This window comes from Actinacidiphila glaucinigra (assembly GCF_035918135.1).
GTDB classification, from domain to species: Bacteria; Actinomycetota; Actinomycetes; order Streptomycetales; family Streptomycetaceae; genus Actinacidiphila; species Actinacidiphila glaucinigra.
Genome location: NZ_CP109144.1, coordinates 8447830 through 8503182, shown reverse-complemented (window position 1 = coordinate 8503182; position 55353 = coordinate 8447830). Strand labels below are relative to the sequence as shown.

Genomic DNA, 55353 nt, shown 5'->3' with positions numbered 1-55353 from the left:
CGAGCGACTGACGCCCCCGGTTCCGGCGCCTTCCCCCGAGCCTGGTAGTGGCACTACCAGGCTCGCTCCTTGACGTCACGACCTGGCGGTCGCAGCGTGGGGGGCGTGGACAAATAGTGGCAAAGGCAACATTTCGAACATCACCACTTGACTGTGGGACCTCACAACCCGCAACGGGGGTGGGGCGCCGACCGGACTGTCCGGCGCAGTGGCCCTTGAACCGTGTCCACGCCCAGGAACCGACCTGGCTAGGAGAGTTCTCATGCGTATTTCCAAGTGGCCCCTCGCCGCAGTGGCAGGCCTTGCGCTCGCCCTTGGGGGTGCGGCCTCAACGGCCGTCGCGGCACCGACGAGCTCACCGGCCTCAGCAGCGGTCAGTTATGCCGAACACGGCGGTGGCGGCGGAGGTGGCGGCGGCCACGGCGGCGGCGGCGGCGGTCACGGTGGTGGCGGCTACGGTGGCGGCGGCTACGGCGGTTACGACCGCGGCTACGGCGACCACGGCGGCGGCTGGGGCGGCGGTTACGACCGCGGCTACGGCGGCTACGGTGGCGGCTGGGGCGGCGGCGGTGGCGGTGGCCACGGCGGTGGCGGTGGCCACGGCGGCGGTGGCCACGGCGGCGGTGGCGGCGGCTACGGCGGTGGCGGCCACGGCGGCGGCGGCTGGTAAGACCCCCCACCGGGAGCCGGTCCACGACCGGTACCCGGCGCCGGCCGAACATCTGGCCACCGGCCACAGCAGGCCCGCGACCAGCGCTTCGGTGGCGCACCTCACGGAAGCGGAAGCCGCGCCCACGGGAGACCGGCGGGCGCGGCTTCCGCGCTGTACACCCGCGCGGCGCCCGGCGGATCGAACCGGCGACGAATCATCCCTTACGGAATGTTTCGCATGAGACATTCCGTAAGTGCCCCATCGACACCCTGCTCATATCGCCGGATCCGGCCGAGCGAGGGGCGGCGGTCCGGCCGACCTCGGGGAAACGCCATGTTCGAGCTGTCCTCAGCGCTCTCCGGGGAAACCGGCCAGTGCTTCCACATCGGCGGTCGCTGGGTCTCCCCCAGCGGCATCCGCCGGACGCCCGTCGCCTCCCCCTCCACGGAGATGGAGTTGCTGCCTGTGCCCCTTGGGGACACCCGGGACGTCGACCGCGCGGTCGCCGCCGCGCGCACGGCCTTCGACCACGGCCCCTGGCCACGGATGTCGGCACCCGAGCGGGCCGCCCACCTGCGGTGGCCGGCCGACGAGGTCCGCCGGCGGCTGCGGCTAGCGGCCCGGCTCTGGACGGCCCAGGTCGGCGCGCCGGTCGCGTTCGCGGAGGGGCTCGTCCAGGCCGGTGGGAGTCGCTTCGACCACTTCGCCGAGCTCGCCGGCTCGTACGCGTTCCACGACCGCCGCCCCACCTTTCGGGGTCACGCCCGGGTGATCCGTGAACCCGTCGGCGTCGCCGCCCTGTTCGTCCCGTGGAACGCCACCTTCAGCATCCTCGCGCACAAGATCCCCGCGGCTCTCGCGGCGGACTGCGCCGTGGTCGTGAAGTCACCGCCGGAGGGTCCGCTGGACACCCTGGTGGTCGCCTAGTGCGCCGCGGCGGCCGAACTGCCTCCGGGGGTGGTCAACGTGATCACGGCGGTCGCGAGGAGTCACGGGCACTGGCGGCCTCCCCCGAGCGTGGACAAGATCAGCTTCACAGGGAGCGTGCCGACGGGCCGCTCGCCGCCGTCGGGCATCCCGTCGCCCCCGGACCGACAGGAGCGTCCCGGACAGGAAAGAGAACTCGATGATCGTGTACGACAGACTCTCCATCGGTGGTGTCTGGACCGCCCCGGCGCATCCGGGACCGCTGGACATCCGCTCCCCGCACGACCGCTCCCTGCTCGGGCGTGCCGCCCAGGCGGCACCGGGCGACGCCGACGTCGCCGTCGCGACGGCGCGCGCGGCCTTCAACAGCGGGCCGTGGCCGCACATGGACCCCGAGGAGCGGCGGGAGGTGATCCGCCGGGTCAACGGGCTGCGCGAGGAACGCGCGGCGGAGGCCGCGGCGCGGGTGTCCGCCGCGACCGGGACGCCCCGACGGTTCGCGGACGCGGAGCAGGCCTCCCTGACGCGGCGGGTCGACGCCTGTCTGAAGGCCGCCGAGGAGCAGGGCTGGGAGGAGGCCGTCCGTTCCCGCGACCCCTCCCCGGGTTTCGACACCATCGTGCGGCGCGAGGCCGTAGGCGTCGTCGCCGCGGTCATCCCCCTGCAGTGCCCGTTCTCGGCCGCCACGGCGCGGCTGACGCCGGCCCTCCTGGCGGGCAACACCGTCGTCCTGAAGGCCACACCGGAGAACTCGCTGTCCATGGGGCTGCTGGCCGAGCTGTACGCCGAGGCCGGGCTGCCCGAGGGCGCGCTGAGCGTCCTGCCCGCCGACCGGGACACCGGCGAGTACCTGGTCTCGCATCCGGACGTGGACGCGATCGCCTTCACCGGCTCGACCCGGGCCGGGCGCCGCGTCGCCGCGCTCGCCGGCGAGCAGCTCAAGAGGGTCCGTCTGGAACTCGGCGGCAAGGCGGCCGCGATCGTGCTGGACGACGCCGACCTCGCGCGGACGGTGCGGGGGCTGTTCGCCTCACTCGGCGACAACGGCAGGATATGCGCCGCGCGGACCCGCGTCCTCGCCCCCCGCCGCCGGTACGAGGAGGTCGTCGCGGCGGTCACGGAGGCCGTCGGGTCCCTGAAGGTGGGTGACCCGGCCGATCCGGACACCTCGATCGGGCCGATGGCCGGCCGCGAGCGGCGGGAGCGCCTGATGTCGTACATCGACCTCGGCATAGAGGAGGGCGCCCGCCTGGTGACCGGCGGTTCCCGGGCCCCCGCCGGTCTGGAGGAGGGCTACTACGTGACCCCGACGGTCCTCGCGGACGTCGACCACCGCATGCGCATCGCCCAGGACGAGATCTCCGGCCCGGTGATCACGGTCATCGCCCACGACGGGGACGACGACGCCGTCCGGATGGCCAACGACTCCGAGTACCGCATGTCCGGCGGCGTGTGGTCGGCCGACCCCGAACGCGCCGTCGCCGTCGCACGCCGGCTGCGCACGGGCGCCGTGGCCGTCAACGGGACCGCGACGGGCCTGGAGGGGACGGCCGGGCTCGACGGGTACGTCGTGCACCGGATGATCACCCGGCCCCGCTGAGCGCGCGCCCGGGCCACCGGGATCAGGTCACGACACGGCCGAGGAAGCCGCGCACGTACCCGGCGACGACGGAAAGGGCCTGGAACTGCGCCGATGCAATCCCATCGGTCCCCACGGCACCGCACCGGGGCGGGGCGGAGTGAGTAGCCGTACTCATGCCCGTGTTCCGCCTGGGCGGGACGATAAAGCCAATAGACCGTCGGACGAAGGGGGTTGGAGGCGGGCATGGGGAGATTCCTGGGCGCGGCGCTGGCGTTGGCGGTGACCGCGGGTGCGCTGGCGCTGGTCTACGCGGTGGGCGCGCCGCTGCCGGTGGTCCTGGGTGCGGGAGCCGGGGTGCTGTGCCTGCTGTGGCTCCTCGTCCTGCTCACGGTGCCGTGGAACGTCTACTTCCGGGCGCAGTCGGTGCTGGCCGAGATCGCGGTGAGCCGGGAGAAGGGGCTGACGGTCCCTCAGGCGCGGGACGTCGAGGCCGCGCGGATCGCCCGGACGATGCTGCGGGTCGCCTTGGCGGGCCATCTGCTCACGGCGGCCGGGGTGGTGGCGGCAACGGTGGCGTCCGGCCGCGGCGCGGGGTACTGGATCGCCGGCTTCTTCCTGCTGAGCACGGTGTTCCGTCCGGCGGGCGCGTGGTTCGGACAGCTGCGGAAGCGGCTGGGCACCCTGCTGAAGGACGTCACCCATCCGCGGGACGACGTACTGGCGCTGAAGCAGCGCGTCGAGCGCACGGACAACGGCATCAAGGTCCTTGAGGGCAAGGCCGAGGAGCAGTACCGGGCCCTGGCCGAGCTGCGGCGCGGCATGGACGCGCTGGGGGTCTCGGTGTACGAGCGGGCCGAGGACGCCGACCGCCGGATCACCGCGCTGGCCCGGGAGTTCGAGGCCACGATCGACCGGCTCACGGACAACGAGGAGATCATCACGGGCCTCAAGGCCTTCCTCCGCCTGCTGCGCGCGGGTGACATCGCTCCCGGCCGGACCGCGGCCGACGCCTGACGCAGCGGCCTCCCGTGCGGCGCAGGCCTACGCGGACGGCTCGGCCGGGCCCGCCGCCAGGGAGCTGAAGCCGGTCAGCTTGGCCGGGTTGAGCACCCACATCAGCTGGTCGATGCCCCGCTCGGAGGCGGTGATGCTCAGCAGGGCCATCGGCGTGCCGGCGTGGATGACGAGTGCCGCGGGCTGCCCGTTCGCCTCGACCCAGACCACGTCCGTGTCGAGCCAGAAGCGCGGCGCGAAGGCGGTGATGAACCGCGCCACCTTGGCACTGCCGAACACGGGGACCTTGGCGGCGTTGCGCACGGCGCCGCCACCGTCGCCGTAGTTCACCACGTCCGTGGCGAGCAGCTTCTCCAGGCCGGCCATGTCGCCCGCCCGGGCGGCCGCCACGAACGCCTCGAGCAGGCGGCGGTGCTCCGCCGTGCCCACCTGCTCGCGCCGCCCGGCGGCAATGTGCTTGCGGGCGCGGCTGACCAGTTGGCGGGAGTTGGCCTCGCTCAGGTCGAGTACGCCGGCGATCTCGCGGTACGGGTAGTCGAACGCCTCGCGCAGCACGTACGCGGCCCGCTCGGTGGGTGTCAGCCGCTCCAGCAGGAGCAGCACGGCGATCTCCACCGCCTCGCCGCGTTCGGCGCCCAGCGCGGGGTCGGAGCGGGTGTCGACCGGTTCCGGGAGCCAGGGCCCGACGTAGCCTTCGCGCCGGACGCGGGCGGACTGGGTGACGTTGATGGCCAGCCGGGTCGTCGCGGTGGTCAGGAAAGCGGTCGGGTTCTCCACGGCGTCGCGGTCCGTGGCCTGCCATTTCAGCCAGACGTCCTGGACGACGTCCTCGGCCTCCGCGGCGCTGCCGAGCATCCGGTACGCGATGCCGAACAATCGGGGGCGCAGGGCCGTGAACACCGCCGCGGCCTTGTCGAGCGCGCCGTCGTGCTGCTCCGCGTCCCCTGGCTGCATCGTCGCGTTTTCCTCCACCGTCGCATCCGCCCTGCCGGCCGTTCCAGCCTACACAGAGGGCGATTTCCCCCGGGCCGGGGGGCACTCCGCGCCCGGGCCCGGTCCGCGCAGTTCAGGGGTGCCGTGGCCGTGCGGCGTGCGTTCGCGGGGACGTGTGTGAAGCGACGAGTCCGGCCGCCGGGCGGGTGTTCCCGCCGGAGCGGGGGAATTGCGGCCGCATTCCGGTCCGATTCCCGCCCCATTCCGCTGCCGGCCCTCGAACACACGACCCCCAATATCCGACCGGGCAGCCACTCCGTTTGTGACAGCGAAATCGGCCCGCGATCCCCGCCGGTTCCGCGCGGCATGCGCACAGATCTTCTCGGAATTTCGCACACGCGTTCCAAAAGCGTCCTGGAGCAGGGTAACGTTACGTATCGCAGCAGGATCCGCACAGGGAGGGACGGGGCATGGAGCCCACCACTACGACAGTGCGCCGTGGGCGCCCGCAGGGCTCGGACAATCCCGGCCCCGACGGGCTGACGAACCGTCAGACCCGCATCGTCGAGGCGATCCTGAGCTCGGTGGAGAACCGCGGCTTCCCGCCGTCGATGCGTGAGATCGGTGAGGCCGTGGGCCTGGCCAGCACGTCCTCGGTCGCCCACCAACTGGCGGTGCTGCAGCGCAAGGGTGTCATCGAGCAGGATCCGCACCGCCCGCGCGCCTACCGCGTGCGGTGCTCCTGGCCCTCGCAGCACGACTCCGGGCCGGGCGCGCAGCCCGTCAGCGCCTCCCCCTCCGCGCGCGTGCCGGTGATCGGCCGCATCGCGGCCGGCACGCCGATCCTCGCCGAGGAGCAGGTCGACGAGGTCTTCGTGCTCCCCCGGCAGATCGTCGGCGCCGGCGAGCTGTTCGCCCTCAAGGTGGTCGGCGACTCCATGACGGGTGTCGCGATCTGCGACGGGGACTGGGTCACCGTGCGCAGTCAGGACGCGGCAGACCACGGCGACATCGTGGCCGCGATGATCGACGGCGAGGCCACCGTCAAGCGGCTCAAGCACGAGGGCGACCGGGTCTGGCTCATGCCGCACAACCCGGCCTACGACCCGATCCCCGGCGAGGAGGCGGTCATCCTGGGCAAGGTGGTCGCCGTGCTGCGGCGCCTCTGAGCACGGGCACGAAGGCCCCGCTCAGTCCGCCGCCCCGGGCAGCACCGACCGGAGCCCGCCCAGCAGATGGGCCCGGAAGGCGACGTCCTGGTAGGTCTGCGCGGAGTGCCCCAGCGCCGTGTAGAAGACGGGCCCTCCGCCGTACTCGTGGCACCAGACCAGCGGATGGTCCGCGCCCATCGAGCCACCTGTGTACGAGGACTCGTCGGCGGAGGCCAGGACCCGCACCCCGGGGCGGGGGCTGCGGTCGAAGTCGTACCACTCGTCGGTGACCTTCCAGGCCCCGCCCAGGTGCGCGGTGGCCGGATGGGCGGTGTCCTCGACCAGGACCGTGCCCTTCTGCAGGGGCGGATGCCCCGTGAAGCGCGCGCCCAGCAGCTCCCCGTAGTACGGCCAGTCGTACTCCGTGCAGGCCGCGGCGTGCACGCCCATGAACCCGGCGCCGTCCGCGTGGTGCGCCACGAGGGCGGCCCGTCCCGCGTCGCCGAGCACCTCCCCGCTGGTGGAGAGGAACACCACGGCGTCGTACGGGCGCAGGCCCGCCCCCTCGAAGTCCTCGGGCCGTTCGGTGGCGTCCACCCGGAAACCGTGCTCCTCCCCCAGTTCGGTGAGGGCCCTGACCCCGTCGGGGATCGAGTCGTGCCGGTAGGCGGTGGTGCGGGTGTAGACGAGCACACGGGGGTTGCGGCGGGACAATCGGCTCTCCCAGGACGGTGACGGACGGCGGGCGGCGGACGGCGCCCACCAGTCTCCCCGGGCGCCGCCGCGGGGTCGACAGCGACCGGGTCCCGTCAGTGCCCGATGCTGTCGATCAGCTCGCGGGCACCCTGCCGCAGCAGTGCCACCGCGACCGACGTCCCGAGGGTGGCGGGGTCCAGGGGGCCGGCCCACTCGTGGGCGTCGAGGACGGTCTTGCCGTCCGGTGAGAAGACCCGGGCCCGCAGCGAGAGCCTGCCGTCGCGTTCGGCGTGGGCGTAGCCGGCGATCGGGCTGTTGCAGTGGCCCTGAAGGACGTGCAGGAACATCCGCTCGGCCGTGGTCTCCCGGTGCGCGGCCGGGTCGCCGAGATCGCTCACGACGTCGATCGTCTCGGCGTCGCCCTCCCGGCACTGCAGGGCCAGCACGCCGGCACCGATCGGCGGGATCATCGTCTCCACCGGCAGCACCTCGCTGATGACGTCGGTCCTGCCGATGCGCTCCAGCCCCGACACGGCCAGGAGCAGCGCGTCCGCGTCGCCCGCCGCGAGCTTCTCCAGCCGGCGGTTGGCGTTGCCGCGCATGGGGACGCAGGTCAGGTGCGGGTGCGAGGCCATGATCTGCGCGATGCGGCGCACGGAGGAGGTGCCGATGCGCGTGCCGGGCGGGAGCCGGTCGAGGGTGAGACCGCCGGGGTGCACCAGGGCGTCACGGATGTCGTCCCGCTTCAGGAACGCGGCGAAGACCGTCCCCGCGGGCAGCGGCCGGTCGGCGGGGACGTCCTTCACGCAGTGGACGGCCAGGTCGGCCCGGCCCTCCAGGAGCGCGGCGTCGACCTCCTTGGTGAACGCGCCCTTGCCGCCCAGCCGGGCGAGGTCGCCCATCCAGCGGTCACCGGACGTGGTGACGGGCACGACTTCCGTCCGGATGCCGGGGTGGAGCGCGGCCAGTTCCGCGCGGACGCGCTCGACCTGGGCCAGCGCCATCGGGGAGGAACGGGAGACGATGCGGATCAGCTCGGGGACTGCCATGAGCCCACGGTACGGCGTCCCGCACGCGCCCCGCGCAACAGCCCCAACCCCACGCGCGGGAGCGACGGCGGGGCTAGTCTGTCCCGCGGCGCCCGCCGGGAGGGCGTCGGCGCGGGGACGTGGCGCCACAGGGACACGCGACGGGGTAAGCGCACCATGACGCAGGAACGGCCCTCGCCCGCCGCGGTGTCCCCCGATCCGGCGACGCCCACCGCTGCCGTCACGGTGCCGGTGCGCCGCTTCCCGGCTCCCGCGCCGCGGCACCGCCGCACGCTGTACGTCCTGGCCGTGCTGGCGCTCCTCGCGCAGATGGCGTTCGCGATGGTCACGACGGCCGTCCGGCAGACGCCCACCATCGACGAGCCGGTGTACGTGGGCGCCGCGACGGTCTATCTGCGCGAGCACAGCCTGCGGTTCAACCCCGAGCACCCGCCGCTCGGCAAGCTGGTCGTCGCAGGTGGTCTGGCCTTCGCCCACCCGCGCCTCGACCCGGCCTTCGAGGGCGATCAGACGGAGCTCGGGCGCAGTGTGCTCTACGAGTCCGGCAACGATCCCTGGCGCCTGATGCTTGCGGCCCGGCTGCCGATGATCGCGCTGACGCTGCTGTTCGGACTGGTGGTGCTCGCCTTCGCGCGCGATCTCACCGGGCCCGCCGGGGGGCTGCTCGCGCTCGGCCTGTACGCGTTCTCACCGGACGTGATCGCGCACGGGTCGCTCGCCACGCTCGACGTCCCGGCGGCCGGTTTCCTGCTGACGTCGGTGTGGGCGCTGTGGCGGGCCCGTGAGCGTCCCCGGCTCCATCTGCCGCTCGCCGGTGCGGCGTTGGGAGCGGCGCTCGCCACGCGGATGAGCGCGCTCCCCGCGGTGCCGGTCCTGCTGCTCCTGGCCGCGCTGTCGGTCCGGCACGCGGACGGGCGGGGCGCGGAGCGGCCCGCCACCGCCCGGTCGCTGCGGCGCGCCGCCGTCGCGGCGTGCGGGTTCGGGCTCGTCGCCGTCGCGGTGGTGTGGGCGGCCTACCTGGCCGTCGACCCGCGGCTGCGCTGGACGGCCCCGGACACCCTGCCGGACCTGCACGGCCTGCGGGCCCTGGCCGTGGACGCGCTACCGCTCCCCCGGGCGTACCGGGACGGGATGGCGGTCCAGTTCGGCTTCGAGGACTCGACCTTCGAGGGCTTCCTCTTCGGCCGCCACTACAGCGGGGCGCTCTGGTACTACCTGCCCGCCGCGGTGCTGGTGAAGACCCCGCTCGGCATGCTCGCCCTGTGGCTCGCCGGCACCGCCGTGCTGCTCGCCGTCCCCCGGCTCCGCCCCGCCGCCCCGTATCTGCTGGTCCCCGCGGCGGTGCTGACGGCGGCCGCCATGACCGGCTCGCGGGACTTCGGCGTCCGCTACGTGGTCTTCCTGCCGATGTCCGGGGCGGTCGCGGCGGCCTGCGTCACCGCCCTGCGACGGCGGTGGGCGGACGTGGCGGCGGCAGCGCTCGTCGCCTTCGTCGCCGTCAGTTCGCTGCGGACCTTCCCGTACTACCTGCAGTACTCCAACGAGGCCTTCGGCGGCACGTCGAAGACCCATCTGCGCCTGCACGACTCCAACGTCGACTGGGGCCAGGACCTGGGCCGCCTCGCCGACCGGCTCCGCGAGAAGCACCCCGGGGAGCGGGTGTGGCTGGTCTACAAGGGCAGCGGAGTCCCCGCCCACTACGGCATCCACGCCGCCGACCCGCGCGAGGTCCCCGAGGACCAGGTCCACGGGCTGCTCGTGGTGTCGGACTCGGCGGTCGCCAAGGCCGAGGGCCGGCTGGCGGAACTCATCGCCGGCAGCGAGCCGATCGACGAGGTGGGGCACTCGATCACGATCTACCGCCGCGACTGACGCCCGCGCCGCCCCCTTCCCCGTTCGGCAGGGCGGCGCCGGGCGTCGCGGCGTCAGGGCTTGCGCGCCACCACGGCGTAGACGTTGATGTCCGCGTCAGTGACGTCGGTGATGCTCCGGTAGCGGATCTTGTCGATGTCCTCGAGACCCTCGACGAACTCCGGGGAGGCGTCTGCGTGGGAGGCGAGGGTGTCGTCGGCGTCGTCCGGGCGCCAGTGGTGCACGGGGACGAGGCCGGGCTCCACGATCTCCAGGCCGTTGTCCGTGACGAAGCGCAGCACCTCGGCATGCTCGCGGAGCACGAAGGAGAAACCGCGGTCCTGGTAGGTCTTGGCGACCTTGGCGATCTGCTCCGCGTTGAGGTCGGAGGTGAGGTGGCTCAGCACGACGTGGCTGCCCGAGGGCAGCGCGTCGACGAGGTGCTTGACGATGCCGTACGCCTCGTCGTCCTCGACGAAGTGCAGGACGGCGACGAGCACGAGCGCGACGGGCTCGGCGAGGTCCAGCGTGCCGGCCGCCTCGCGCAGGATCGCGGCGGGGTCGCGCAGGTCCGCGTCGATGTAGTCGGTCCGGCCCTCCGGACCGCTGGTCAGCAGGGCGCGCGCGTGGGCCAGGACGACCGGGTCGTTGTCGACATACACGACGCGCGCCTCGGGGACGATGCGCTGGGCGATCTGGTGCACGTTCTCCTGCGTGGGCAGACCGGTACCGATGTCGAGGAACTGGCGGATGCCGGTCTCGCCCGCGATGTGGTTCACCGCGCGGCGCAGGAAGTCCCGGTTGTGCCGCACGTCCAGGTAGCCGCGGGGATTGGCGGCCAGCGCCGCCGCGGCCGCCTCGCGGTCGACGGGGTAGTTGTCCTTGCCGCCGAGGAAGACGTCGTAGACGCGCGCCGGATGCGCCTTGGTGGTGTCGATCCGCCTGCGGAGCTGCTCGGCGGAGTCGTAGTCGTTGGGAGCGTCGCTGCCGCTGGTCATGGCCATCCCCTGGGGACTCGAATACGCGATCTGATCTGGACACAACTTAGCTGGTGAAACGGCGAGTTGGTGCCACCCGCACCGACTCGCCGGGGCGGTCCGTGCGGGGGTGCGCGCAGAAAGGCCGGAACGGGCCTTCCTCTTGGCGGTCCCCGGTCGTTGGGCTTGGTGACGGCACATCCCCGGAACTGCTGGTGGCACCCGGACGCCCTCCCCGAACGCCTCGTGCCGTACACCCGGGCCGCGATCGAGGGCATCCGGGCGGGCCGCCCCTGGACCGAGTCGGGTTGGGCATGAACCCCGTACCGGGAGGGCCGGATTCCGGGGTGCGCCGCTTTGCGAAGGCGTCCTCACCCGGCCTGCGCGAGCGCGAGCGGTGGTGAGGGCAGCCCGAAGTGGTCGGCGATGATGCGCACCGTGTGGGTGCCGTCCGCGTTGAACGCGGGGTCGGCGTCGTACCGCGGGGTGTCGCGGCCGACGATGCCCGCGTCCAGGAGTTCGCGGACGAGCAGGTCGGCCATGCCGCCCGCGCGCCGGGACTCGCGGCGCATGCCGAAGTTGAAGTAGGTCTGCTCGAACCCCCCGCGGCTGTAGGCGAACTGGAAGGGGTGCTCGTCACAGTGCGGGACCATGTAGTTCTGGCCGTGGGGGCAGGCGCACGCGGGCGTGGAGGCCAGGAGGACGGATTCCACGGGCACTCGGCCGGGGTCGCTCGCGCGGTGCGTGTGGCGGAATCCGGTGAGGTCTCGCGCCAGTGTCGAGGCGATCGACCGGTGCGGGGCACGGTAGGCCTCGTGGGTCAGCCAGACCCAGCCCGCCCCTGAGCCGCTCGCCGGGGCAGGTCGGCCGGCCTCGGCGTAGACGGCGGCGACCGTGGGCAGCGTCATGCCCCTCACGAAGGTGACGAACGTGTTCGGGGTGAGCCAGGTCATGAGGCGCAGACCTCCGGGGACAGGGGCGGCGAGGGGAGGTCGAAGAATCCGGCGATCGCCCGCACGAGGCGCGCATGGTCCTCGTCGCGGTGGTCGAAGCAGTCGTGACCGGGTTCGGCCTCCCGCGCGCACTCCGAGTCCGGCCCGATGAGGTTCGCGGTCAGCAGTTCGGGCGAGAGATGGTCGGGGTTCTCGCCGCTGCGGAGCTGCGGGCTCCCGAAGGAGAGGTAGAGGACCGTGCGGCCGTCACGGCAGTAGGTGAAGGACGGCGGATGGGCCTTCGCACTGCAGGGTTCGGTCTCGAAAACGACGACCTCCGCGCCGTCACGGCACAGGCGGTCGTAGTCCACTCCGTCGTAGTCATCGGCGTCATGGTCGTGCATGTCGTGCACCGCCCACGCCCATCCGCCCGCCTCGCCGTACGCGAGCGGTTCCCGCCGCGCGCCCCGCAGGCGCCGCGTCAGCACGTCGAGGGTCATACCGCGGGCGAAGACGAGATTCACCTCGTGCCCGGCGAACGATCCCCGCATCCAGGTGGTCATGCCCCGACTCTAGGAGCGGGCACCGACAACCGCCCCGCCCGGGGCGTCAGTCGGCCTTCGCCGTGCCGTGCTGTTCGTCGAAGGTGAGCTCGGGCGGCGGCCTGCGGAAGCCGCGGGTCAGGTAGGCGAGATAGGCGACGCCGAGGGCGAGCCAGATGACGCCGAGGGTGAGGGCCTTGCCGTCGAGGTGCAGCAGGAGCCAGAGGTCGATCAGGGCGCCGACGGCCGGGACGACGGCGTAGGCGAGGAGGCCGGCGGGCTCGCCCGCGCGGCGCTTGCGCAGGAAGGTCGCGATCACGCTGAGGTTGACGAAGGTAAAGGCGGTGAAGGCACCGAAGTTGATGAAGGAGGTGGAGGTGGCGACGTCGAGGCGGAGCGCGACGAGGCCGACCACGCCGGTCAGGAGGATGTTGAAGGCAGGCGTCAGGTGGCGAGGGTGGATGTAGCCGAACAGCTTGCGGGGCAGCACGTTGTCGCGGCCCATGGCGTACAGCAGGCGGGAGGTGCTGGCCTGGGCGGCGACGCCGGAGGCGAACTGGGCGACGACGAGTCCGGCGAGGAAGACGGACGAGAAGAGGTCGCCGCCGATGGTCCTGGCGATCTCGAAGGCGGCGGAGCTGGGGTCGGCGAAGCTGCTGCCGGGGTGGGCCAGTTGGGTGGTGTAGGCGAGCGCGATGAAGATGCCGCCGCCGATGACGGCGGTGAGCATGATCGCGCGGGGCATGGTCCTGCGCGGCTCGACGGTCTCCTCGGTGAGCGTGGTGACCGCGTCGAAGCCGAGGAAGGAGTACGCCGCGATGGCCGCGCCGCCGGAGATCCCGGCCAGCGTGGTGGCGTCGTTGTGGAACGGCCCGGTGCTGAACAGGCCCCCGGCGCCCTCGGCATGGAAGACGTGCCGCAGCGAGAGCAGCGCGAAGATGGCGATGACGAGGATCTGGAACGCCATCAGCAGGGAGTTGGCCCGGTCCGCGGCCTGGATGCCGAGCAGGTTGAGCGCGGTGGTGATGGCGATGAAGGAGAGGATCCACACCCACATCGGCACCCCGGGCCACTCGGCCTGCAGATAGGCACCGCCGATGAGCCAGATGACCATGGGCAGGAAGAAGTAGTCCAGGAGTGTGGCCCAGCCGACGAGGAAGCCGGCCCGCCCGTCGATGGAGCGCCGTACGTAGGTGTAGGCGGAGCCGGCGACGGGGTGCTCGGCGGCCATCTTGCCGTAGCTGTAGGCGGTGAAAAGCATGGCGACCAGCGCCAGGGCGTACGCGGTGGGGACCGCGCCGCCGGTCTTCTCGGCGACGACGCCGAAGGTGCCGAGCACGATCAGCGGGGTCATGTAGGCCAGGCCGAAGGAGACGACGGCTCTGAGTCCGAGGGTGCGGGACAGCGCGGGGGCCGTGGTGGCGGAGCGCGCGGCGTTGTCGGTCATCGTGGGGCTCCGGGGATGGGTCAGCCGCGGCGGGCGGGGCGCCAGCTGCGAGGGTCTATGCGCCCGTCGTACAGGGGGAGTTCGAGGGGGCGGTCGGTGTCGGTGAACTGGGACCACATGCGGTTGAGGCCGGCCGTGCCATAGGTGCGGACCCGGGTCACGTCGTCCAGGTCCAGGACGTCGGTGAGGACGGTGGCGGAGCTGTCGGGCGCCTCGGTGCGGACGCGTCCCTCCGGGTCGACGACGAGGCTGCGTCCCGTGCCGAGGGGTCCGGCGGTGTTGACGCTGACCACGTAGACCTGGTTGGTGATGGCGTTGGCACGGGCCAGGACGAGTTCCTGGGCGCGGTCGCCCGTCGTGGTCATGACCGGGTTGACGATGACCTCGGCGCCCATCCACGCCAGGTGCCGGGCCACCTCGGGGAACCAGGCGTCGTAGCAGATGGAGAATCCGACGCGGCCCGCCCCGGGGATGTCGAAGACGACGAACCGGTCGCCCGGGGTGTAGGGCTCGCGGGGCCGCCAGGGGAAGACCTTGCGGTAGTGCGCGACGAGCCGCCCCTCGGGCGAGAAGGCGAGCGCGGTGTTGAACAGCCCGCCCTCCGGGCCGCGTTCGCAGATGCTGCCGGGCAGCAGCCAGACGCCCAGGTCCCCGGCGAGCTCGCCGAGCTCGCGTACGAGGTGTCCGTCCAGCGGCTGCGCGGACTCGCGCAGTCGCCGCTCGGCGTCCTCCGGGCTCCCGTCCACACCGAACAGGTGCAGCTCGGGGAAGGCCATCAGCCGGGTCTGCGGGAAGCGCGCCAGCAGGGTCCCGGCCTCTTCCGCGAAGCCGGACAGGGGCGCTCCGGCGGGGCGGGGCCCGGCCTGGGCGAGGGCCACGGGAAGGGGTCGGGACATGGTTCACCTGCTTCGTTCGAGTGCTGAGGAAATTAGAGCATTCTGATCAGATAAACAAGAGTGCTCAAGGTGAGATGTTTTCCGGTACTACAGTCGGTCCCATGCCCGACACGGAGAACCGGACCGGCCAGGCCACGACGGCCGCCGGCCCGCCGCTGAGCACCCCGGCCCTGGGCGGCATCCGCCGTCTGTCCGCGCTCGACACGGTGCGCGCCCGGATAGCCATGGCCATCGACCTCGGCCTGCTCGCCCCCGGCGAGCGGCTGCCCGCCGCGGCGGAGATCGCCGCGGCGCTGGACGTCGGCGAGATCACGGTGCGCCGGGCGCTGGTGGCCCTGTGCGACGACGGGCTGCTGGAGCGCCGCCGCGGCCGCAACGGCGGCACGCTGGTCGCGCAGCACCCGGCGAAGGGCTCGGTCAGCGCGGTCGGCAGCTACCGCTCCGACACCGACTCGGTGCGCCGGCTGATCGACCACCGACTGGTACTGGAGTGCGGCATCGCCCACCTCGCCGCCGGCCACGCCGACGACGCGGCGCTGCGCGAGCTGGAGCGTCTGGTCGAGGTCATGGACCGGGTGACCGGCTGGGCCGAGTTCCACCGCCATGACGAGGAGTTCCACCTCGCGGTCGCCTCCGCCACCGGGACGCCGTCGGTCGTCGTCCCGTACGCGGCGGTCGTCCGCGAGCTCTACCGGTACTACCTGCCCTACCCGCTCGACGCGCTGCGCGCATCCAACGCCGAGCACCGGGCTCTCGTCCGCGCCCTGCGCCAGGGGGACCGCGCGGCGGCGGCCGCGGTCGCCCAGGAGCACGTCCAGACGCTGCACCGGACGATGTTCATCGGCCTCCCCGGCGCCGTACCCGTACCCGGGCCCGCCGCCACCGCCGGGGACTGATCCGCCCGCCTCACCAGTACAGTCGAGCCACACGTGCGGCGTGCGCCGCCACAGGGGTGGAGGAGACGTCCGTGGAGGGGCCGGCGCTCGTCACGCTCATGGTCGCTGCGGTGCTGGTCACCGCCGTCGCCCGGCGTCTGGGGGTGTCTCCCCCGCTGCTGCTGGTCGCCCTCGGCCTGTGCGCGTCCATCGTGCCGGGCATCCCCGCGTACGCCATCGAGCCCGAGCTGGTACTGGTCCTGATCCTGCCCCCGCTGCTGTACTCCTCGGCGAGGGAGAGTTCCTATCTGCGCTTCCGGGAGAATCTGCGCCCCATCGGGCTGCTGGCCGTGGGGCTGGTGCTGTTCACGACCGTGGTGATCGGCTACACCGCGTTCTGGCTGGTTCCGGGGCTGCCGCTGGGCTCGGCGCTGGTACTCGGCGCGGTGGTGTCGCCGCCCGACGCGGTGGCGGCGACCTCCATCGGACGCCGGCTGGGGCTGCCACGCCGGTTGCTGACCGTGCTCGGCGGCGAGAGCCTGGTCAACGACGCCACCGCGCTCACGGCCTACCGCGTGGCCATCGCGTCCGTCGCCGGCGCCGGCTACACCCTGCTGCAGGGCGTCGGGGTCTTCCTGATGGCGGCCGTCGGGGGCTCGCTGATCGGTCTGGCGATCGGGTGGCTGGCCCGCCTCGGGCACCGGTATCTGCCCGGGGACCTGGCCAGCGCGCTCGGGCTGCTCGTGCCGTTCCTGGCCTACCTCGTCGGCGAGGAGGCGCACACCTCCGGGGTGCTGGCCGTGGTCGTGGCCGGCCTCTACCTGGGTCACCGGTCCCCCGACACCGAGGCGACCTCCCGGCTGCAGGTGTACGCGGTGTGGAGCGCCCTCGACACGGTGCTGGAAGCCCTCGTCTTCGCCCTGATCGGCCTGCAGGTGCGGGGCATCGTCGACGCCGTGGACACGGGCGTGGGGCGGCTGGTGGCGGCTGGTGCCGCGCTGACGGCGGTGACCGTCCTGGCGCGCGTCGTGTGGGTCTACCCCGCGACGTACCTGCCACGGCTGATGTTCCCGCGGATCCGGGCGCGCGACCCGTATCCCCCGTGGCAGTACCCGGTCGTCCTCTCCTGGGCGGGCATGCGCGGCGTGGTCTCGCTCGCCGCGGCCTTCGCGCTGCCGGAGACCACCGACAGCGGCGCCCCGTTCCCCGGGCGCGACGAGATCCTGTTCCTGACCTTCTTCGTCACGGTCGGCACTTTGCTGCTGCACGGGATGACGCTGCCCCCGCTCATCCGGCGGCTCGGCATCTGCAACAAGGAGGCGTACGAGGACGCGCTGGCCGAGGCGAGCGCCCAGCACAGTGCCGCCCGGGCGGCACTGGCGCGCCTGGAGGAGCTGGCCGGGGGCACGGCCTCCCACCAGGTCGTGCTCGAGACCTTGCGGCAGACCGCGGAGGCCCGCCGCAACGCCGCCTGGGAGCGGCTGGGCGGCCCGACCGGCGGCGGCGCCGAGCCGCCGAGTGTGGCCTACCGGCGGCTGCGCCGCGCGATGCTGGACGCCGAACGGCAGGAGTTCGTGCGCTTCCGCGACGAACGGCTCATCGACGACGAGGTGCTGCGCCGCGTCATGCGCGAGCTGGATCTGGAGGAGGCGGCGCTCCAGCGCGAGTAGCGGTGGGTCCGGGCCTCAGCCCATGGACTCGTGGACGAAGCACCAGCGCCAGTTCTCGCCCGGCTGGTGCGAGCGGATCACAGGGTGGCCGGTGGCCTCGTAGTGCCCGCTGGCGTGCCGCCCCGGGGAGCTGTCGCAGCATCCGATGTGGCCGCAGGTGAGGCAGAGCCGCAGATGGACCCAGTCGTGGTGTCCGGCGGCCAGGCAGTCGGCGCAGCCGTCGTCCGGCGGCGTCGCGGCGACGTCGGCCGGGGCCTGCTCGAGATCGGGACATGCTGCTGTTGTCACGCCGGCCCCCTGTGCCGTCTGCGGATCACTGCCGATGACGCCCCAGGCTACGTCAACCCCGCGCCGCGCGCGATCAACGTCCCGGGGCGTCCCGGCGCGGGGCCCGCGGCTCAGTCCCGGAGTTCGCCCTCCAGGAGGCCCATGGTGAACATGTCGTACCACCGGCCGTCGCGCCGGAAGACCTGCCGCAGCCGGCCCTCCTCCACGAAGCCGACCTTCCGGTAGACGTGGTGCGCCGCCTCGTTCTCGGTCACGACGGTGAGCGAGATCTTGTGCAGGCGCATCTTCTCGAAGCCGTAGCGGCACATCGTGCGCATGGCGTCGGTGGCGTAGCCGCGGCCCCAGTACTCCTTCTCGCCGAGGTAGATGTCGAGTTCGGCGCACCCGGTCTCGGGCTCGGCGTCACGCAGCCGCACGAGGCCGATGAGCCGTCCGTCCTCCTGCACCTCGATCCCGTGGAGCACGTCGCCGTAGGCGTTGCGGGGCCGCTCCTCCATGCGCTTCCTCACCTGTGCGAGGGGCTGGGCGTAGTCGTCGTCCATCCAGCGCATGACCTCGGGGTCGTGGTTCCAGCGCCACAGCGCCTCGGCGTCCGAGGGCTCCATCGGGCGCAAGGTCACCAGTCGTCCGGGCACCATGGGGGCGGCCCTCCTTCGGGTCGGCATGATCGACGTCGTGGAACGCGAAAGAGTTAGCACGGTCGCCGTCGGCCGCTCAACCGAATTGCGTGCCGCGGGCGGCGCGTTCAGCTCGCCTCGGCCCTGCCCTCGCCCTCCGCCGCGAGCACGCGCTCGACGTCGGCCCACGAGGCGCCGTGCTCGGCGAGGACGTCCGCGACCACGCCGGGGCCGACGGTGAGGGCGAGCAGGATGTGCTCGTCCCCGATGTGGCGGTCGCCCCGGGCCACGGCGGACCGCAGGGAACGCTCCAGGACGCCCTTGGCCCCGCGGGTGAACGGACGCCGCCCCGCCGGCCGCCACCGCCGGGGGCCGCGACCGGTGGCGAGGGCGCCGGCGCCGTGGGCGTCCTCGACACGGGCGACGATCTCGGCCACGTCGATGCCGAGGCCGGCCAGCGCCTCGGCATCGGCCCGCGACACCCCGCCGCGCCGGCGGGTCTCCTGCAGCGCCTCTTCCAGGGCCGCGCGGCGCCGGTCGACGCCCAGCGCCGCCAGGGCGGCTGAGGCCCGGGTGCCCTCCCGGTCGAGCAGCGACAGCAGCAGGTGGTCCTCGGTGACCGTCGGGTCGCCCGCTCGTTCGGCGTGCCCGACCGCGCCCTCGACGACCCCCCGCGCGCTCTTGGTGAACTTCTCGAACATCCTCAATGCCTCCCGTACTTCTTGTGCACGGCCTGCCTGCTGACGCCGAGTTCGTGGGCGATCTCCTGCCACGACCACCCCTGCGCCCGCGCGCTCCTGACTTGTACGGTCTCCAGCTGCTCCAGCAGCCGCCGCAGCGCGGCGACGGCCCGCAGCCCGACCCTCGGGTCGCGGTCACCCGCCCGCTCGGCGAGATCGGTTGCCTCGGTCACGTCTGTCAATTTACGTTGACAGACAGGGAGCGTCAACCCGAGTTGACAGTACGGCGGGGCCAGGGGCGATGTGTCCCGGGCGATGTGTCAGGCGTCTCCTCGGGCGGCGGCACGGCGCTGCCGCTTCCCCAGCGGCGCCTGGGAGAGGTCCTCTGCCTGGGACCTGAGGTTCTTGTGGCCGTAGCCGCGCTCCCCCAGCCACGCCCTGGCCGCCCCCTCGGCACGTTCGGTCGCCTCGAGGATGTCCTCCTCCGCCTCCCCGGAGTCGAGGAAGCGGAAGGTGAAGGCGGGACGTGCCGCGATGTCGTAGGTGAGGTGGCCCTCGGGGGTGAAGGCCGCGCGCAGGACGTCGTGTTCCGGTGCGCGGGAGAGGAGTTCCGAGCGCTGCCCGGCGGTGAGTCCGTCGAAGACGCCGCGGACGGTGACGCGGAAGGTGCGTGTGCTCATCCGCCGACTGTAAGCAGCGGGTTCCGTCCCGCTCCACCGCATTTCACGAGGCCTGGCGACGCGGACCGGGGCCCGGCGGCGGGGACCGGTCGTCGCGCGTCACCGCCAGGAGTGCCATGTCGTCGTCCGTCGGCCCGCCCGTGTGCCGGTGCACGTCCGCGAGCAGCGCCTCCAGCAACTCGGCCGGACCGCCGCGCCGCACCCCGGCCAGCCGCGCCGGCGGGTCGTAGAAGCGGCCCCGCGCGTCACGGGCCTCGGTGACGCCGTCGGTGCACAGCAGCAGCGTCGAACCCGCCGGGAACGGCACCGTGTCCACCACCGCGTCCTCCTCCCCCGCTCCCTCCCCCAGCCCCTCCACCAGGAGCAGCCCGTACTCCGAAGGCTCGACGGCGCGCACCTGTCCGCCCCGCAGCAGAAGCGGCGCCGGGTGTCCGAGGTTCACCAGCCGGACGTGCTCGCCGCCGTGCGGGAACTCGGCCAGGACCGCGGTGGCGAACCACTCCAGCCGCTCGCCGTCATCGCGCCGGCCCACCTCCCGCCGCAGGGCCCCATGCATCTGCCCCGCCACGTCCGCCAGGGTCGCCTGCTCGTCGGCCGCCATCCGGAAGGTCCCGAGGACCAAGGTCGCCGCCTCCACGGCGTCCAGCCCCTTTCCCTTGACGTCCCCCACGATGCAGCGCAGCCCGTACGGAGTGTCCTGGACGGCGTACAGGTCCCCGCCGATCTCGGCCTCCGCCTCCGCCGCCTCGTAGCACGCCGCGATCCTCAGGTCGCCGACGCGCGCGGGCGGTTCGGGGAGCACCGCACGCTGCACGGTCGCGGTGACCGAGCGGGCGGAGCGCAACCGGGACTCCCGCGCCTCCAGCAGCCGGTTGATGAACACCGCCACCACGGCGACCAGCGAGACCGTCAGCAACTCGCTCATCCCGCTCAGCCCCCGCAGGCGGCCGTAGTGGGCCAGGATCCCCGCGTCCGCGGTGATCGCCGCGAGTCCGACCACCATCGTCCCCTGCAGCGACAGCAGCGGCGCCGCGAGCACCGGTGCGACCGAGTAGAAGGCGGCGCTCGTGTACTGCGTCGGGGTGAGCAAGTCGACGAGGAAGCCGCCGACGAGAACCACGACCGGGAGCAACCTGATGTACCAGGCCACCTCGGCCGGGCCGCAGAGGCCCCCTTCGTCGGCCCTCCCCACGCACCCTCCCGGTCTCTGCCGCTGGCGATCCCTTCAGGCTCCCCGGCGATCTCCCCCGCGGCCACCGCAGACCCTCCCCGGGGTGAACCGACCGGTGGGAGCCCCGGCCGGCGTGGGCTGCAGGGCGGTTCCGCCGTCGCTGTCCCGGTCCGGGGACCGGCCCGCCCCGGTGGGCGGCCGGCGGGGCCGTGAACCCGTCTGGCCCCACGCGGCTTCAGCCCGGGGCCTAAGTTGTCGATCATTGCGCCAGGAAGCACGGAACTGGTTCCCGACACCGCCGAGGAGTCGCGCCGATGACGACGTGGACGAAGGACGAACTGGACCGCATCGAGCACGCCGACGAGCTCTCCATCGCGCCCCGGCGCGACCCCGGCGCCCTCGACCCGCCGACGACCATCTGGGTGGTCCGCGACGGTGACGACCTCTACGTACGGGCCTACCGCGGGCGCGGCGGCACCTGGTTCCGCGCCGCGCAGGCCCGGCACGAGGGCCGGATCAGCGCCGGCGGGGTCGAGCGGGACGTGACCTTCGTGGAGGTCGACGACCCCGCCGTCAACGAGCGGCTCGACTCCGCCTACCGCGGCAAGTACGGCCGCCACAGCGCGGAGTACGTGGAGCCCATGGTGGCCGGGACCGCGCGCGCCGCGACGCTCAAGCTCGTACCGCGCTGAGCGCCGGCACAACGGAGCACGGGACAGACATGACGACCATGGTCATCGTCGGTGCGGGGCGGGGGCTGGGCGCCGCCGTGGCGCGCCAGTTCGGCAGCGACGGCTTCGACCTCGCGCTCGTCGCCCGGGATCAGGACCGTCTGGACACCCTGGCGGCCGCCCTGGACAAGGACGGCGTGACGGCACGGGGCTTCGCGGCCGACGTCCGCGACCCGCTCGCGCTCGGCGCCGCGCTGGACGCCGCCGCGGCCGCGCTCGGACCGATCGAGGTGCTGCAGTACAGTCCGGCCCCGCCCGGGGACTTCATGAGGCCCCTGCTGGAGACCACCCCGGCCGACTTCGCGGGGCCCCTGGAGTTCTCCCTGTACGGCGCGGTCACCGCCGTCCACGCGGTGCTGCCCGACATGCGCTTCCTGGGCCGCGGCACGATCCTCTTCGTCAACGGCGGCAGCGCGGTGCGGCCGCTGCCCGCCCGCGCCGGAACCTCCGTGGCGTACGCGGCGGAGAGCGCCTACGCCCGGATGCTGCACGACACGCTGGCCGGCGAGGACATCCACGTCGCGCAGCTGATCATCCCCGGGGTCATCAGACCGGGGCACCCTCGCAACGATCCCGCCACGCTGGCGGGCGCCCTGTGGGCTCTGCACAGGGACCGGACGGGGTTCCGGCACTTCGCGGGCGTGCTGGAGGGCGAGGCGTGAGGGGCGGCACGGCCGCCGCGGAACCGCCGGGACGGGGGCGCCCCGAACGGCCGCCGCAGCGGCGAGCCGACTTCGGCGGTGACGGTACGTGAGGTAGACAACCAGCGCGGACACCGGCGGTGACGGGTCCGCCGATCGCGCCGCCGCCCCGAGGAGCCAGCCGTGACCCAGGAGTTCTCCGGATCCACCGCCCTCGTCACCGGGGGCACCGCCGGTATCGGGCGGGGCGTCGCGCTGCGGCTGGCCGCGCTGGGCGCCGAGGTCGTCGTCCACGGGCGGGACCCGGAGCGCGGCGCGGAGGTCGTCGCGGAGGTGGGCGACGCGGGCGGGCGGGCCCGGTTCGTCGCCGCCGACCTGACCGACCCCGGCGACGTGCTGCGCCTGGCCGCGGCGGCGGGCGCGGTGGACGTGCTGGTCAACAACGCGGGCATCTACCGCTTCGCGGACGCCGCCGATTCCACGGCCGAGATGTTCGACCTCCACATGGCCGTCAACGCCCGGGCGCCCATGCTGCTGGTCGGCGCCCTCGCCCCGGGCATGGCGGCGCGCGGCCGTGGGGTGGTCGTCAACCTGAGCACCCTGGCGGCGAGCATCCCCGCGCGCGGGGCCGCCGTCTACGGGGCCTCCAAGGCGGCGCTGGAGATCATGACACGTGTATGGGCCGACGAGTTCGGGGCACGCGGGGTACGGGTGAACGCCGTGGCCTCCGGACCGGTCCGCACCCCCGGAACCGTGGAGATGGGCGAGGACACGCTGGCGGCCGTCGCGCACAACACCGCCCTGGACCGGGTCGCCGAACTCGACGAGATCGTCGAGGCGATCGTCTTCCTGGCGTCGGACCGCGCGGGATACGTCACCGGCACCGTCCTCGGCGCGTACGGCGGCCGGCAGGCGATCGGCTGACGGCGGCGACCACCCCGGCGCACCGCCCGCGCCCCCTCCGGACCCGAAGGGACCCACCCTCGATGAAGGTGCCGCCGCCGCATCCCGGCCTCGACGGGGACACCGTCTACCTGGACCACAACGCCACCACACCCGTCGACCCGAGAGTGGTGGAGGCGATGGGGCCCTGGCTCACCACCGGGTTCGGCAACCCCTCCAGCGGCCACGCCTGGGCGGCGGAGCCGGCCGCGGCGCTCGCGCGGGCCCGCGCCCGGGTCGCCGCACTGATCGGGGCGACGGCGGAGGGGATCGTGTTCACCGGGTCGGGTTCCGAGGCGAACAACCTCGCGCTGCGCGGCGCGGTGCTCGCCGCGGACGCCGACCGTCCCCAGGTGATCACCCAGGTCACCGAGCACCCGGCGGTGCTGGAGACCTGCCGCGCGCTGCAGCGGCTGCACGGGGTGCGGGTGACGTACCTGCCGGTGGACCGGGAGGGCCGTCTCGACCAGGCCGTGCTGGCCGCGGCCCTCACCCCGCGGACCGTGCTGGTCTCCGTCATGGCCGCCAACAACGAGACCGGCACACTGCAGCCCGTCGCGGAGCTCGCCCGGCTCGCCCGCGCCCGGGGCGCGCTGTTCCACTGCGACGCCGCCCAGGCCGCCGGGAAGGTCCCGCTGGACGTGGAGGGTCTGGGCGTGGACCTGCTGACGGTGGTGGGGCACAAGATGTACGCGCCGAAGGGTGTCGCCGCCCTCTACGTGCGCCCGGGCCTCCATCTGGAGCCGCTGGTGTACGGGGGCGGGCAGGAGGGCGGACTGCGGGCCGGCACCGAGAACGTCGCCCTCGCCGTGGCGCTGGGGGCCGCCGCCGACCTGGCGGCCGCCGAACTCGCCGACGGCGGGGCCGCGCGTGCCGAGGCGTTGCGCGACCGCCTGCACCGGGGCCTGACCCGGGCGCTGCCCGGCCGGGTCCACCTCAACGGGTCCGTCCGCCACCGCCTGCCCACCACGCTGAACGTCGGCGTCGACGGCGTCCCGGCCCACGAACTGCTCGCCGCGGTGCCCCGGATCGCGGCCTCCACCGGCTCGGCCTGCCACAGCGGCAGTCGTACGGCGTCCCCGGTGCTGCGCGCGATGGGCCTGGACGAGGCCCGCGCCCAGGCCGCCGTACGCCTGTCGGTGGGGCGCTGGACCACCGCGGACGACGTCGACCGTGCCTCCGGACTGCTCGCCGCGGCCGTCGGCGCCCTCGCCTGATCCGGGAGCCGTCACGGACTTGCGGGCGGCCCCCCGAGCGGTAGCGTCGAAAAGGCGGACGAAGGGCACGGCCCCCGCACGAAGGAGCACGCGGATGGGCGTGAAACGCTGGATCGAGGCATGGCCGGTGTACCGGCAGCTCACCGGGACGGACCCGCTGGGCCGGGGAAAGGCCGCGCAGTCGGCCCGCTCGGCCACGCTCGGGGCCCGCACGCAGAGCGCCGACCGGGTGGCCGGCTCGGTGTGTCCCTACTGCGCCGTGGGCTGCGCGCAGCGGGTGTACGTCAAGGACGAGAAGGTCGTCCAGATCGAGGGCGACCCCGACAGCCCGATCTCCCGCGGCCGGCTGTGCCCGAAGGGCTCGGCCAGCAAGCAGCTGGTCACCGGGCCCCAGCGGGAGCAGCGGGTGCTCTACCGCCCGCCGTACGGCACCGCCTGGCAGGAGCTGGACCTGGACACGGCCATGGACATGGTGGCCGACCGGGTGCTCGACGCACGGCGCAAGGGCTGGCAGGACACGGACGCGGACGGCAGGACGCTGCGCCGCACCATGGGCCTGGCCAGTCTCGGCGGGGCGACGCTGGACAACGAGGAGAACTACCTCATCAAGAAGTTGTTCACCGCCCTGGGCGCCCTGCAGATCGAGAACCAGGCCCGCATTTGACACTCCGCCACGGTTCCCGGTCTGGGAGCCTCGTTCGGACGTGGCGGCGCCACCGACTACCAGCAGGACCTGGTCAACTCCGACTGCATCGTCATCATGGGATCCAACATGGCCGAGGCCCATCCGGTCGGGTTCCAGTGGGTCGTCGAGGCCAAGGCGCGCGGCGCCAGGGTCATCCACATCGACCCGCGGTTCACGCGGACGAGCGCGCACGCGGACCAGCACGTCACCATCCGGGCCGGCACCGACATCGCGTTCCTCGGCGGCGTGATCAACCACGTCCTCACGCACGACCTCGACTTCCGGGAGTACGTGGAGGCGTACACCAACGCGCCCTTCCTGCTGGGCGAGCGCTACCAGGACACCGAGGACCTCGACGGGCTGTTCAGCGGGTACGACCCGCACACCGCCGCGTACGACGCGTCGAGCTGGACGTACGCGAGCGTCCCGGCGGAGGCCAGGCCGGGTCACCATGCGAAGGAGACCTGCGAGCCCTACCAGCACGGTGCCAAGGGCCCGTTCGTCGAGCACGCCACCGGCCGGATCGCGTCCGACCCCACGCTGGAGCACCCGCGCTGCGTGTTCCAGGTGCTCAAGCGGCACTTCTCCCGCTACACCCCGGACATGGTGGAGCGGATCTGCGGCGTGCCCCAGGAGCTGTTCCTCCAGGTGTGCCGGGCCTGGACGGAGAACTCCGGCCGGGACCGCACCACCGCGCTGGTGTACAGCGTCGGGTGGACCCAGCACTCGGTGGGCGCCCAGTACATCCGGGCCGGGTCGATCATCCAGCTGCTGCTGGGCAACATCGGCCGGCCGGGCGGCGGGATCTTCGCGCTGCGCGGCCACGCCAGCATCCAGGGCTCCACCGACGTGCCCACGCTGTTCAACCTGCTGCCGGGCTACCTGCCGATGCCGAACGTCAGCCACGAGGACCTGGCCACGTACCTCGACGGCATCCGAGGCCGTGGGCAGAAGGGCTTCTGGGGCAACGCCGACGCCTACACGGTCTCGCTGCTCAAGGAGTACTGGGGCGACGCCGCGACCGCGGAGAACGACTACTGCTTCGACTACCTGCCCCGGATCAACGGTGACCACGGCACCTACCGCACCGTGATGGACATGGTCGACGGCGGGAAGGTCTTCGGCTACTTCCTGCTCGGGCAGAACCCCGCGGTCGGCTCGGCCCACGGCCGGCTGCAGCGCCTGGGCATGGCGAACCTCGACTGGCTGGTCGTCCGCGACCTCACCATGATCGAGAGCGCCACGTTCTGGAAGGACGCGCCCGAGATCGAGACCGGGGAGATCACCACCGAGCGGTGCCGCACCGAGGTGTTCTTCTTCCCCGCCGCCTCGCACGTGGAGAAGGCCGGCACCTTCACACAGACGCAGCGGATGCTCCAGTGGCGCGACCAGGCCGTCGAACCGTCCGGGGACCAGCGCTCGGAGCTGTGGTTCTTCCACCAACTGGGCGTACTGCTGAAGGAGAAGCTGGCCGGCTCGGCCGACGAGCGCGACCGCCCCCTGCTGGACCTGGCCTGGGACTACGAGACGGAGGGCGACGAGCCGTCCCCGGCGGACGTGCTGCGCCACATCAACGGCATCGACCTGCGCACCGGCCGCACGGTCGACGGCTACCCCGACCTGAAGGCCGACGGCACCACCGCCTGCGGCTGCTGGATCTACAGCGGCGTCTACGCGAACGAGACCAACCAGTCCCGGCGCCGGACCTCCCGCTTCGAGACGGGCCCGTACGACGCCGAATGGGGCTGGACCTGGCCCCTCAACCGCAGGGTGCTGTACAACCGCGCCTCGGCCGACCCGCAGGGGCGGCCCTGGAGCGAGCGGAAGAAGCTGGTCTGGTGGGACGCGGAGGCGGGTGAGTGGACCGGCCACGACACCCCGGACTTCGAGCGGAACAAGCCGCCGGACTACCGGGCACCGGAGGGCGCGTCGGGCGTCGAGGCGCTCGACGGCGACGACCCGTTCATCATGATGCGCGACGGGAAGGGCTGGCTGTTCGCCCCGGCCGGGCTCGCGGACGGCCCGCTGCCCACGCACTACGAGCCGCACGAGTCGCCGATGCGCAACCTGCTCTACGGCCAGCAGGGCAACCCGGTGCGCAAGGTCTACGGTCGCCCCGACAACCCGTCCAACCCGGCTCCGCCCGAGGCGCACTCCGAGGTGTTCCCGTACGTGTTCACCGCGGCACGGCTGACCGAACACCACACGGCGGGCGCGATGAGCCGGCAGCTGCCCTACCTGGCGGAGCTCCAACCGGAGTTGTTCGTGGAGGTCTCGCCGGAGCTGGCGGCCGAGCGTGGGCTGCGCCACCTGGACTGGGCCCATGTGGTCACCAGCAGGACCGCGGTCGACGCGCGCGTGATGGTGACCGACCGGATGGCGCCGCTGCGCGTCGACGGACGGGTCGTCCACCAGGTCTGGATGCCCTACCACTGGGGCCAGACCGGGCTCACCAAGGGCGACGTGGTCAACGACCTGATCGGCGTGGTGGCCGACCCGAACGTGTTCATCCAGGAGAGCAAGGTGCTGACCTGCGACGTCCGGCCCGGGCGGCGCCCGCGGGGGCCCGAACTGCTCGTGTACGTCGAGGACTACCGCCGCCGCGCCGGGATCACGCCGGAGACCGGCACCCGCATAGCGACGGCCGGCGGCCGCGCCGAGCGGGCGCACCTCGAACCGGACCCGCCGGAGGAGCCGTCATGACGCAGGACAACAGCTTCTACGGGCCGCTCGCGGACCCCGCCGAGGACGCCGGCCACCGCGACCACCCGCCGCGCATGGGCTTCTTCACCGACACCTCCGTGTGCATCGGCTGCAAGGCGTGCGAGGTGGCCTGCAAGGAGTGGAACGCCATCCCCGAGGACGGCATCGACCTGCTGGGCATGTCGTTCGACAACACCGGCATGCTCGGCGCGAGTTCGTGGCGGCACGTCGCCTTCATCGAGCAGCAGCGCCCGCTCGGCCGCCAGGACGCGGGTCTGGCGGGGCTGCCCGTGGGCCCGTCCGCGACGGAGGCGACGGAGGAGGTGGTGGCCGACGCCCTGGAAGTCGCGAAGCGCGGTGGCGGCGACCTGGGCACGGCCCCGGTGGACCTGGGCTTCCCCTCCTTCGACCTGCCCGGCGCCGGGACGGGCGCGGAGGCCCGTACCGAGTTCCGCTGGCTGATGTCCTCGGACGTGTGCAAGCACTGCACCCACGCCGGCTGCCTGGACGTATGCCCCACCGGCGCGCTGTTCCGCACCGAGTTCGGCACGGTCGTCGTCCAGCCCGACATCTGCAACGGCTGCGGCTACTGCGTGTCCGGCTGCCCGTACGGCGTCATCGACCGGCGGCCCGACGACGGCCGGGCCTGGAAGTGCACCATGTGCTACGACCGGCTCCGCGACGGCATGGAACCGGCGTGCGCCAAGGCCTGCCCCACCGACTCCATCCAGTACGGCCCCCTTGACGAGCTGCGCGAACGCGCCGACCGGCGCCTGGAGACACTGCACGAAGCGGGGGTGCCCGAGGCCCAGCTGTACGGACGCGACCCCGGCGACGGGGTCGGCGGGGACGGCGCGTTCTTCCTGCTGCTCGACGACCCGGAGGTGTACGGGTTCCCGCCGGACCCGGTCGTGCCGACCCGCGACCTGGCCTCCATGTGGAAGCACGCGGGCGTGGCGGCGTCGGCGCTGCTCGCGGCCTCGGCCGCGGTGTTCCTCGGCGGGCGGCGGCGGTGAGCGGCGACCGGGCCGCACGGCACGGCCGGGGCGGCCGCGACGACGACGGGAGCCGCGAGCGCCCCATGGTGCCGCGGGCCACGTTCCGCTCTTACTACGGGCGTCCGGTGCTCAAGCCGCCGGTGTGGGAGTGGAAGATCCCCGCGTACCTGTTCACCGGCGGGCTGTCGGCCGGCGCCGCGCTGCTCGCGGCGGGCGCGGACCTGACGCGGCGTCCCGGACTGGCCCGGGCGGGCCGGGTCGGGGGCTTCGGCGCCCTGCTCGCGAGCATGTACCTGCTCGTCGCGGACCTCGGGCGGCCGGAGCGCTTCCACCACATGCTGCGGGTCGCCAAGCCGAGTTCGCCCATGTCGGTGGGCACGTGGATCCTCGTCGCGTACGGGCCGGGCAGCGCCCTGGCGGCCGCGGCCGAGGTGCTGCCCGCGGGCGTGCGCGCCACGCTGCCCGGGAAGCTGCTCCGAGCGGCCGCCCGCCCGGCCGGACTGTCGGCGGCCCTGCTCGCGCCGGGCGTCGCCTCGTACACGGCCGTGCTCCTGTCGCAGACGGCCGTACCGGCGTGGCACGACGCCCGTCGCGAGCTGCCGTTCGTCTTCACCGGCTCGGCGGCGGCGAGCGGCGCGGGCCTGGGCATGCTCCTGGCCCCCGTGGCCGAGGCGGGCCCCGCACGACGGCTCGGCGTGGTCGGCGCGGCGGCCGAGGTCGTCGCCTCCCGCCTGATCGACCGGCGCCCGGGCCTGGTGACGGAGGCCTTCACCACCGGCCGGCCGCACCGGCTGCGCAAGGCGTCCGAATACCTCACCCTGGGCGGTGCGCTCACCGCACTGACCCTCGCCCGGCGCAGCCGCGTCTGCGCCGCCGTGGGCGGACTCGCCCTCCTGGCCGGCAGCGTGCTGCAGCGCTTCGGCACCTTCGAGGCGGGCGTCGTGTCCACGAAGGACCCCGCGTACGTGGTGAAGCCCCAGCGCGAGCGCCTCGAGGCCCGCGCCGAGGGCGAGAACGCCTCCGGCGGGGGGTAAGCCCGGGGCTGCCCCGGTTGTTGTGTGCGGGTCGTTTGCGCCTGCGGGCGGCTGCGCCGGGCTGCCGGGTGGTTGTGTGCGGGTCGTTTGCGCCTGCGGGCCGGGTGCCCCGCGCTGCCTGGTTGTCGTGTGCGGGTTGTTTGCGCCTGCGGGTGGCTGCGCCGGGCTGCCCGGTTGTTGTGTGCGGGTCGTTTGCGCCTGCGGCGGGCGGTTCTCCCGCCCGCCCCCCCGATTGCCCGGCGCGGTCAGTGACCGCCTCGCGCGTGCGTGGTGGGCCGGGTGCGGGGCCTCCGGGGCTGCACGTCCTGGACTGGGTTATTTACGTGCATGGCGGGCGGTCCATGTCCGAGCCCCGGATGCCGCACACAAATATCCCGCAGCGTCCAGAACATCCACCCCTACGACCCCGCCCCCTCCGTATCCGTGAGCGACTGACGGCCGGAGGGGGTAGAGGGCGGTCCGGGGTTGCCGCCCGTGCCTTGCTGAACGCCCACGGCCGTCTGGTGCTCCATGGGGGCAGTTTCCTTTGGTAGCTGGGGGTGGTGACTGAGGCCCGCGCCGGCTTCGCGCGATGATCATGGGGTGGATCGGACCGGAAGGTCTTTCGGGGTGCTCGGGCCGATGCCGGGGGTAGGGCGCGCCCTGTTGAGCGGCCCGTTGTCGTGTGCGTGTTCCGCCCTGTTTCGGCCTTCGCTCAGGGGCGGCCTCATTCGGTGTGGTTCCAAGGCTGAACCTCGGGTCGGCCGCCCGCACCGGAGGCCAGGGTCGTCCCCACATCGGCAATCGTCGTGATCTGCCGCCTGGCGGCCTTCGGCGTCGCCGTGACATAGGCAAAGCCCTGGAGCGCCGGCGGGCGAGGTGCGTAAGCCGTCCCATGGGAGGTGCCACCCCGGCCACGGGTGCGCGCACCCTTGCTCGGCCTGCGGCCAGAGGACCCCCTGCTGGGGGCAGTTCCCAGCGGTGCGGGTAGGGGCGCCCCCCCCCCATCACCCCCCACCGGCCGTTGGTCGCCCGCGATACGGAGGGGGCGGGGTCGTAGGGGTGGATGTTCTGGACGCTGCGGGATATTTGTGTGCGGCACAGACGGCACCAATTGGACCGCCCGCCATGCACGTAAATAACCCAGTCCAGGACGTGCAGCCCCGGAGGCCCCACCCCCGGCCCACCACGCACGCACGAGGCCCGCACCAACCATCCGGGATGGGGGTCCCCCCGGCCGAAGGCTGGGGGAGGGAGGGAGGGCGGGGAAACCGCCCGCCGCAGGCGCAACGGACCCGCACACAACAACCGGGCAGCCCGGCGCAGCCGCCCGCAGGCGCAAACAAACCCGCACACGACAACCGGGCCCCGGGAACCGCGCCGGTGTGGCGGGAGCACCCCGCGGCGGCGCCCGCCGTACCCTGGGCGGCAGCCAGGCCAGAGCGAAGGTGCTGCTGATGGACCGCGACCAGACCTCCACCGCTCCCTCCCCGTCCGCCGACGCACGCCGGCAGGTGCCCCGCACGGACGCGCTGCTGGCGGAACCCCGGCTCGCCGCGGCGGCGGAGCGGCTGGGGCGGTCCGTGGTCAAGGAGGTGGTGGCCGGGGTGCAGGAGCGGGCGCGTGCCGGGGAGGTGCCCGTCGAGGGGCTCGCCGAACTGGCCCTCGCGGCGCTTCCGGCGACCGCGGCCGGGCTGCGTCAGGTGCTCAACGCCACCGGGGTGCTGCTGCACACCAACCTCGGCCGCGCCCCGCTGTCGCGAGCCGCCCGCGACGCCGTGCTCGCCGCCTCCGGTACGACGGACGTGGAGCTCGACCTCGCCACCGGCGCGCGTTCCCGCAGGGGGCGGTCCGCGCTGGAGGCGCTGCTGCGGCAGGTGCCCGCCGCCGAGGCGGCGCACCTGGTCAACAACGGTGCCGCGGCGCTGGTGCTGGCGGCCACGGCGCTGGCGCAGGGGCGCGAGATCGTCGTCAGCCGCGGTGAGCTGGTGGAGATCGGGGACGGCTTCCGGCTGCCCGACCTGCTGGTCTCCACCGGCGCCCGGCTCCGCGAGGTGGGGACGACCAATCGGTCCACGCCGCAGGACTACGCCGCGGCCGTGGGACCCGACACCGGGTTCATCCTGAAGGTGCACCCCTCCAACTTCCGCATCACCGGCTTCACCCGGGACGTGTCCGTCGCGGAACTGGCGCGCCTCGGCGTGCCGGTGGTGGCCGACATCGGTTCGGGCCTTCTCGTCCCCGACCCGGTGCTGCCGGACGAACCGGACGCGGCCTCCTGGCTGCGCGCCGGGGCGTCCCTGGTCACCGCCAGCGGCGACAAACTGCTGGGCGGGCCGCAGTGCGGGCTCGTGCTGGGCCGCGCCGATCTGGTGCGGCGGCTGGCCCGTCATCCGCTGGCCCGTGCGCTGCGGGTGGACAAGCTGACCCTCGCGGCGCTGGAGGCGACCGTACGCGGTCCCGAGACCCCGACGTGGACGGCGCTGCACGCCGACCCCGTACGGCTGCGGGACCGCGCCGGACGCCTCGCGGCCGAGCTGCGCGCCCACGGCTTCGACAGCCGGGCCCGCGACACCCTGGCGGTCGTCGGAGGCGGCGGTGCGCCCGGCGTCTCCCTGCCCAGCGCCGCCGTCTCGCTGCCCGCCGCCTACGCCGCCCTGCTGCGGCGGGCCGATCCCGCGGTGATGGCCCGCGTGGAGGACGGCCGGTGCCTGCTCGACCTGCGGGCCGTGCCGGAGGAGGCGGACGAGGAGCTGGCGACGGCCGTGCGCCGGGCCGGCGTGCTCCCCGGGACGGAGGACTGACGTGCACGTCGTCGCCACCGCCGGCCACGTCGACCACGGCAAGTCCGCTCTGCTGCGGGCCCTGACGGGCATGGAGCCCGACCGCTGGGCGGAGGAGCGGCGGCGCGGCATGACCCTGGACCTCGGGTTCGTGTGGACGCGGCTCCCCGGCGCCGGGGACATCGCCTTCGTGGACGTGCCCGGGCACGAACGCCTCGTGGGCAACATGCTGGCCGGCGTCGGCCCGGTTCCCGCGGTGCTCTTCGTGGTCGCCGCCGACCAGGGCTGGCAGCCGCAGTCCGAGGAGCACCTCGCCGTCCTGGACGCGCTCGGCGTACGGCACGGCGTCCTCGCCGTCTCGCGCTGCGACCTGGCGGACCCCGACGCGGCGCGGAAGGAGGCGAGGACCCGCATCGCGGAGTCCTCCCTCGGCGACGTGGAGTGCGTGGCCGTCAGCCCCGTGACCGGCGCCGGGCTCGACGGGCTGCGAGCGGCCCTGGTCCGGCTGACGGACACGCTGCCGCCCCCCGACCCGGCGGCGGACGTGCGGCTGTGGGTCGACCGCGCCTTCACGGTGCGGGGCCGGGGCACCGTCGTCACCGGGACGCTGGCCGCGGGCACCGTCCGGGTCGGCGACCACGTCCAACTCGCGCGTGACGGACGGCTGTTGCGCGTGCGGGGCCTGGAGTCCCTGAAGGAGGCGCGGCAGGAGGCCGGCGCGGTCGCCCGGGTGGCGGTCAACGTGACCGGACCGGGCGCCGGGTCCCTGCGGCGCGGGGACGCGCTGCTGACCCCGGACCGCTGGCTGACCACCGACCTCGTCGACGTGCGCCTGCGCGGCGACGCCGCCGGCGACCTGCCCCGCGAGCTCATGCTGCACGCCGGTTCGGCCGCCGTGCCGGTGACGGTCCGCCCGCTCGGCGACGACAGCGCGCGCCTGCGGCTGGCCTCGGCGCTGCCCCTGCGGGTCGCCGACACCGCCCTGTTGCGCGATCCGGGGCGGCACCGTGTCCCCGCGGGGCTCACCGTCCTCGACGTGCGTCCGCCCCGGCTGACCCGCCGTGGCGCGGCGGCGGCACGGGCGCGCGAGCTGGGGTCCCTCCCCGAAGTCGCGGACGGGGCCGCGGAGCTGCGCCGCCGGGGGCTGGCCCGGCGCGCGGAACTGCTCGCCATGGGGGTGCGGCCACCGGGCGACCCGGTGGCGGGCGACTGGCTGGCGGACCCGGACCACTGGGCCGCCCTGCGCGACCGGCTGCGGGAGACGGTCGAGGAGCACGCCGTACGCAACCCCCTGGATCCGGGCATGCCCCTGGAGGCCGCCCGCCAGGCGCTCGGCCTGCCGGACCGCTCCCTGGTGGAGGCGCTCGCCGGGGCCGCAGCGGGCCTGCGGCAGGGCGACGGCCGGCTGTACGGGAGCCGCGCGCGCCCGACACTGCCGCCCGCGGCCCAGGCCGCCGTCGACGAGGTACGCGCCGACCTGGCGCGGACGCCGTTCCGCGCGCCGGAGGCCGAACGGCTCGAGCGGCTCGGGCTGACCCCGAAGCTCCTCGCGGCGGCCGACGCGGCGGGAGCGCTGCTCAGGATCGGCGAGGGCATCGTGCTGCTACCGGGCGCCGACGCGGGGGCGGCGGCCGTGCTGGCGCGGCTCGGGCAGCCGTTCACCGCGAGCGAGGCGCGCCGGGCGCTGGACACCACCCGGCGGGTCGTCATCCCGCTGCTGGAGCACCTCGACCGGCAGGGCCGCACCGTACGCCTGGACGGTGCGCTGCGGCGCTGCGCGGAGTCCCCCGACACTGGGGACGGGCGCGATGCGCGGTGAGACACGGAGGCGGCGGACCGGCCGGCGGAGACGGACGGGAATCGAACCCGCCTGCCCGAGTTGCTCGGACACCTCGGTTTTGAAGACCGGGAGGGCCACCAGGCACCCTGACGTCTCCCTGCCGGGTCCGACGCCCATCGAACCTCCGGCCCCCACCCGAGTCAACGCGCCACACGGCGGTGTCACCCGGGCCCGGGCGACCGCGCTGCCGGCGCCCACCGCGGAAGGACCACCACAGCCATGACGGGAACCCGCGTCCGGCAGGACAGCATGCGGCTGACGCAGTACGCCCACGGCGGCGGCTGCGCCTGCAAGATCCCCCCGGGCGAACTGGAGGAGATGGTGGCCGGGCTGACCCCGGGGGGCCCGGCGGGATTCCCCGCGGGCGACCTGCTCGTCGGCCTGGACACCGGTGACGACGCCGCCGTCGTCCGGTTTCCCGGCGGACCCGGGGCGCGAGCGGTGGTGACCACCGCGGACTTCTTCACCCCGGTGGTCGACGATCCCTACGACTGGGGCCGGATCGCCGCCGCCAACGCCCTCTCCGACATCTACGCCATGGGCGGCACCCCGCTCGTGGCGGTCAACCTGCTGAGCTGGCCGCGGGACCTCCTGCCGCTGGAGCTGGCCCGGGAGGTGCTGCGCGGCGGGCTGGACGTGGCGGCCCTGGCGGGCTGCGTCGTGGGAGGCGGCCACAGCGTCGACGACCCGGAGCCGAAGTACGGCATGGCCGTCACCGGCACCGCCGACCCGGACCGACTGCTGCGCAACGACGCGGGCCGGCCGGGTGTGCCGCTGTCGCTGACCAAGCCCCTGGGTCTGGGTGTGCTCAACAACCGCCACAAGACGACCGGCGAGGTCTTCCCGCAGGCCGTCGAGACCATGACGACGCTCAACCGGGACGCCGCCGGGCGGGCGCTGGCGGCCGGCGCGGTGTGCGCGACCGACGTGACCGGCTTCGGGCTCCTGGGCCACCTGTACAAGCTCGCCCGTGCCTCCGGGGTGAGCGCCGTGGTCCACGCCTCGGCGGTCCCGTACCTCGACGGGGCGCGGGAGGCCGCCGCGGCCGGCTACGTCAGCGGCGGCACCCGCCGCAACCTCGCCTGGGTGGCACCGCACACCGACTTCGGCGGCGCGGACGAGCTGACGCGGCTGCTGCTGGCGGACGCCCAGACCTCGGGCGGCCTGCTGGTGGCCGGTGAGGTGCCCGGTGCCCCGGTCGTCGGGGAGCTGGTGGCGGCCGGTGAGCACCGGCTCGTCGTCCGCTGATCGTCGCGCCGAAGGCCCGACCTGTCGGAACAGTGGTTGTTACACTGTTTCTCCGGACTCGCCCACCAGCCCGGAGCACATCGTGACCATCACCCACGCCGACGTACGGGCCGCGGCCGCCCGTATCTCCGGGCACACCCGCCCCGTCACGCTCACCCCGGTGGACCCCGGGGCGTTCGGCGCCGCCGTGCGGGGCTGGCTGGCGCTGGAGTCCATGCAGCACACGGGGTCGTTCAAGGCACGCGGCGCGTTCAACTTCGTCCGGAGCCATGTCGAGCGGGACGCCATGCCCGAGACCGGCGTGGTCATCGCCTCCGGGGGCAACGCGGGCCTGGCCTGCGCCTGGGCCGCGGCCCGGCACGGCGTGCCCGCCACGGTCTTCGTCCCCGAGACGGCGCCCGCGGTCAAGGTCGGGAAGCTGCGCGACCTGGGCGCGGACGTACGCCTGGCCGGCAGCGAGTACGCCGAGGCCCTGGAGGCCTCGCAGAAGTACGCCGCCGAGAGCGGCGCGCTGGAGTCGCACGCCTACGACCATCCGCTCATCGCGGCCGGGGCGGGGACCTTGATGGAGGAGATCGTCACGGCGCTCCCCGGACTGGACACCGTGGTCGTCGCGGTCGGGGGCGGCGGACTGTTCGCGGGGGTCGCGGCGTCCGCGCTGGAGCACGGGGTGCGGGTGGTGGCGGTGGAGCCCGAGGGGTCGTGCGCGCTGCACGCGGCCGTCGCGGCCGGCGAGGTGGTGGACGTACCCGTCCACTCCGTCGCGGCGGACTCCCTGGGTGCGCGCCGGGCCTCCCGCACGGCCCTGGAGTGGGCGCTGAAGGACGGCGTGCGCTCTGTCCTCGTCCCCGACGAGGCGATCGTCGCGGCCCGCCGCACGCTGTGGGACCACCGCCGCCTCGCCGTCGAGCACGGCGCCGCGACCGCCCTCGCCGCCCTCACCTCCGGCGCCCACCGGCCCGCCCCCGGCGAGCGCGTCGCCGTCATCGTCTGCGGGGCGAACACGGATCCGTCCGACCTGGTGCGCGCTTCCTGAGGGCCCGTCCGACGGACGTCACGGCCCTGGCGCCCGCCGCGCCGACGGCGTACGAGCCGTGGAGTTCACCCGGAGGCCGGGCAGCGACGGCATCGCCGGGGTGCCCGGCGCGCAGAGGCACCGCCTCGGGCTCTGGCGGGCGCCGCTGTTCTTCGCCGGGATCACGGTGGCGGTGATCGCCGGAATGCGGGTGCTCGCGCCCGGCGCCGCCGATACGGCCGGCGGCGGCAGCGTGTCGGTGCTGGGCACGCTCGTGGGCGGAGTGTTCGACCGGCGGCGCCGGCTGCGGAAGGCGACCGCACACGCCCGTGCCCAGGGCGAATGGACCGTGCGCGTGGACGACGACGGCATGGGCAGCATGGGCCCGCTGCCGAAGCGGAACGCGGCCGCGCGCCGTCAGCGGTGCCCGGCCGGAAGGTGCTCGGCCCGGGCGGCGTGGATGAGGTCGCGCAGCGCTTCGTAGTAGACCCCGTGGTCGACCAGGACGGGGAGGACGGCGTTCATCGCCCCGGTCAGCGTGGGGAAGTCCTCGGGGTCGAGTGCGGCCAGGGCCGCACGGGCGGAGGTGACGGCCTTCTTCTCGTCCCGGTGGTCGCCGAAGGCGACGGCGCCGAGAGTGAGCAGATAGAGCCTGCGGTAGACGCGGATGGCCGTGTCCGCGTCCATGCCGGCGGCGACGCTGTGCGCCATCTGCGGCTCGACGAGCCGGCCCAGCATCTGCGGCCCCAGCCAGGAACGCCCGGCGCGCAGCGCCACCAGCCCGGGGTGCCGGCTGAGCAAGCCGTAGAGGCCGGTGAAGCGGGTCTCCGTCGCGGTGGCCCAGTCGCCCTCCGGGGGCACCAGCGGGAGGGACGCGGCGACGTGGTCGGCGCAGGCGCTCAGCAGCCCGTCGAAGTCGCCGCAGCGCCGGAAGACGGTGGCGTGCGAGACGCCGAGGCGCTGGGCCACCACGCGGAAACTGAGCCCCGCGGGACCGTCCTCGTCGATGACGGCGAGTGCCGTCTCCGCGACGGTGTCCAGGGTCGGCTGCTCGGCGGCCGCCGCCTGCTTCCTCTTCACGCGGCACAGCGTAGCGAGCGGTGTGTCAGACGGTGACGACGTCGAAGCGGACCTTGCCGCGCGGCTCCCCGTTGACCTGCAGTTCGAGGGCGTGCTCGCCGGGGTGGAAGACCCGGGTGCTGATCGGCTTGAACGAGCGCGTGCCGGTGTGCTCGCTGCGCTCCCCCGGCTGGAGGGTGCGGGTCGTCAGCTTGTAGACCTTGGGCGCCATGGCGCCGTTCGCCTTGCGGTAGTGCACGACGTAGTCGACGACGAGGCGGAGCGGCCGGTCGCCGTGGTTCTCCAGCCCGAAGGCGAAACGCAGTTCGCCGCCGACCGCGACGACGGGCCGGTGCACGGACGGCCCTTCGACGGTCAGGCCCGTGGCCGGCTCGAATCCCAGCAGCGCCAGCGCTCCTCGGTCTCCGCGCTTGACCGCGGTGCGCAGCGCGTGGCGGACGACCCGGGGCGTGTGCGCGTCGGGGGCCGCCGACCACCCGCGGGCCGTCTCGACGGCCAGGTCCACGCGGGCGTGGCTGATGTCGTTGACGTGGTTGGCGACGGACCTGCGGACGTACTCCGAGGGGTCCTTGTAGAGCTCGCCCAGGATCGGCAGGGTGGCCTCGGGCCGGGCGAGGATCGCCGGTACGCGCACCGCCCACGGCAGGCGGGGGCGGGTTCCCTCACTGGCCAGCCGGCGTACGTGCTCGTCCGGGTGCCCGGTCCACCGGGTGACGACGGCGAGCGCCCGGTCGAGGTCGGCGTTGAGCATGCGGCGGATGGCGAACTCGGCGGTCAGGCGCGGCGTCAGGTCCGCCAGCAGGTGGAGCCCGTCCTCGAAGGCCCTGCCCTCGGACGTGCCGGAGGCCAGGGCGGCCACGGCCTCGGTGACCGGCCAGATCATCCAGCCCGTGAAGCGCGGGTCGGGCAGCGCGGCCCGTACGACGGCCTCCAGGGCCGCCGGGTCCGCCGGGCCGGAGGCGAGCATCGCGTCCCGCACGAGGTCGCTGCGCTCGCGCAGCGCCAGGCCGTCCAGCGCCGGCAGGGTGTCGCGCACCGCGGCGGCCATCGGTGCCGGGCCGGCCGCCGCCAGGCAGTCGGCCAGCCCGGCGACGGCGGCGGGGCCGAGCAGTTCGTCCGCGGTGGGCACGGGGCCTGTTCCTCCGGTTCCTGTGGCGGGTCAGACGCGGTCGGGGTCGGCGTAGCGGGCGCGCATGAGCTCGCTCGCGGCGGGGCCCGCCGCGTAGACGAAGGCATCGCTGTCGTCGAGCCGCCGGCCGGTGGTGGCGTCGACCACGACCGGCTCGACCTCCTCGCCCGTCTCCGCGTCGACCAGGATCATGCTGCGCTGTTCCGGCGCGAGGCGGGAGTTGCCCCATGCGGCGAGGGCCACGACGACCGGGCGCAGTGAGCGGCCGAGGTCGGTGAGCAGGTACTCGTAGCGGGTCGGCTGGGTCTGGTACGGCCGCCGTTCCAGCAGCCCGTCCGCGACGAGGGTCTTCAGACGGGTGGTGAGCATGCTCGACGAGATGCCGAGGTTCTCCTGGAACTGGTCGAAGCGGGTGTACCCGTCGAAGGCGTCGTGCAGGATGAGCAGCGTCCACCACTCGCCGACGTGCCCGACGGTCGTCGACAGCGGGCACTCACGGTCCTCCAGCCGGATGCGGCTCACCATCTCGACCACCTCCGTGCGATCGGTGCCAGGGTCTGCGAACGTCGTCGCTTTCATGTTAGCAGCAACCCGGACACCGTCCGTCGGGCCCGGCGGTCAGACCTCGATCACCAGGCGTGCGATGAGGTCGTCGCGCAGGGTGAACCGGTAGCGCAGGTCGACGGTGCCGCCGGGGAAGTCTCCCTCCAGGTGCTGGACGGCGACGTAGTGGTGCGCGTCGGCGCGCTCGGCGCCGGTCAGTTCCGTGGTGTAGGTGTACTCGCTCGCCGCGGTCTCCAGCCACTCGCCGATCGCAGCCGCGCCGTGCCGCGTCGCGCCCTCGTCGGTCACGACCGCGTCGGCGGTGAACGCCGAGACGGCGGTGGCGGTGTCGCGGACGCGATGGGCGGCCAGGTAGCGGGTGATCACCTCGGGAAGGCCGGCGGTGGGGATGGACTGCGGTCCGGTGGTGTTCATCGTGTCCTCCAGGGGGTCGGGGCAGAGGGTGGGGCAGGTCAGAGAGTGGGGACGGTGCCGCCGTCGATGACGTGCTCGGCGCCGACGATGGCCGAGGCGCGGTCGGAGACGAGGAAGGCCACCAGCTCGGCGACCTCCTCGGGTTCGTTGGGGCGGCCGAGGGGGATGCCGCCGAGGGAGCCCATCAGGCGCCCGAGGGCGGCCTCGGTCGTGATGCCCGCCTCGCGGGCGATGCGGTCGACGAGGGCGTCGGCGGCCGCCGTCCGGACGAAGCCCGGCGAGACGGTGTTGACGCGGACGCCGTGCGGGGCGACCTCGTTGGCCAGTCCCTTGCTGTAGGTCGCCAGGGCGGCCTTGGCCGCGGCGTACGCGAGGGTGCCGTTCCACAGCGGCATCCGGCGCTGGATCGAGGTGACGTGGACGATGGCGCCCCGGCCGGAGGCGATCATTCCGGGGAGGAGGCCGCGGTCGAGGCGGACGGCGGCGAGGAGGTTGGTGTTCAGCTCCTTCACCCAGTCGTCCTCGCCCAGTGCCGCGAAGCCCCCGGCAGGTGCGTCGGAGTGACCGAGGTTGTTGACGAGGATGTCCACCCCGCCCACCCGGTCGGCCACCTCCCCGACGACGGCGGCGGCCCCCTCGGGGGTGGTCAGATCGGCCGCGACGAAGGCCTTCGGGTCGGCGTCCTCCGGCTCGTGCCGGGCCGTCACCAGGACGGTCGCACCGGCCTCGGCCAGTCTGCGGGCGATGGCCGCGCCGACGCCTTTGGTGCCTCCGGTGACCAGGGCGCGGCGGCCGGCAAGGGATTCGTTCGGGGCGATGCTCACATTGCACTCCAGGGTTACTGCTAGAACAGAAGTTATGACTTCGACCTTAGCACCCACTCGCGACACCGCCACCCCCGTCGCCCTCGCCCCCGGCATCGAGACCGGCGCCGAGCCCTCCCTGGCCGGACTGTGCCGAGCCCCTCCGTGGTGGCCGCGATGCTGGGAGAAGGGCTGCGCTACGAGGGCTTCGGACTGCGGATGCGGCGCCTTCAACAACATCCACTTCCACCACCTCCCCGTCCTCGCCCGCCCCGCGGGAGCCCCGGACCGCAGCGCCCCGCCCATCGCCGGCGACGACGCGGCCGCGAAGAACGCCGTCACCGCGCTGCTCGACACCCTGGGCTACGACACCGTGGGCGTCGGCCCGCTCGCCGAGGGCCCGGCGCTTCCAGCCCGGCACCCGCGCCTACGGGACGCCCTGCCTCAAGGACCCGCACGCCCGGCTCTGGGAGGACCCGGGGAGCCCGGCCGGCCTCGCCGAACTGCGCCGGGCCCTCGGCGCCGTGTAGCGCGCCCGCGCGCCACCACCGTGGACACCGCACATCCCGCGGGCGGATCTCGCGGGATGTGTGTTGTCCTGGCGCGGGCGGGCCGTCTCCTGTAGGTGGAGGCATCGCGGTCGCCGGGCGGCCGCGCGGTCGTGGACAGCGAGACCAAGTAGGGAAGAGTGGGGCCAGATGCGCAAGACGCACCGGAGCGGACCCGGCGCCGGGATGGTGGTGGCGGCCCGCTCGGGCGACCGGCAGGCCCTCGACCGGCTGGTGGGCGAGTGCCTGCCGCTGGTCTACAACATCGTCGGACGGGCGCTGGACGGCCATGCCGACGTGGACGACGTCGTACAGGAGACGCTGTTGCGCATGGTGCGGGGGCTGTCGGAGCTGCGGGACCCGGCGGCGTTCCGGTCCTGGCTGGTGGCGATCACGATCCGGCAGGTCCGCGACCGTGAACGGGACCGCGCCGTCGCGCGGCACCGCAGCGCGGGGCTGGAGGACGCCGAGCGCATACCGGACCCCGCCCTGGACTTCGCGGGGCTGACGATCCTGCGCCTCGGGCTCACCGAGCAGCGCCGCGAGGTCGCCGAGGCCACCCGGTGGCTCGACGGGGACGACCGTGAGCTGCTGTCGCTGTGGTGGCTGGAGGAGACCGGGGAACTGGACCGGGCCGAACTGGCCTCCGCGCTGGGCCTGTCGGACCGTCACGCGGCGGTGCGGGTGCAGCGCATGAAGAAGCAGATGGAGGCATCCCGCGTCGTCGTGCGGGCGCTGGGCGCGACACCCGGCTGCGGCGAACTGCGGGCGGCGGCCGCCACCTGGGACGGCGTGCCCAGTCCACTGTGGCGCAAGCGGTTCGCGCGGCACATCCGGGGGTGCGGTGTCTGCGGCGGGATGGAGGAGGGGCTGCTCCCCATGGACCGGCTGCTCAACGGGCTGCCGCTGCTCGCACTGCCCCCGGCGCTCGATCCGGGGCGGGTCGTCGCCGCCGTGACCGGGCACAGCGTGACCGGGCACGCCGCGACCGGCCCGGCGCCGGTGCCCCGCCCGGCCGGGCGCGGCGCCCACCGGGCCGCCGGCCGGGCCGCGTCACGCGGACTGCGGACCCCCGTCCTCGGCGCGGCGGCCGTCGCGGCGGTGGTGGCCACGGCACTGCTGGCCGCCCACCTCATGAGCGGTCCGTCGCCGGCACCCGAGGCGGACGCGCTGCCGGCGGCCTCCGCACCGGCTGCCACGGCGACGGCCACGCCCTCACCCCGCTCCCCCAGCCCGTCCCCCTCACCGAGCCCCTCCAGGAAGGCCACGAAGAAGCCCTCGGCACCGAAGCCGACCCGGCAGGCCCCCGCGGTACGGATCGCCTCGTCCGGCAAGAAGGGCGTCGGCGTGTGGACCTTCCCCGGGGTGGGCAAGGCCCTCGCCTCGTCCGGGGCGAGCTGGTACTACACCTGGTCCACGGGCCACCAGGACGTCGCAACGCCGCCGTCGGGCCGCTTCGTGCCCATGATCTGGGGGCCCGCCTCCGTCACCGCGGACTCCCTTGCCCAGGCGAAGGCGCAGGGCCCCTACCTGCTCGGCTTCAACGAGCCCGACATGGCGCAGCAGTCGAACATGTCGGTGGAGCAGGCCCTGACCCTGTGGCCGCGGCTGATGGACGCCGGCCGGATCCTCGGCAGCCCGGCCGTCGCCACGAACGGCGCCACTGCCGGCGGCTGGCTCGACCGCTTCATGTCGGGCGCCGAGGCGAAGGGCTACCGCGTCGACTTCATCACGCTCCACTGGTACGGCGGCGACTTCCGCACCTCGGAGGCCGTGTCACAGCTGACGTCCTATCTGGAGGCGGTCCACCAGCGCTACCACAAGCCGATCTGGCTGACCGAGTACGCCCTCATCGACTTCTCCCACGGCACCCGCTTCCCCACCGCCGGCCAGCAGGCCGCCTTCGTCACCGCCTCCACCAAGGCCCTGGAGGCCCTGCCCTACGTGCAGCGCTACGCCTGGTTCGGCCTCGGCGCCGACCCGGCCCGGCCCAGCAGCGGCCTGTTCACCGACGGCACGCACACGACCCCCGCGGGCCGCGCCTTCCAGGCGGCCGGCTGAGCACGCGCAAGTGAAGGCCGCGCCGGCGACCAGGGGGGGTGGGTAGTCGCGGGCGCGGCCGTACTCTTCGGGTTCCCGGGCGGGGCGGGTTCATGCAGCCCGTTCCCGAAAAAGGAACCTCCGCCCGGGTGAGGACCGTTGGGGAACCGAAGGGGTTGGGCATGAGAACGCGTCAGAAGGATCGCGACGTTCCCGGGCCGGAAGCGGCGTGGAACGAGGTCGCGCCGGGGCTGTGGATGGGCGGGCACTGCTGGACCGACTCGCAGGGCGAGCTGCAACCGGCCGTGGTGGGCGGCGAGTTCGACCTCGTCGTCAGTCTCTTCACGCGCTCCGGGCACGGCCCGCCGCCCGGCGTGGAGCACATCGTGGCCGAGATCCCGGACGGCCCGCACGCCCCCGGGCAGATCGAGGTGGTCCAGCGACTCGCCCGCACGGTCGCCGGGGCCGTGCGGGACGGACGCCGCACCCTGGTGCGCTGTCACTCCGGGTACAACCGGTCCGGGCTCGTCGTGGCGCAGGCGCTCGTGGAGAGCGGCCACGAGGTGAGCGCCGCCGTCGCGCTCGTCCGGGAGCGGCGCTCGCCGTGGGCGCTGAACAACGGGACCTTCGTGGAGTACCTCACCGCGGGCCTGGACGTGGCTCGCCTGCTGACGGGCCTGGAGCCCACGCCCGGATGACCGCCGCGCCCGCTCCCCGCTCCGGTGGCGAGGCCCGCGGTACGGCGCCTTACTGGAAGGTATGAAGGCCACGCCCCGTCACCCCTCCCCCCGGCGCGACCGCGCGCCCAGCAGCGGCCCGGTGATCCCGTGACGGCCCGCGACGGTTTCGGTCCCGCGCACGGGGTTCTGTGCGGGGCGGCCGCGGGCGCGGCGGGTACCACGGCGCTCAACACCGTGGGCTACCTGGACATGCTGCTGCGCGGCCGCGGCGCGAGCTCCGCCCCGGCGACGACGGTCGAGCGGCTCTCCGAGACCGCGCACGTGCCGATCCCCGGGGACGACGACGCCCGCCACAACCGCATCTCGTCCCTGGGCGCCCTCACCGGCATCGTGGCCGGGGCCGGCATGGGCGCGACGCTGGGCCTGGCCCTGGGCTGCGGCTGGCGGCCCGCGACCGTCGTGCTGACGGCGACGGCGACCGTGGGCGCGCTGATCGGCACCAACGGCCCGATGACCGTCCTGCGCGTGACCGATCCGCGCACCTGGTCGCGCTCGGACTGGATCTCCGACATCGTGCCGCACGTGGCGTACGCGCTGGTCACCACGGCCGTCCTCACCGGGCTCCGGGCGGGACGCGTACGTATTGCGCGATGAGCGCGAGCAGCGCCGTGAGCGCGGCGCCGGGCCGGCGCACCGAGGAGTAGGCGACCCCCAGCGACCACTCGAGGGGCCCGCCCGCGACGGGGCGCACGCACACGCCCGGGTCGTCCGCGGCGACCGCGAAGGACGGCATGATGGCCACGCCGAGGCCCTGCCGGACGTAGTCGGCGGTCATGGTGATGTCGGTGACCTCGATTACCACGAAGCGCTCCAGGCCTGCGGCGGCGAACGCCCGGTCGACGACCAGGCGGTTCCCGAAGCCCACGGGCGAGTCGATGAAGTGCCCGCCCGCCAGGTCGGCGAGGTCCACCGAGGATCCGGCTCCGGCCGGGTGGCCGGCGGGCAGGACCGCCGTGAGCGGCACCGTGGCCAGCGACCGGACGGTCAGCCCGGCCGGCGGCCTGCCGGGCAGCGAGACGAACGCGACGTCCAGCTCGCCGTCGACAAGGCCCTGGACGAGGCCCGCGGTACCGCCGATCGACGCGCTGAGCCGGATGCCGACCCGGGGATGGTCGGCGTGGAAGCGGCCGAAGAGCCCCGGCAGGTCGATGAGGGCGATGGAGGTCATCGTGCCGACGCGTACCGTGCCGCGCAGCCCGCCGGCGACCTGGCCGACGGCGTCCCGGGCCGCCTGCGCGGCGGCCAGCGTCGCCCGGGCCTCGGGGAGCAGCGCCTCCCCCGCGGCGGTGAGGGCCACCTGCTTGGACGTGCGCTCGAACAGCGGCGCCCCCAGCTCGTGCTCCAGCGCCCGGACGGCCGCCGACACCCCGGACTGCACGACGTGCAGCCGGCGGGCGGCTCGCGTGAAGTTCAGCTCCTCGGCGACGGCGAGGAAGTACTCGAGGTGGCGGAACTCCATGACTGACCATCCATCAGATTGATCGATGCGAGCACGAATCATCGTTGGACGCGATGGTACTGCTCGACGCACTCTTTGAGCGTTCAATCATTTCGTCCGCTCAGGAGAAGATGTGTCCCCCCAGACGGCCACCGCACGGCACGCCGGCAGGCCCGCCCCCCGCGCCAGCGTCACCGCCCGCCCTCCCGTCCGCTCCGACCACCGGCGCCCCCTCGGGCACGGCTCCGGCTTCTGGGTCATCGCCTTCGCCTTCCTCGTGGCCATGGCCTTCACCGCCGTACCGGCTCCGCTGTGGGCGCTCTACCAGGCCCGTGAGGGCTTCTCCACCTTCATGGTCACGGTCGCCTTCGCCGCCTACGCGGTCGGGGTCGTCGTGAGCCTCTTCCTCGCCGGGCACGTCTCCGACTGGCTCGGCCGGCGCCGCGTCCTGCTGCCCGCCGTGATCGTCGAGGCCCTCTCGGCGGTGATGTTCCTGACGTCCACGTCGCTCGGGGTCGTGATCGCCGCCCGCGTCGTCTCAGGGCTGGGCGTCGGGATGATCACCGCCACCGCCACCGCGCACCTGTCGGAGCTGCACACCACCGCGCGGCCGCACGCGGGGCGGGGCCGCTCCGACCTGATCTCGACCACCGCCAACATGGGCGGCTTCGCCGTGGGCCCGCTGCTGTCCGGACTGCTCGCCCAGTACGCGGGCGCGCCGCTGCGCACCCCGTACCTGGTCTTCCTCGGGCTGCTGCTGCTCGCCGCCGCGGGTGTGGCGCTCGTGCCGGAGACCGTGGAACGGGCCGCGGAGCGACCCGCCTACCGGCCGCAGCGCGTCACGGTCCCCCCGGCGGCCCGCCCGGCGTTCTTCGCCGCCTGCGGGGCGACGCTGGCGGCCTTCGCGGTGCTGGGCCTGTTCACGTCGGTGGGGCCCGGGTTCGTCGCGGTACGCTGCACCACCCGTCGCGCGCGCTGGCCGGTCTGGTGCCGTTCCTGGACTTCGGTTGCGCGGCCGGCGCGCAGGCGCTGCTGCTGCGGGTCCGCCCCCGGCGTCAGCTCGCCACCGGCCTCGCCGCGATGGTGACCGGGCTGGCCGCGGTGACCGCGGCCGTGTGGCTGCCGAGCTTCGGCCTGTTCCTGGCCGGCGGCATGGCCGCCGGCGCCGGTGCCGGGGTGCTCTTCAAGGGCACCGTGTCCACGGTGGTCTCCCTCGCGGAGCCGCGCCGCCGCGGCGAGGCCCTCGCGGGCCTGTTCCTGGCCGCGTACATCGGCCTGGCGGTGCCGGTCCTCGGGCTCGGCGTCGGCACGCTGTACGTCTCGCAGCGACTGGCGCTGCTCGGTTTCGCCGCCGTGCTCATCGCGATCTGCGCGGCCGTCAGCCGCCGCCTCCTGCGCCGCTGAGACCGGGCTTCTGCGCGGCCCGAACGCCGCGCGGTACGGGATTCAGGCAGGTGTCGCCGAGGGTTCCCCGTGCTCTGCCCGGCGTTCACCCGGGCGGAGGAGTGTGCCGGGGTCCGTGCACACACCACCCGTTCAGGAGAGCCGCCGTGTGCCAGCCTGGATCCTGTGAACACCGTCACGAACCGTTCCCGACCCCGCACGAGGCGGGCGGAGGGACGCCCGGACCGGGCCGCCGGGCCCTGCTGATGGCCGGCGGGATCGCCGGCGCGGCGGGCGTCCTGACGCTCGCGCCCGTGACCTTCGCCGGGGCGGCCGAGTCGGGTACGCCCGAGGGCGGCGAGGTCACCAAGGTGATCACCGGCCGTCTCGGCACCGGGGTGCCCGACTTCGTGTACCTGCCGGTCGAGGTACCCCGCGGCGTCAACCAGATCTCGGTCTCCTACACCTACGACAAGCCGCCCGTGCCGGCCGGCACGCAGGGCAACTCCTGCGACATCGGCGTCTTCGACGAGCACGGCACCGCGCTGGGCGGCCGCGGATTCCGCGGCTGGTCGGGCGGTGCGCGCACCGCGTTCGTCGTCAACAGCGACAGCACCACGCCCGGTTACCTGCCGGGGCCGGTGAACCACGGCACATGGCACATCGTGCTGGGCCCCTACCAGACCGCCCCGCAGGGCGTGGAGTACTCGGTCGGCGTGACCCTGCGGTACGGCCCACCCGGGGCGCCCTTCGTACCGTCCTACCCCGCCGAGCGCGCCAAGGGCCGCGGCAGGGCCTGGTACCGGGGCGACGCGCACCTGCACACCATGCACTCCGACGGCAGTTCTACCTCGACGCCTGCGGGTTCCGGCCGACGAGCGCGGGCCTGATCGCCCTGTGAGGCGATCGGGCTCAGTACCCGGGGAAGAGCGCGCGCAGGTCGTCCAAGGTGATGCCGTCGCGCGCGGTCACACCGTCCTGTGGGCGGTTGCGGCCGTAGACCAGGCGGAGCACGGCCTCGGAGGGCCCGGACACCGCTCCCGAGGTCTCGGCCCCTTCGCAGGGGAGGATGTGCAGCTCGGATCCGAGGGTGAGGCACAGGACGCGCTCGGGGTCGGTGAACTCCATGGCGATCTGGCGCGGACCGAGCCGGGTGAGAGTGTCCCCGTCGCGGCTGCGCGAGGCGACCATGTCGATCCGGTCCCACAGCAGCGCCACTTCCGGGGCGGGGATGGTGTCGGCCGCGTCGAGGCCCACCGCCACGTCCCAGGTGTGCACGGACTGCTCGGACAGCCAGTAGCCGGTGAAGTCCGTGAAGCCCACCGGCCCGGTGAAGTACGGCACCGTCACCGACGCGCGTACCCCTGCGTCGACGGAGTCCAGCAGCCGCAGCAGCGCGGATTCCGCCTCCTGCCAGGCATCGCGTTGCGCCGTCGGCTTCAGGGAGATCCACTGCTCCGAGACGTCGGTGATCTCCTCCCGGGAGGGCCTGGTGAGGTCCCCGGTGAGACCGCGGCGCACGGCCGCCGCGCACAACTCGGCGCCCGTGCCCAGGTGGACCAGCACCTGCGCGAGGCTCCAGCCGTCGGCGAACGACGGAAGGAGCAGCTCCTCGCCGGTGAGGCCGCCGACCGTGGCGCCCAGGCGCCGTGAGGCCGTGTGCATCGCCGCCAGCCGGACGTCGGTGGTGTCCATGGTCCTCCTCCTCACGGGGACGCTCCGTACGGCCGGGAGGAGGGGCGTCCCTTCGTACCAGGCAACCTCGCGCTGCGCCCGATCCCAAGCGGGCCGCCATGCGCGCCCCCGAGGGACGTCATAAGCGGCGCTTCTGCCGGTGCTCCGGGGCGCGCAGGAGACGGGCCGGTGGGTCTGCTTCTGGCCGCTCCCGGTATGCGCGCGCCCTCGCGATGCGGCGGCTCCAAGGCCGCCGCCCTGCGCGACGCGATCCACACCCACCCCACGTCGACGGAGGCCTTCAGCGACGTCCCGGCGACGGTCGTCCGATCCGACGACCAGCGCGAGGGAGCCGGCCGGCGCCCGCGTTCACAAGGTCGCGTCGAGGTCCTCGGCGTAGTACGCGACGGCCCCCCGGTAGCGAGCGATGTCGGGGTCGGTGCTGCTGTCCGCAAGCAGCGTCAGCAGGATCCGCATGGCCTCGCGGTGTCCGCCGGTGTTGTACAGGGCCATCGCCAGGAAGGTCCGCAGCGCGCCGTCGCGGGGGAAGTCGATGAGGGCCACGCGCAGCAGCCGGACCGCCTCGTCGTAGCGGCCGAGTATCCGGTAGGTGCTGCCCAGGCCCAGCAGCGCGCCGCGCCGGTCGTCCTCGGACAGCCCTGCCCCGCGCAGGGCCAGCTCGTAGAAGGGCACCGCCTCCGCCTCCAGGCCCAGCACGTCGTGTGCCCACGCCGCCTGGTAGGCGACCTGTGCGTCCCCCGGGAACCGCTCCGCGAGGGCGACCAGCTGCTGCCTGGCCGCCTCCGCCTCCCCACGCTCACGCAGCCCCACCGCGGCCGCCAGCAGTTCGTCCCGCCCCTGATCGTTCTCGTTCATGCGCACATCCTGGCAGCCGCGCGCCCCCCTCGTGCACGACACCGACACAGTGACGACCTGGCGGAATACGCCCGTTGTCGACCGGTTGCCTCGCTTGCGAAGCCATGTTCCGGAAAGCCCGACTCCGGTTCACCTGAAGTGGTTTGATACCTCGCAGGACGTCGGCGGCGGCGCCGGCCACCCGGCACGCGCGGGCGGACGGCATGTTCTCCGCACGCTCGGCGGGGGCCGGAACGCCCGCACGGACCGGAGCGCGTTCCGGAACGGCGACACCTTCACCGGCGGCCCCCGGCTCTGATGTAACGTCCTGCTTCCGCCGCGCGCGTGACCCGCGCACGGCCCGTTCCCAACAGGGGGGAATCCCATGACCAAGCACGCCCGCATCGGCGTGGCCGCGTTCGCCGCGGCCTGTGCCACCGCGGTCCTCATACCGAGCCAGGCGCACGCCGCCGAGTACAGCTCGGCCCTCAAGATCCGCGGGGCGCAGTACGACGCGCCGGGCCGGGACTCCAACAGCTGCTCCTCCGGCAACACCCGCGCGGAGTACCTGACGATCAAGAACTACTCGGCCTCGGCGACGATCAATCTCCGGGGCTACGTCGTCAAGGACGCCACGGGCAACCGCTTCGCCTTCACCGCGAACCACTACCTCCAGCCCGGGGACTTCGTGAAGCTGCGCGGCGGCAACGGCACGGACTCGGACAAGAACAACGTGGTCTACCGCGACAACTGCAACTTCCTGTGGAACAACGACCGCGACACGATCTACCTCTACAAGCCCTCCGGCGGCCGCTCGGACGTCCACGCGTACACCAAGCGCGGCTCCGACGCGGACGGCGACGGCTACATCCGCTTCCACAGCTGAGGCGCGGCCACCCCCGCCCCGGACGCCCGCGCCGCCGCTGTTCCGCTCAGGCGGCCGCGGCGCCGGGGATGGGCACGGGGCGGGGATGGTGCAGGCGCAGGCGGTGGACCCGGCCCGCGGAGTCGTGGGTCATCAGCCAGGCGACGGTGGGCGGGCAGTGGTCGGGATGGTCCGGCGGATTGAGGATGTCCATCTCCCAGACGGTCAGCGAGCGCCCGGCGACGGCGTGCGCGAGCCGCTGGCGCACCCCGGCGGTCAGGTCGCATTCCATGCCGCGGATCAGCAGGCCGCTGTCCCCCACCCGCTCCTTGCCGCTGAGGAGGGCGACTTCGGGTGACCAGCGTTCCCGCAGGAGGTCGGCGAAGTGGCCGCGTTCGGCCGCCGCCAGGGTCTCGCGGGCCTCGGTCCTGCTGGCCCTGGTGCGCCGGGCGGTGTCGTCGTGGGCGCCGTCGGCGGTGGCCGCGAGCGCCTGGGCGAGCTTCGCCCGCGCCTGGCTGAGCCGGCTGCGGACGGTACCGACGGGCAGCCCGCAGGCCGAGGCGATCTGCTCGTACGAACTCACGCCGCTGGTGAAGTGGCGCAGCACGAGCGGCAGCCGCAGCGCCGGGGAGAGCTGCTCGACGGCCTCCCAGATCCAGTCCCGCAGCGCGTTGTCCTCCAGCCAGCGCTCGGGGCCGGAGTCCGCCGCGCGCAGGACGAGGTCGTCGAGCGGCCCGGTCGGCGCCGTCCCGCGCAGCAGCGAGCGGGCGCCGTTGCGGACGACCATCCGCAGCCACGGCCCGACCGCGGCGGGGTCGCGGACGTCGCCCACGCGGCGCAGCGCGGTCAGCGCGGCGTCCTGCAGCACGTCGTCCACGTCGGGCCCCGGGCCCAGGATGCTCAGGGCGACGGCGCGCATGCCGGCCCGGTGACGTTCCAGGAGCAGGCCGAGCGCAGCGACGTCACCGGTCTGCGCGGCCCGGGTGAGCGCCACGTCCTCGGCGCGCGCGCCCTCGGACCCGTCCAGGCTCATCGCGCCCCTTCCGACGTCGTGCCCCTCCAGCGGATGCTACGACGTCGGCGCGTCGACCCGGAAACGCCTCCCCCGGGGGCCTCGGCGGCCCGCGCGGGCGCCACGCCCTCCGCCGGCTCCCGGACGTCACCGCGCAGGCCGGGCCTACCCGGCCTCGCGGACCTCCGCCACGTACCGCAGCAGGGCCCGCATCCGGTCCGGGGACCACGGCAGGTTCCGCGCGAGTTCCTCGCCGCGCTCGTCCCAGAGCCGCCGCGCGGCCGCCTTGGTCGCCTCGCCCTCCTCCCCCGCGGCATGGAAGCGGCTTCCCAGGGCGTCCCACCGTGCGACCAGCTCCCTGGCCTCCGGGTCGTCGGCGGGGGTGCCCGCATCGGCGTGCGACAGCAGCGCCTCGACGAGCCCGGTCCACCCGGACTTCGCGGCCTCCACGTCCTCCGGCCCCATCTCGGCCCTGCGCGCGGCCAGTTGCTCCTGCTGTTCGGTGGTGAAGTGGGTCTCGAACACGGACATCGTCTCCAGGGTCGTCATGAATTGTTCGGGATCGGGCATCGACGCCCCGTCCATCCGCCCGAGGAGCCCGCGGAGCTGCGCGGTGAGCTGCTGGATCCGCCCGGCCTGCGCCTCCAGCGCGGACAGCTGGGCGGTCAGCAGTTCGCGCATCGACCCGAGGTCCTCCGCGGTGTCCGCGAGCACGCGCCGGATCTCGTCCAGCGGCAGCCCGAGCGCGCGCAGTGCCCGCACCCGGTAGAGGCGCCGTACGTCCCGCGCGGTGTAGCGGCGGTGTCCGGAGGCGGTGCGTGCGCTCGCCCCGAGCAGGCCGATCTCGTCGTAGTGGCGCAGCGTGCGGACGGTCGTCCCGGTGGCGCGGGCCACCTCACCGATGCTCCACAGCCGCCTGTCGTCGTCGTTCCCGATCACGCCGACCACGCTAGGACCTCCCGTTACGGCCGGTTCAAGCCCGGCACGCGGGGTGCGGGGCCCGCATCGGCCCCGTCCCGGGGTTCCCCGGAGGGAAGCCCGTCCCTCAGCGGCGGCCGGGCATCTGCGCGAGGAGCGTGGCCGCGGGGCGCTTCGCACCCGCGCCGGGCTCCTGCACCAGTCGTGCCGTGACGGTGAGACCGGCCTCCTCGACCAGCGCGGCGATCCGCGGGGCCGGGATCGGATGCAGCCCGAAGGAGACCGGACGGCCGCCGTACGCGCGCTCCGGGTAGACGTGCTCGTCCTCGCCGGCCCGGCCGGCGAGCATCAGGTGGCCGCCGGGTGCCAGGACGCGCTGGACCTCGGCGGAGACGACGGGAAGCAGCTCGGGCGGCGTGGTACGCGAGGGCGCCGCCGAGTCCACCGTCGCCGATGTCGAGCGCGGTCATGGAACCGACCGTGAACCGCAGGTGCGGCTGGGCCCGCCGGGCGGGCTCGACCATCCGCGGCGACAGGTCGACCCCGTACGCGGGCACGCCGGGTGCGGCGAGCTGCGCCGTCACGTACCCCGGGCCGCATCCCAGGTCCGCCGGCGGGCCCCGGTCGGCGGTGCGGGCGGTCTCGGCGAAGTCGGCCGGCATGGCGCGGGATAGCGGGTCGAGTCCGTCCGGGGTGCTGGCGGCGTGGTCGGCGGCGAGGGTGTCGTACGACTCGCGGACCGCCGCGCGGCAGGCGTGTTCGGGCACCGCGAGAGCCTGCCCACCGCAGGGGTCAGCACAGTACCCGGAGGTCTCCCGGCCGGATCCGCGCGGTGACCGGGAGGGCGGCCTCCACCTCGCCGTCCGCGCCGTACGGGACGGTGCGGTCGGCCTCGATGCGGATCTCCTTGCCGCGCACGATCTCGACCTGGGGGCGCTCGACGTGCGCGCCGGTCTTGAGCTCGTTCATCAGCGCGAAGAAGAGGCGGCGCGGCGCGTCGTGGATCATGACGACGTCGAGCAGCCCGTCGTCGACCCGGGCGCCGGGCGCGATGGCCCGGCCGGAGCCGTAGTAGCCGGAGTTGGCGGCGACGACGGTGTAGCCGCGGCGTTCGTGGACGACGCCGTCGACGGTGACGCGGTAGGCGGCGGCGCGCCAGCCGGCCACCGCCCGCAGCCCGCCCGCGTAGTAGGAGGCCGGACCGCGCAGCAGCCGGGCGGTGTTGGCGTGGTGGTTGGCGACCGCGTCGACGCCGGCGTAGACGCTGCCGAGGACCACGGTCCGGTCGTGGACCGCCGACTCGACCTCGATGGTGTCGACGGCGCGCGGCTCGTTCCGCAGCAGGATCCGGGCGAGTTCGGCGGGCCCGGAGGGCAGGCCGAGGGCGCGCGCGAAGTCGTTGCCACGGCCGGCCGGGACAAGGCCGAGGACGGCGCCGGTGCCGCTGAGGGCGCCGCCGATGCCGCCCACGATGCCGTCACCACCGACGGCGAGGACGACGTGGCCGCGCTCCCCGGCCCGGCGTGCCAGGTCCTGCGCGTGCCGGAGGCTGTCGCTGTAGGCCGTCTCCAGTTCCGCCCCCGCCTCCCGGAGCAGTCTCGCCAGCGGGAGGAGGGCTGCCGCCCCGGTGGAGCCGCCGGCGGTGGGGTTGACGACGGCCGTGAACTGTCGCATGTGGCGTGCCTCCGGGGCGGGGACGGCGGATCGGCGGGCGGCGGTCGGGAGCTCGGCGGCGGGCCGGGGGTGGCGGACCGGGGGTGGCGGACCGGGGACGGCGGGTCAGCGGGTGGGCAGCAGGATGCCGGGGTTGAGGAGCCCGTCGGGGTCGAGCGCGTCCTTGACGGCGCGCAGGGCCTCGATGCCGAGCGGGCCGGCTTCCCGGACGTACCAGTCGCGGTGGTCGGTGCCCACGCCGTGGTGGTGGGTGATGGTGCCGCCCGCGGCGAGGATGGCCTCGTTGGCGGCCGCCTTGGCGTGGGCCCAGTGCGCCACGGGCTCCTCGCCCTGCGCCGAGACGACGGTGAAGTAGAGCGAGGCGCCGTTCTCGTAGACGTGCGAGATGTGGCACATCACCAGCGGCGGGGTGCCGGCCGCCGCCAGTGTCGTGGTGAGGGCCTCGCGCACGGAGTCGTACAGCTCCGCGATCCGGGACCAGAAACCGGCGGTCTCCAGGGTCTCGGCGAAGGCGCCCGCGTCGAGGAGCGAGTCCCGCAGATAGGGGGCGGAGAAGCGGCCGTGCGCCCAGCGCTCGCCGGGCTCCTCGCCCAGGTATTCGCCGCCGCACTCGCGCAGTACGGCCGCGGCCTGCTCCCGGCGCAGAGCGGTGTCCTGCGCGGTGCCCTCGTAGCCGGCGATCGCCGTGCAGCCGGCGGACGCGGCCCCGTCCGAGCCGATCGCGTCGGGCTGGGCGAGGCCGACCATCGTCTCGGTCTCGTCCGACAGGCGGAGCACCGTCGGGCGGGGCCCGTCCTGGGCGAGTCGGCGCAGAGCCGCGGCGCCCTCGGCGAAGGAGGCGAAGCGCCAGCCCTCGTAGACCTTGACCTGGGGGATCGGGCGGATCCGCACCGTCACGGAGGTGATGACGCCCAGAGCGCCCTCGGAGCCGAGGACGAGCTGGCGCAGGTCGGGTCCCGCCGCGGAGCGGGGGGCCCGCCCGGCGTCGAGGGTGCCCTGCGGGGTGGCGACGGTCAGGCCCAGCACCATCTCGTCGAAGCGGCCGTAGCCCGCGGAGGCCTGGCCGCTGGAGCGGGCGGCGGCGAATCCGCCGATGGTGGCCCACTCGTAGGACTGGGGGAAGTGGCCCAGGGTGAAGCCCTGGTCGGCCAGGAGCGCCTCGGCCTCGGGGGCGCGCAGCCCCGGTTGGAGGATCGCGGTCCGGGAGACGGCGTCCAGGGACAGCAGCCGGTTCATGCGGCGCAGGTCCAGCGCGATGAAGGGGCGCCGCCGCTGCGGGGCCAGGCCCCCGACGACGGAGGTGCCGCCGCCGAAGGGGACGACGGCGAGGCCGTGTTCGGCGCAGACCGCGAGGACCGCCAGGACCTCGTCGTGGCCGGCGGGCAGCACGACGGCCGCCGGGATGTCGGCGACGTCTCCGGCGCGGATGCGCAGCAGGTCGGGGGTGGACTTGCCGCGCGTGTGGCGGATCCGGGTCTCGGCGTCCGTGCGCACGTGGGCCGGGTCGCCCACGCAGTCGACGAGGTCCTGCCGGGCCTCCTCGGTGAGCGGGGACTCGGGTACGGCGATGTCCTCCAGTGCGGTGGTCTCCGCGCCTCGGGGCTTGACGCCCAGCAGGTCGCGCAGCAGGCCGATCACGGTGTCGGGCAGCGGGGCCGCTTCGGCCGGGTCGCCCCAGCCGCTCCACAACATGTCCACGGGCTCGTCCTCACCGGTCGTTTCTGGGGGTGCCGTCTCCTGCGGCCCTCACTGGGCGTTACACTGTGACAC

At 74.0% G+C, this 55353-nt stretch carries 55 protein-coding genes, 1 tRNA gene and 2 pseudogenes (1 of these 58 only partly in view); 29 read left to right on the top strand and 29 right to left on the bottom strand.

What is annotated here, in order from left to right; all coding sequences use genetic code 11:
• From OIE69_RS38645 to OIE69_RS38625, 5 genes are all read left to right on the top strand, one after another.
• Positions 1–11 carry the 3' portion of a hypothetical protein gene (locus OIE69_RS38645; protein WP_326579709.1) on the top strand. The gene continues 349 nt to the left of window position 1, outside the view, so the window shows 11 of its 360 coding nt (coding positions 350–360); the start codon falls outside the window, past its left edge; it ends in the stop codon at positions 9–11.
• Between the two features lie 251 nt (positions 12–262).
• Entirely contained in the window at positions 263–670 is a 408-nt protein-coding gene (locus OIE69_RS38640) for a hypothetical protein (RefSeq protein WP_326579707.1), read from the top strand.
• Between the two features lie 315 nt (positions 671–985).
• Positions 986–1579 carry an aldehyde dehydrogenase family protein gene (locus OIE69_RS38635; RefSeq protein WP_326579705.1) on the top strand — a complete coding sequence of 198 codons (594 nt, stop codon included), beginning with the start codon at positions 986–988 and terminating at the stop codon, positions 1577–1579.
• Positions 1580–1778: 199 nt separating this feature from the next.
• Positions 1779–3179, top strand: a complete 1401-nt coding sequence (locus OIE69_RS38630) for an aldehyde dehydrogenase family protein (RefSeq protein ID WP_326579703.1) — start codon at positions 1779–1781, stop codon at positions 3177–3179.
• A 225-nt stretch (positions 3180–3404) separates the two neighbouring features.
• Positions 3405–4175 (top strand): hypothetical protein, encoded by a 771-nt coding sequence (locus tag OIE69_RS38625; RefSeq protein WP_326579701.1) that lies wholly within the window; start codon positions 3405–3407, stop codon positions 4173–4175.
• Between the two features lie 27 nt (positions 4176–4202).
• Here the strand turns inward: OIE69_RS38625 and OIE69_RS38620 are convergent, their stop codons facing one another.
• Complete coding sequence (locus OIE69_RS38620) at positions 4203–5129, bottom strand: RNA polymerase sigma-70 factor (protein WP_326579699.1); 927 nt, start codon at positions 5127–5129, stop codon at positions 4203–4205.
• 449 nt (positions 5130–5578) lie between these two features.
• Between OIE69_RS38620 and lexA the strand changes: the two genes are divergently transcribed.
• Positions 5579–6277: a transcriptional repressor LexA gene (lexA, locus tag OIE69_RS38615; RefSeq protein WP_326579697.1), complete on the top strand. Its 699-nt coding sequence runs from the start codon at positions 5579–5581 to the stop codon at positions 6275–6277.
• Between the two features lie 21 nt (positions 6278–6298).
• On the opposite strand, the gene OIE69_RS38610 is transcribed toward lexA, so the two are convergent.
• Complete coding sequence (locus OIE69_RS38610; protein ID WP_326579695.1) at positions 6299–6973, bottom strand: ThuA domain-containing protein; 675 nt, start codon at positions 6971–6973, stop codon at positions 6299–6301.
• 95 nt (positions 6974–7068) lie between these two features.
• The gene (gene hemC, locus OIE69_RS38605; RefSeq protein WP_089228068.1) at positions 7069–8004 is read right to left on the bottom strand and encodes a hydroxymethylbilane synthase; all 936 of its coding nucleotides are present in this window, start codon (positions 8002–8004) and stop codon (positions 7069–7071) included.
• Between the two features lie 156 nt (positions 8005–8160).
• Here hemC and OIE69_RS38600 point away from each other — a divergent pair, with 156 nt between their 5' ends.
• Positions 8161–9876 (top strand): ArnT family glycosyltransferase, encoded by a 1716-nt coding sequence (locus tag OIE69_RS38600; RefSeq protein ID WP_392567620.1) that lies wholly within the window; start codon positions 8161–8163, stop codon positions 9874–9876.
• Between the two features lie 53 nt (positions 9877–9929).
• Here the strand turns inward: OIE69_RS38600 and OIE69_RS38595 are convergent, their stop codons facing one another.
• The 5 genes from OIE69_RS38595 to OIE69_RS38575 all read right to left on the bottom strand — a co-directional run bounded on the left by OIE69_RS38595 (position 9930) and on the right by OIE69_RS38575 (position 14649).
• Positions 9930–10853 carry an SAM-dependent methyltransferase gene (locus OIE69_RS38595; RefSeq protein ID WP_326579691.1) on the bottom strand — a complete coding sequence of 308 codons (924 nt, stop codon included), beginning with the start codon at positions 10851–10853 and terminating at the stop codon, positions 9930–9932.
• A gap of 350 nt (positions 10854–11203) precedes the next feature.
• Positions 11204–11785, bottom strand: coding sequence for a hypothetical protein (locus tag OIE69_RS38590; protein ID WP_326579689.1), 582 nt, complete (start codon positions 11783–11785; stop codon positions 11204–11206).
• Positions 11782–12327: a hypothetical protein gene (locus tag OIE69_RS38585; protein ID WP_326579687.1), complete on the bottom strand. Its 546-nt coding sequence runs from the start codon at positions 12325–12327 to the stop codon at positions 11782–11784. The genes OIE69_RS38590 and OIE69_RS38585 overlap by 4 nt, the downstream gene beginning before the upstream one ends.
• Before the next feature lie 46 nt (positions 12328–12373).
• Entirely contained in the window at positions 12374–13753 is a 1380-nt protein-coding gene (locus OIE69_RS38580) for an APC family permease (RefSeq protein WP_326579685.1), read from the bottom strand.
• Positions 13754–13773: 20 nt separating this feature from the next.
• Entirely contained in the window at positions 13774–14649 is an 876-nt protein-coding gene (locus OIE69_RS38575; RefSeq protein WP_326579683.1) for a carbon-nitrogen hydrolase family protein, read from the bottom strand.
• Between the two features lie 101 nt (positions 14650–14750).
• Here OIE69_RS38575 and OIE69_RS38570 point away from each other — a divergent pair, with 101 nt between their 5' ends.
• Entirely contained in the window at positions 14751–15545 is a 795-nt protein-coding gene (locus OIE69_RS38570; protein WP_326579681.1) for a FadR/GntR family transcriptional regulator, read from the top strand.
• A 71-nt stretch (positions 15546–15616) separates the two neighbouring features.
• Positions 15617–17194, top strand: a complete 1578-nt coding sequence (locus OIE69_RS38565) for a Na+/H+ antiporter (protein WP_326579679.1) — start codon at positions 15617–15619, stop codon at positions 17192–17194.
• Positions 17195–17209: 15 nt separating this feature from the next.
• Here OIE69_RS38565 and OIE69_RS38560 read toward each other — a convergent pair whose 3' ends face one another.
• The 6 genes from OIE69_RS38560 to OIE69_RS38535 form a co-directional block, all read right to left on the bottom strand.
• On the bottom strand, positions 17210–17482 hold the full coding sequence (locus OIE69_RS38560) for a UBP-type zinc finger domain-containing protein (protein ID WP_326579677.1): 273 nt from the start codon (positions 17480–17482) through the stop codon (positions 17210–17212).
• A 110-nt stretch (positions 17483–17592) separates the two neighbouring features.
• On the bottom strand, positions 17593–18120 hold the full coding sequence (locus tag OIE69_RS38555; protein WP_326579675.1) for a GNAT family N-acetyltransferase: 528 nt from the start codon (positions 18118–18120) through the stop codon (positions 17593–17595).
• Between the two features lie 107 nt (positions 18121–18227).
• Positions 18228–18800 (bottom strand): Clp protease N-terminal domain-containing protein, encoded by a 573-nt coding sequence (locus tag OIE69_RS38550; RefSeq protein ID WP_326579673.1) that lies wholly within the window; start codon positions 18798–18800, stop codon positions 18228–18230.
• Between the two features lie 2 nt (positions 18801–18802).
• Positions 18803–19012, bottom strand: coding sequence for an HTH domain-containing protein (locus tag OIE69_RS38545; RefSeq protein ID WP_018557908.1), 210 nt, complete (start codon positions 19010–19012; stop codon positions 18803–18805).
• 87 nt (positions 19013–19099) lie between these two features.
• Complete coding sequence (locus OIE69_RS38540; protein ID WP_326579670.1) at positions 19100–19459, bottom strand: DUF6204 family protein; 360 nt, start codon at positions 19457–19459, stop codon at positions 19100–19102.
• Between the two features lie 43 nt (positions 19460–19502).
• Positions 19503–20651 carry a PP2C family protein-serine/threonine phosphatase gene (locus OIE69_RS38535; RefSeq protein WP_326579668.1) on the bottom strand — a complete coding sequence of 383 codons (1149 nt, stop codon included), beginning with the start codon at positions 20649–20651 and terminating at the stop codon, positions 19503–19505.
• A gap of 293 nt (positions 20652–20944) precedes the next feature.
• Here OIE69_RS38535 and OIE69_RS38530 point away from each other — a divergent pair, with 293 nt between their 5' ends.
• The 9 genes from OIE69_RS38530 to selB all read left to right on the top strand — a co-directional run bounded on the left by OIE69_RS38530 (position 20945) and on the right by selB (position 34162).
• Positions 20945–21322 (top strand): DUF2255 family protein, encoded by a 378-nt coding sequence (locus tag OIE69_RS38530; RefSeq protein ID WP_326579666.1) that lies wholly within the window; start codon positions 20945–20947, stop codon positions 21320–21322.
• A 29-nt stretch (positions 21323–21351) separates the two neighbouring features.
• Positions 21352–22023, top strand: coding sequence for an SDR family NAD(P)-dependent oxidoreductase (locus OIE69_RS38525; protein WP_326579664.1), 672 nt, complete (start codon positions 21352–21354; stop codon positions 22021–22023).
• A gap of 162 nt (positions 22024–22185) precedes the next feature.
• Entirely contained in the window at positions 22186–22926 is a 741-nt protein-coding gene (locus tag OIE69_RS38520; protein ID WP_326579662.1) for an SDR family NAD(P)-dependent oxidoreductase, read from the top strand.
• Between the two features lie 62 nt (positions 22927–22988).
• Entirely contained in the window at positions 22989–24161 is a 1173-nt protein-coding gene (locus OIE69_RS38515; protein WP_326579660.1) for a cysteine desulfurase family protein, read from the top strand.
• A gap of 94 nt (positions 24162–24255) precedes the next feature.
• Positions 24256–27549 carry a formate dehydrogenase gene (fdh, locus tag OIE69_RS38510; RefSeq protein ID WP_326579658.1) on the top strand — a complete coding sequence of 1098 codons (3294 nt, stop codon included), beginning with the start codon at positions 24256–24258 and terminating at the stop codon, positions 27547–27549.
• Positions 27546–28565, top strand: coding sequence for a 4Fe-4S dicluster domain-containing protein (locus OIE69_RS38505; RefSeq protein WP_326579656.1), 1020 nt, complete (start codon positions 27546–27548; stop codon positions 28563–28565). The genes fdh and OIE69_RS38505 overlap by 4 nt, the downstream gene beginning before the upstream one ends.
• Positions 28562–29581 (top strand): NrfD/PsrC family molybdoenzyme membrane anchor subunit, encoded by a 1020-nt coding sequence (gene nrfD, locus OIE69_RS38500; RefSeq protein ID WP_326579654.1) that lies wholly within the window; start codon positions 28562–28564, stop codon positions 29579–29581. Before OIE69_RS38505 ends, nrfD begins: the two co-directional genes overlap by 4 nt.
• A 1436-nt stretch (positions 29582–31017) precedes the next feature.
• On the top strand, positions 31018–32364 hold the full coding sequence (selA, locus tag OIE69_RS38495; RefSeq protein ID WP_326581537.1) for an L-seryl-tRNA(Sec) selenium transferase: 1347 nt from the start codon (positions 31018–31020) through the stop codon (positions 32362–32364).
• Between the two features lies 1 nt (position 32365).
• Positions 32366–34162 carry a selenocysteine-specific translation elongation factor gene (gene selB, locus OIE69_RS38490; protein ID WP_326579652.1) on the top strand — a complete coding sequence of 599 codons (1797 nt, stop codon included), beginning with the start codon at positions 32366–32368 and terminating at the stop codon, positions 34160–34162.
• A gap of 25 nt (positions 34163–34187) precedes the next feature.
• Here the strand turns inward: selB and OIE69_RS38485 are convergent.
• Positions 34188–34280: transfer RNA gene (locus tag OIE69_RS38485), tRNA-Sec, on the bottom strand.
• Between the two features lie 122 nt (positions 34281–34402).
• Between OIE69_RS38485 and selD the strand changes: the two genes are divergently transcribed.
• The 3 genes from selD to OIE69_RS38470 all read left to right on the top strand — a co-directional run bounded on the left by selD (position 34403) and on the right by OIE69_RS38470 (position 36930).
• The gene (gene selD, locus OIE69_RS38480; protein ID WP_326579650.1) at positions 34403–35431 is read left to right on the top strand and encodes a selenide, water dikinase SelD; all 1029 of its coding nucleotides are present in this window, start codon (positions 34403–34405) and stop codon (positions 35429–35431) included.
• A 79-nt stretch (positions 35432–35510) separates the two neighbouring features.
• Complete coding sequence (locus OIE69_RS38475) at positions 35511–36467, top strand: threonine/serine dehydratase (protein ID WP_326581536.1); 957 nt, start codon at positions 35511–35513, stop codon at positions 36465–36467.
• Positions 36468–36525: 58 nt separating this feature from the next.
• On the top strand, positions 36526–36930 hold the full coding sequence (locus OIE69_RS38470; RefSeq protein ID WP_326579648.1) for a hypothetical protein: 405 nt from the start codon (positions 36526–36528) through the stop codon (positions 36928–36930).
• Here OIE69_RS38470 and OIE69_RS38465 read toward each other — a convergent pair.
• The 5 genes from OIE69_RS38465 to OIE69_RS38445 form a co-directional block, all read right to left on the bottom strand.
• Entirely contained in the window at positions 36864–37526 is a 663-nt protein-coding gene (locus tag OIE69_RS38465; RefSeq protein ID WP_326579646.1) for a TetR/AcrR family transcriptional regulator, read from the bottom strand. The two genes, OIE69_RS38470 and OIE69_RS38465, sit on opposite strands and share 67 nt — an antisense overlap.
• A gap of 25 nt (positions 37527–37551) precedes the next feature.
• Entirely contained in the window at positions 37552–38655 is a 1104-nt protein-coding gene (locus OIE69_RS38460) for a DNA alkylation repair protein (RefSeq protein ID WP_326579644.1), read from the bottom strand.
• 30 nt (positions 38656–38685) lie between these two features.
• Positions 38686–39180, bottom strand: coding sequence for a winged helix-turn-helix transcriptional regulator (locus tag OIE69_RS38455; protein ID WP_326579641.1), 495 nt, complete (start codon positions 39178–39180; stop codon positions 38686–38688).
• Positions 39181–39273: 93 nt separating this feature from the next.
• Positions 39274–39633 carry a nuclear transport factor 2 family protein gene (locus OIE69_RS38450; protein WP_326579639.1) on the bottom strand — a complete coding sequence of 120 codons (360 nt, stop codon included), beginning with the start codon at positions 39631–39633 and terminating at the stop codon, positions 39274–39276.
• Between the two features lie 38 nt (positions 39634–39671).
• The gene (locus OIE69_RS38445; protein ID WP_326579637.1) at positions 39672–40457 is read right to left on the bottom strand and encodes an SDR family oxidoreductase; all 786 of its coding nucleotides are present in this window, start codon (positions 40455–40457) and stop codon (positions 39672–39674) included.
• Between the two features lie 34 nt (positions 40458–40491).
• Between OIE69_RS38445 and OIE69_RS38440 the strand changes: the two genes are divergently transcribed.
• The 4 genes from OIE69_RS38440 to OIE69_RS38425 all read left to right on the top strand — a co-directional run bounded on the left by OIE69_RS38440 (position 40492) and on the right by OIE69_RS38425 (position 44358).
• The gene (locus tag OIE69_RS38440) at positions 40492–41061 is read left to right on the top strand and encodes an NAD(P)-binding domain-containing protein (RefSeq protein WP_326579635.1); all 570 of its coding nucleotides are present in this window, start codon (positions 40492–40494) and stop codon (positions 41059–41061) included.
• 73 nt (positions 41062–41134) lie between these two features.
• Complete coding sequence (locus OIE69_RS38435; RefSeq protein WP_326579633.1) at positions 41135–43045, top strand: sigma-70 family RNA polymerase sigma factor; 1911 nt, start codon at positions 41135–41137, stop codon at positions 43043–43045.
• 161 nt (positions 43046–43206) lie between these two features.
• Positions 43207–43722, top strand: a complete 516-nt coding sequence (locus OIE69_RS38430; RefSeq protein ID WP_326579631.1) for a protein-tyrosine phosphatase family protein — start codon at positions 43207–43209, stop codon at positions 43720–43722.
• Positions 43723–43851: 129 nt separating this feature from the next.
• The gene (locus OIE69_RS38425) at positions 43852–44358 is read left to right on the top strand and encodes a hypothetical protein (RefSeq protein ID WP_326579629.1); all 507 of its coding nucleotides are present in this window, start codon (positions 43852–43854) and stop codon (positions 44356–44358) included.
• Here the strand turns inward: OIE69_RS38425 and OIE69_RS38420 are convergent.
• Positions 44318–45223, bottom strand: a complete 906-nt coding sequence (locus OIE69_RS38420) for a LysR family transcriptional regulator (RefSeq protein WP_326579627.1) — start codon at positions 45221–45223, stop codon at positions 44318–44320. The genes OIE69_RS38425 and OIE69_RS38420 overlap by 41 nt on opposite strands.
• Positions 45224–45335: 112 nt before the next feature.
• Between OIE69_RS38420 and OIE69_RS38415 the strand changes: the two genes are divergently transcribed.
• The 3 genes and pseudogenes from OIE69_RS38415 to OIE69_RS38405 form a co-directional block, all read left to right on the top strand.
• Positions 45336–46289: an MFS transporter gene (locus OIE69_RS38415; RefSeq protein ID WP_326579625.1), complete on the top strand. Its 954-nt coding sequence runs from the start codon at positions 45336–45338 to the stop codon at positions 46287–46289.
• Positions 46283–46606 (top strand): hypothetical protein, encoded by a 324-nt coding sequence (locus tag OIE69_RS38410; RefSeq protein ID WP_326579623.1) that lies wholly within the window; start codon positions 46283–46285, stop codon positions 46604–46606. Before OIE69_RS38415 ends, OIE69_RS38410 begins: the two co-directional genes overlap by 7 nt.
• Positions 46607–46851: 245 nt before the next feature.
• Positions 46852–47472: pseudogene (locus OIE69_RS38405) on the top strand (CehA/McbA family metallohydrolase); the annotation flags it as partial.
• Positions 47473–47497: 25 nt separating this feature from the next.
• On the opposite strand, the gene OIE69_RS38400 reads toward OIE69_RS38405, so the two are convergent.
• Together OIE69_RS38400 and OIE69_RS38395 are read right to left on the bottom strand one after the other, a co-directional pair.
• The gene (locus OIE69_RS38400) at positions 47498–48280 is read right to left on the bottom strand and encodes a maleylpyruvate isomerase N-terminal domain-containing protein (RefSeq protein WP_326579621.1); all 783 of its coding nucleotides are present in this window, start codon (positions 48278–48280) and stop codon (positions 47498–47500) included.
• A 348-nt stretch (positions 48281–48628) separates the two neighbouring features.
• Complete coding sequence (locus OIE69_RS38395) at positions 48629–49135, bottom strand: tetratricopeptide repeat protein (protein ID WP_326579620.1); 507 nt, start codon at positions 49133–49135, stop codon at positions 48629–48631.
• Positions 49136–49499: 364 nt separating this feature from the next.
• On the opposite strand from OIE69_RS38395, the gene OIE69_RS38390 reads away from it, so the two are divergent.
• Positions 49500–50000 carry a lamin tail domain-containing protein gene (locus tag OIE69_RS38390; RefSeq protein WP_326579619.1) on the top strand — a complete coding sequence of 167 codons (501 nt, stop codon included), beginning with the start codon at positions 49500–49502 and terminating at the stop codon, positions 49998–50000.
• A gap of 46 nt (positions 50001–50046) precedes the next feature.
• Here OIE69_RS38390 and OIE69_RS38385 read toward each other — a convergent pair whose 3' ends face one another.
• The 6 genes and pseudogenes from OIE69_RS38385 to OIE69_RS38365 all read right to left on the bottom strand — a co-directional run bounded on the left by OIE69_RS38385 (position 50047) and on the right by OIE69_RS38365 (position 55281).
• Entirely contained in the window at positions 50047–51012 is a 966-nt protein-coding gene (locus OIE69_RS38385) for an RNA polymerase sigma factor (protein ID WP_326579618.1), read from the bottom strand.
• Between the two features lie 144 nt (positions 51013–51156).
• Complete coding sequence (locus tag OIE69_RS38380) at positions 51157–51930, bottom strand: MerR family transcriptional regulator (RefSeq protein ID WP_326579617.1); 774 nt, start codon at positions 51928–51930, stop codon at positions 51157–51159.
• A 106-nt stretch (positions 51931–52036) separates the two neighbouring features.
• Complete coding sequence (locus tag OIE69_RS44855; RefSeq protein WP_392567709.1) at positions 52037–52354, bottom strand: hypothetical protein; 318 nt, start codon at positions 52352–52354, stop codon at positions 52037–52039.
• A gap of 49 nt (positions 52355–52403) precedes the next feature.
• Positions 52404–52571 (bottom strand): annotated as a pseudogene (locus OIE69_RS44850) (class I SAM-dependent methyltransferase); the annotation flags it as partial.
• Positions 52572–52701: 130 nt separating this feature from the next.
• Positions 52702–53583 (bottom strand): diacylglycerol kinase family protein, encoded by an 882-nt coding sequence (locus OIE69_RS38370; RefSeq protein WP_326579616.1) that lies wholly within the window; start codon positions 53581–53583, stop codon positions 52702–52704.
• Between the two features lie 105 nt (positions 53584–53688).
• Complete coding sequence (locus OIE69_RS38365; RefSeq protein WP_326579614.1) at positions 53689–55281, bottom strand: FAD-binding oxidoreductase; 1593 nt, start codon at positions 55279–55281, stop codon at positions 53689–53691.
• Between the last annotated feature and the right edge of the window lie 72 nt (positions 55282–55353).

Excerpts from the sequence above, each read along its gene's own strand:
- OIE69_RS38640 (WP_326579707.1), top strand. The coding sequence starts at position 263 with ATGCGTATTTCCAAGTGGCCCCTCGCCGCAGTGGCAGGCCTTGCGCTC.
- OIE69_RS38635 (WP_326579705.1), top strand. The coding sequence starts at position 986 with ATGTTCGAGCTGTCCTCAGCGCTCTCCGGGGAAACCGGCCAGTGCTTC.
- OIE69_RS38630 (WP_326579703.1), top strand. The coding sequence starts at position 1,779 with ATGATCGTGTACGACAGACTCTCCATCGGTGGTGTCTGGACCGCCCCG.
- OIE69_RS38625 (WP_326579701.1), top strand. The coding sequence starts at position 3,405 with ATGGGGAGATTCCTGGGCGCGGCGCTGGCGTTGGCGGTGACCGCGGGT.
- OIE69_RS38620 (WP_326579699.1), bottom strand. The coding sequence starts at position 5,129 with ATGCAGCCAGGGGACGCGGAGCAGCACGACGGCGCGCTCGACAAGGCC.
- lexA (WP_326579697.1), top strand. The coding sequence starts at position 5,579 with ATGGAGCCCACCACTACGACAGTGCGCCGTGGGCGCCCGCAGGGCTCG.
- hemC (WP_089228068.1), bottom strand. The coding sequence starts at position 8,004 with ATGGCAGTCCCCGAGCTGATCCGCATCGTCTCCCGTTCCTCCCCGATG.
- OIE69_RS38600 (WP_392567620.1), top strand. The coding sequence starts at position 8,161 with ATGACGCAGGAACGGCCCTCGCCCGCCGCGGTGTCCCCCGATCCGGCG.
- OIE69_RS38595 (WP_326579691.1), bottom strand. The coding sequence starts at position 10,853 with ATGACCAGCGGCAGCGACGCTCCCAACGACTACGACTCCGCCGAGCAG.
- OIE69_RS38590 (WP_326579689.1), bottom strand. The coding sequence starts at position 11,785 with ATGACCTGGCTCACCCCGAACACGTTCGTCACCTTCGTGAGGGGCATG.
- OIE69_RS38585 (WP_326579687.1), bottom strand. The coding sequence starts at position 12,327 with ATGACCACCTGGATGCGGGGATCGTTCGCCGGGCACGAGGTGAATCTC.
- OIE69_RS38580 (WP_326579685.1), bottom strand. The coding sequence starts at position 13,753 with ATGACCGACAACGCCGCGCGCTCCGCCACCACGGCCCCCGCGCTGTCC.
- OIE69_RS38575 (WP_326579683.1), bottom strand. The coding sequence starts at position 14,649 with ATGTCCCGACCCCTTCCCGTGGCCCTCGCCCAGGCCGGGCCCCGCCCC.
- OIE69_RS38570 (WP_326579681.1), top strand. The coding sequence starts at position 14,751 with ATGCCCGACACGGAGAACCGGACCGGCCAGGCCACGACGGCCGCCGGC.
- OIE69_RS38555 (WP_326579675.1), bottom strand. The coding sequence starts at position 18,120 with ATGGTGCCCGGACGACTGGTGACCTTGCGCCCGATGGAGCCCTCGGAC.
- OIE69_RS38550 (WP_326579673.1), bottom strand. The coding sequence starts at position 18,800 with ATGTTCGAGAAGTTCACCAAGAGCGCGCGGGGGGTCGTCGAGGGCGCG.
- OIE69_RS38540 (WP_326579670.1), bottom strand. The coding sequence starts at position 19,459 with ATGAGCACACGCACCTTCCGCGTCACCGTCCGCGGCGTCTTCGACGGA.
- OIE69_RS38530 (WP_326579666.1), top strand. The coding sequence starts at position 20,945 with ATGACGACGTGGACGAAGGACGAACTGGACCGCATCGAGCACGCCGAC.
- OIE69_RS38525 (WP_326579664.1), top strand. The coding sequence starts at position 21,352 with ATGACGACCATGGTCATCGTCGGTGCGGGGCGGGGGCTGGGCGCCGCC.
- OIE69_RS38515 (WP_326579660.1), top strand. The coding sequence starts at position 22,989 with ATGAAGGTGCCGCCGCCGCATCCCGGCCTCGACGGGGACACCGTCTAC.
- OIE69_RS38505 (WP_326579656.1), top strand. The coding sequence starts at position 27,546 with ATGACGCAGGACAACAGCTTCTACGGGCCGCTCGCGGACCCCGCCGAG.
- selA (WP_326581537.1), top strand. The coding sequence starts at position 31,018 with ATGGACCGCGACCAGACCTCCACCGCTCCCTCCCCGTCCGCCGACGCA.
- selD (WP_326579650.1), top strand. The coding sequence starts at position 34,403 with ATGACGGGAACCCGCGTCCGGCAGGACAGCATGCGGCTGACGCAGTAC.
- OIE69_RS38455 (WP_326579641.1), bottom strand. The coding sequence starts at position 39,180 with ATGGTGAGCCGCATCCGGCTGGAGGACCGTGAGTGCCCGCTGTCGACG.
- OIE69_RS38450 (WP_326579639.1), bottom strand. The coding sequence starts at position 39,633 with ATGAACACCACCGGACCGCAGTCCATCCCCACCGCCGGCCTTCCCGAG.
- OIE69_RS38440 (WP_326579635.1), top strand. The coding sequence starts at position 40,492 with ATGACTTCGACCTTAGCACCCACTCGCGACACCGCCACCCCCGTCGCC.
- OIE69_RS38435 (WP_326579633.1), top strand. The coding sequence starts at position 41,135 with ATGCGCAAGACGCACCGGAGCGGACCCGGCGCCGGGATGGTGGTGGCG.
- OIE69_RS38430 (WP_326579631.1), top strand. The coding sequence starts at position 43,207 with ATGAGAACGCGTCAGAAGGATCGCGACGTTCCCGGGCCGGAAGCGGCG.
- OIE69_RS38420 (WP_326579627.1), bottom strand. The coding sequence starts at position 45,223 with ATGGAGTTCCGCCACCTCGAGTACTTCCTCGCCGTCGCCGAGGAGCTG.
- OIE69_RS38410 (WP_326579623.1), top strand. The coding sequence starts at position 46,283 with ATGGTGACCGGGCTGGCCGCGGTGACCGCGGCCGTGTGGCTGCCGAGC.
- OIE69_RS38400 (WP_326579621.1), bottom strand. The coding sequence starts at position 48,280 with ATGGACACCACCGACGTCCGGCTGGCGGCGATGCACACGGCCTCACGG.
- OIE69_RS38395 (WP_326579620.1), bottom strand. The coding sequence starts at position 49,135 with ATGAACGAGAACGATCAGGGGCGGGACGAACTGCTGGCGGCCGCGGTG.
- OIE69_RS38390 (WP_326579619.1), top strand. The coding sequence starts at position 49,500 with ATGACCAAGCACGCCCGCATCGGCGTGGCCGCGTTCGCCGCGGCCTGT.
- OIE69_RS38385 (WP_326579618.1), bottom strand. The coding sequence starts at position 51,012 with ATGAGCCTGGACGGGTCCGAGGGCGCGCGCGCCGAGGACGTGGCGCTC.
- OIE69_RS38370 (WP_326579616.1), bottom strand. The coding sequence starts at position 53,583 with ATGCGACAGTTCACGGCCGTCGTCAACCCCACCGCCGGCGGCTCCACC.